At 63.1% G+C, this 41,701-nt stretch carries 39 protein-coding genes (1 of these 39 cut by a window edge); 17 read left to right on the forward strand and 22 right to left on the reverse strand.

Annotated features, from left to right (window positions below; genetic code table 11):
* The 4 genes from A3AU_RS0118910 to dusB all read right to left on the reverse strand — a co-directional run.
* Positions 1–339: the 5' end (the start) of a sensor histidine kinase NtrY-like gene (locus A3AU_RS0118910; protein WP_027054256.1), read on the reverse strand. The gene continues 1,947 nt to the left of window position 1, outside the view; only the first 339 of its 2,286 coding nucleotides appear in the window; the start codon lies at positions 337–339; the stop codon falls past the left edge of the window.
* Positions 340–468: 129 nt separating this feature from the next.
* Positions 469–1,929 (reverse strand): nitrogen regulation protein NR(I), encoded by a 1,461-nt coding sequence (ntrC, locus tag A3AU_RS0118915; RefSeq protein WP_019858034.1) that lies wholly within the window; start codon positions 1,927–1,929, stop codon positions 469–471.
* A complete protein-coding gene (locus A3AU_RS0118920) occupies positions 1,926–3,068 on the reverse strand; it encodes a two-component system sensor histidine kinase NtrB (protein WP_027054257.1) in 1,143 nt (380 codons plus the stop codon). Before A3AU_RS0118920 ends, ntrC begins: the two co-directional genes overlap by 4 nt.
* Positions 3,065–4,093, reverse strand: coding sequence for a tRNA dihydrouridine synthase DusB (gene dusB, locus A3AU_RS0118925; RefSeq protein WP_027054258.1), 1,029 nt, complete (start codon positions 4,091–4,093; stop codon positions 3,065–3,067). Before dusB ends, A3AU_RS0118920 begins: the two co-directional genes overlap by 4 nt.
* 242 nt (positions 4,094–4,335) lie before the next feature.
* Between dusB and A3AU_RS0118930 the strand changes: the two genes are divergently transcribed.
* Together A3AU_RS0118930 and A3AU_RS0118935 are read left to right on the forward strand one after the other, a co-directional pair.
* A complete protein-coding gene (locus tag A3AU_RS0118930; protein ID WP_027054259.1) occupies positions 4,336–5,574 on the forward strand; it encodes a bifunctional 2-C-methyl-D-erythritol 4-phosphate cytidylyltransferase/2-C-methyl-D-erythritol 2,4-cyclodiphosphate synthase in 1,239 nt (412 codons plus the stop codon).
* Positions 5,571–6,053, forward strand: coding sequence for a CinA family protein (locus A3AU_RS0118935; RefSeq protein ID WP_027054260.1), 483 nt, complete (start codon positions 5,571–5,573; stop codon positions 6,051–6,053). The genes A3AU_RS0118930 and A3AU_RS0118935 overlap by 4 nt, the downstream gene beginning before the upstream one ends.
* Positions 6,054–6,069: 16 nt before the next feature.
* Here A3AU_RS0118935 and A3AU_RS0118940 read toward each other — a convergent pair whose 3' ends face one another.
* The 11 genes from A3AU_RS0118940 to A3AU_RS0118990 all read right to left on the reverse strand — a co-directional run bounded on the left by A3AU_RS0118940 (position 6,070) and on the right by A3AU_RS0118990 (position 16,866).
* Positions 6,070–6,525 (reverse strand): type II toxin-antitoxin system RatA family toxin, encoded by a 456-nt coding sequence (locus tag A3AU_RS0118940; RefSeq protein ID WP_027054261.1) that lies wholly within the window; start codon positions 6,523–6,525, stop codon positions 6,070–6,072.
* 8 nt (positions 6,526–6,533) lie between these two features.
* Positions 6,534–7,499, reverse strand: coding sequence for a lipoyl synthase (lipA, locus tag A3AU_RS0118945; protein WP_027054262.1), 966 nt, complete (start codon positions 7,497–7,499; stop codon positions 6,534–6,536).
* A gap of 142 nt (positions 7,500–7,641) precedes the next feature.
* Positions 7,642–7,899 (reverse strand): GlsB/YeaQ/YmgE family stress response membrane protein, encoded by a 258-nt coding sequence (locus A3AU_RS0118950; protein WP_027054263.1) that lies wholly within the window; start codon positions 7,897–7,899, stop codon positions 7,642–7,644.
* A gap of 99 nt (positions 7,900–7,998) precedes the next feature.
* A complete protein-coding gene (gene lpdA / locus A3AU_RS0118955; protein WP_027054264.1) occupies positions 7,999–9,447 on the reverse strand; it encodes a dihydrolipoyl dehydrogenase in 1,449 nt (482 codons plus the stop codon).
* A gap of 14 nt (positions 9,448–9,461) precedes the next feature.
* Positions 9,462–10,097 (reverse strand): SGNH/GDSL hydrolase family protein, encoded by a 636-nt coding sequence (locus tag A3AU_RS0118960; RefSeq protein ID WP_027054265.1) that lies wholly within the window; start codon positions 10,095–10,097, stop codon positions 9,462–9,464.
* A 131-nt stretch (positions 10,098–10,228) separates the two neighbouring features.
* Positions 10,229–11,596, reverse strand: a complete 1,368-nt coding sequence (locus tag A3AU_RS0118965; protein ID WP_027054266.1) for a pyruvate dehydrogenase complex dihydrolipoamide acetyltransferase — start codon at positions 11,594–11,596, stop codon at positions 10,229–10,231.
* Between the two features lie 3 nt (positions 11,597–11,599).
* Complete coding sequence (locus A3AU_RS0118970) at positions 11,600–12,598, reverse strand: alpha-ketoacid dehydrogenase subunit beta (protein ID WP_027054267.1); 999 nt, start codon at positions 12,596–12,598, stop codon at positions 11,600–11,602.
* On the reverse strand, positions 12,598–13,626 hold the full coding sequence (locus tag A3AU_RS0118975; RefSeq protein ID WP_027054268.1) for a thiamine pyrophosphate-dependent dehydrogenase E1 component subunit alpha: 1,029 nt from the start codon (positions 13,624–13,626) through the stop codon (positions 12,598–12,600). The genes A3AU_RS0118970 and A3AU_RS0118975 overlap by 1 nt, the downstream gene beginning before the upstream one ends.
* A gap of 2 nt (positions 13,627–13,628) precedes the next feature.
* A complete protein-coding gene (locus tag A3AU_RS0118980) occupies positions 13,629–14,957 on the reverse strand; it encodes an NAD(P)H-dependent oxidoreductase (protein ID WP_027054269.1) in 1,329 nt (442 codons plus the stop codon).
* 292 nt (positions 14,958–15,249) lie between these two features.
* Complete coding sequence (locus A3AU_RS0118985) at positions 15,250–16,002, reverse strand: phosphodiesterase (RefSeq protein ID WP_027054270.1); 753 nt, start codon at positions 16,000–16,002, stop codon at positions 15,250–15,252.
* Positions 16,003–16,077: 75 nt separating this feature from the next.
* Positions 16,078–16,866, reverse strand: a complete 789-nt coding sequence (locus A3AU_RS0118990) for a 3-hydroxybutyrate dehydrogenase (RefSeq protein WP_027054271.1) — start codon at positions 16,864–16,866, stop codon at positions 16,078–16,080.
* Between the two features lie 276 nt (positions 16,867–17,142).
* Between A3AU_RS0118990 and A3AU_RS0118995 the strand changes: the two genes are divergently transcribed.
* Together A3AU_RS0118995 and A3AU_RS0119000 are read left to right on the forward strand one after the other, a co-directional pair.
* The gene (locus A3AU_RS0118995) at positions 17,143–17,931 is read left to right on the forward strand and encodes an acetoacetate decarboxylase (RefSeq protein ID WP_032917678.1); all 789 of its coding nucleotides are present in this window, start codon (positions 17,143–17,145) and stop codon (positions 17,929–17,931) included.
* A complete protein-coding gene (locus tag A3AU_RS0119000) occupies positions 17,924–19,084 on the forward strand; it encodes a patatin-like phospholipase family protein (protein ID WP_027054273.1) in 1,161 nt (386 codons plus the stop codon). Before A3AU_RS0118995 ends, A3AU_RS0119000 begins: the two co-directional genes overlap by 8 nt.
* A 424-nt stretch (positions 19,085–19,508) precedes the next feature.
* On the opposite strand, the gene A3AU_RS0119005 is transcribed toward A3AU_RS0119000, so the two are convergent.
* Both A3AU_RS0119005 and A3AU_RS0119010 read right to left on the reverse strand, forming a co-directional pair.
* Complete coding sequence (locus tag A3AU_RS0119005) at positions 19,509–21,119, reverse strand: inorganic phosphate transporter (RefSeq protein ID WP_027054274.1); 1,611 nt, start codon at positions 21,117–21,119, stop codon at positions 19,509–19,511.
* Between the two features lie 104 nt (positions 21,120–21,223).
* Positions 21,224–22,438 carry an ROK family transcriptional regulator gene (locus tag A3AU_RS0119010; RefSeq protein WP_027054275.1) on the reverse strand — a complete coding sequence of 405 codons (1,215 nt, stop codon included), beginning with the start codon at positions 22,436–22,438 and terminating at the stop codon, positions 21,224–21,226.
* 222 nt (positions 22,439–22,660) lie between these two features.
* On the opposite strand from A3AU_RS0119010, the gene A3AU_RS0119015 reads away from it, so the two are divergent.
* From A3AU_RS0119015 to A3AU_RS0119040, 6 genes are all read left to right on the forward strand, one after another.
* Complete coding sequence (locus A3AU_RS0119015) at positions 22,661–23,899, forward strand: extracellular solute-binding protein (protein ID WP_027054276.1); 1,239 nt, start codon at positions 22,661–22,663, stop codon at positions 23,897–23,899.
* A 78-nt stretch (positions 23,900–23,977) separates the two neighbouring features.
* On the forward strand, positions 23,978–24,862 hold the full coding sequence (locus tag A3AU_RS0119020) for a carbohydrate ABC transporter permease (RefSeq protein WP_027054277.1): 885 nt from the start codon (positions 23,978–23,980) through the stop codon (positions 24,860–24,862).
* A complete protein-coding gene (locus A3AU_RS0119025) occupies positions 24,862–25,707 on the forward strand; it encodes a carbohydrate ABC transporter permease (RefSeq protein WP_027054278.1) in 846 nt (281 codons plus the stop codon). The genes A3AU_RS0119020 and A3AU_RS0119025 overlap by 1 nt, the downstream gene beginning before the upstream one ends.
* Positions 25,704–26,726 (forward strand): SIS domain-containing protein, encoded by a 1,023-nt coding sequence (locus tag A3AU_RS0119030; RefSeq protein ID WP_027054293.1) that lies wholly within the window; start codon positions 25,704–25,706, stop codon positions 26,724–26,726. The genes A3AU_RS0119025 and A3AU_RS0119030 overlap by 4 nt, the downstream gene beginning before the upstream one ends.
* Positions 26,726–27,664, forward strand: a complete 939-nt coding sequence (locus A3AU_RS0119035) for a PfkB family carbohydrate kinase (RefSeq protein WP_027054279.1) — start codon at positions 26,726–26,728, stop codon at positions 27,662–27,664. Before A3AU_RS0119030 ends, A3AU_RS0119035 begins: the two co-directional genes overlap by 1 nt.
* The gene (locus A3AU_RS0119040) at positions 27,651–28,724 is read left to right on the forward strand and encodes an ABC transporter ATP-binding protein (protein ID WP_027054280.1); all 1,074 of its coding nucleotides are present in this window, start codon (positions 27,651–27,653) and stop codon (positions 28,722–28,724) included. The genes A3AU_RS0119035 and A3AU_RS0119040 overlap by 14 nt, the downstream gene beginning before the upstream one ends.
* 32 nt (positions 28,725–28,756) lie before the next feature.
* Here the strand turns inward: A3AU_RS0119040 and A3AU_RS0119045 are convergent, their stop codons facing one another.
* Entirely contained in the window at positions 28,757–29,326 is a 570-nt protein-coding gene (locus tag A3AU_RS0119045; protein ID WP_027054281.1) for a TetR/AcrR family transcriptional regulator, read from the reverse strand.
* A 146-nt stretch (positions 29,327–29,472) separates the two neighbouring features.
* On the opposite strand from A3AU_RS0119045, the gene A3AU_RS0119050 reads away from it, so the two are divergent.
* Both A3AU_RS0119050 and A3AU_RS0119055 read left to right on the forward strand, forming a co-directional pair.
* A complete protein-coding gene (locus A3AU_RS0119050) occupies positions 29,473–30,768 on the forward strand; it encodes an efflux RND transporter periplasmic adaptor subunit (RefSeq protein WP_027054282.1) in 1,296 nt (431 codons plus the stop codon).
* A complete protein-coding gene (locus tag A3AU_RS0119055; RefSeq protein ID WP_027054283.1) occupies positions 30,765–33,899 on the forward strand; it encodes an efflux RND transporter permease subunit in 3,135 nt (1,044 codons plus the stop codon). Before A3AU_RS0119050 ends, A3AU_RS0119055 begins: the two co-directional genes overlap by 4 nt.
* 131 nt (positions 33,900–34,030) lie before the next feature.
* Here the strand turns inward: A3AU_RS0119055 and A3AU_RS0119060 are convergent, their stop codons facing one another.
* Complete coding sequence (locus A3AU_RS0119060; protein ID WP_027054284.1) at positions 34,031–34,486, reverse strand: L,D-transpeptidase; 456 nt, start codon at positions 34,484–34,486, stop codon at positions 34,031–34,033.
* Positions 34,487–34,751: 265 nt separating this feature from the next.
* Positions 34,752–35,135 carry a hypothetical protein gene (locus A3AU_RS1000000139525; protein ID WP_161633517.1) on the reverse strand — a complete coding sequence of 128 codons (384 nt, stop codon included), beginning with the start codon at positions 35,133–35,135 and terminating at the stop codon, positions 34,752–34,754.
* A gap of 54 nt (positions 35,136–35,189) precedes the next feature.
* Here A3AU_RS1000000139525 and A3AU_RS1000000139900 point away from each other — a divergent pair, with 54 nt between their 5' ends.
* A complete protein-coding gene (locus tag A3AU_RS1000000139900; RefSeq protein WP_081294202.1) occupies positions 35,190–35,357 on the forward strand; it encodes a hypothetical protein in 168 nt (55 codons plus the stop codon).
* 68 nt (positions 35,358–35,425) lie between these two features.
* On the opposite strand, the gene A3AU_RS0119075 is transcribed toward A3AU_RS1000000139900, so the two are convergent.
* The gene (locus A3AU_RS0119075) at positions 35,426–36,127 is read right to left on the reverse strand and encodes a response regulator transcription factor (RefSeq protein ID WP_027054286.1); all 702 of its coding nucleotides are present in this window, start codon (positions 36,125–36,127) and stop codon (positions 35,426–35,428) included.
* A gap of 45 nt (positions 36,128–36,172) precedes the next feature.
* On the opposite strand from A3AU_RS0119075, the gene A3AU_RS0119080 reads away from it, so the two are divergent.
* The gene (locus tag A3AU_RS0119080; RefSeq protein WP_209444659.1) at positions 36,173–36,946 is read left to right on the forward strand and encodes a response regulator; all 774 of its coding nucleotides are present in this window, start codon (positions 36,173–36,175) and stop codon (positions 36,944–36,946) included.
* A 104-nt stretch (positions 36,947–37,050) separates the two neighbouring features.
* A complete protein-coding gene (locus tag A3AU_RS0119085; RefSeq protein WP_027054288.1) occupies positions 37,051–39,138 on the forward strand; it encodes an ATP-binding protein in 2,088 nt (695 codons plus the stop codon).
* Positions 39,139–39,260: 122 nt separating this feature from the next.
* Here the strand turns inward: A3AU_RS0119085 and A3AU_RS0119090 are convergent, their stop codons facing one another.
* Entirely contained in the window at positions 39,261–39,671 is a 411-nt protein-coding gene (locus A3AU_RS0119090) for a hypothetical protein (RefSeq protein ID WP_027054289.1), read from the reverse strand.
* A gap of 494 nt (positions 39,672–40,165) precedes the next feature.
* On the opposite strand from A3AU_RS0119090, the gene A3AU_RS0119095 reads away from it, so the two are divergent.
* Together A3AU_RS0119095 and A3AU_RS0119100 are read left to right on the forward strand one after the other, a co-directional pair.
* Positions 40,166–41,368 carry an aromatic ring-hydroxylating oxygenase subunit alpha gene (locus A3AU_RS0119095; RefSeq protein ID WP_027054290.1) on the forward strand — a complete coding sequence of 401 codons (1,203 nt, stop codon included), beginning with the start codon at positions 40,166–40,168 and terminating at the stop codon, positions 41,366–41,368.
* Between the two features lie 115 nt (positions 41,369–41,483).
* Positions 41,484–41,701 (forward strand): transposase family protein (locus tag A3AU_RS0119100; protein ID WP_027054291.1); only part of this gene is annotated, 218 nt, incomplete at its 3' end.

The following is a 41,701-nucleotide window of genomic DNA, read 5'->3' on the forward strand; positions in this document are numbered from 1 at the left end:
GGGTATGGCGGCAACCAGCGCGAACATGGCGACGATGCGCACATGCAGCCGCGAGGCGGCCTTGCCGTGCCGGCGCGCCATGACGATGCGATGCACCTCGCGTCCGACCAGCGCCATGAGGAAAAGCACGAAGGCGGCGTTGAGCGCGATCAGCGCCCAGGTCGTCCTGGCGTCAGGCGCGATCGGCGTCGCGCCGACCAGGATGGTGAACGAAATGGCCGCCATGACCAGCGCGCCGACGACCGCCACGATGCCGGGCAGTGCCAGCAGGCGGCGCCCGTCTCGCGCGCCGGGTTCGCTGAAAAGCGGTTGGTTGAGTACAGGTGCCTGCGGAGCCATGTCGCCGTCTGGGAGCCAATGATTGCGTCCGATCTATGCAACGCATTGTGGCGATTATGCAACAAGTGTGACAATGGCGGAAATCTTTCGCCGCTCAGTCCCCTGAAAAAGAGTGCGTCAGATCGGCGTTCAGCCCGGCCGCGACGATTTATAGACGTTGACGCCCAGTTCGCGAATCTTCTTGCGCAGCGTGTTGCGGTTCAGCCCCAGCAGTTCGGCGGCCTTGATCTGGTTGCCGCGGGTTGCCGTCATCGAGGCCAGGACCAGCGGATATTCGACTTCGGACAGGATCCGCTGATAGAGGCCGGCGGGCGGCAATTCGCCGGCAAACGAGGCGAAATAGCGCTGCAGGAAATGCTCCACCGCCTGGCCGATGGAGAGGTCGTCGGGGATGAGGTTGCCGCCGCCGGGGACCACGGGGCGCTCGCCGGTCTTGAGTTCCGCCTCGATGATCTCGGCGGAAATCTCGTCCTGCGAATAGAGCGCCGCCAGCCGGCGAACGAGGTTTTCCAGTTCGCGCACATTGCCCGGCCAAGGGTAGCGCTTCATCAGTTCGATGCCGCCGGACGAGATGCGCTTGGTCTGTAGGCCTTCCATCTCGCCCAGCTTGAAGAAGTGACGCACGAGGTCGGGCACGTCCTCTGAACGCTCGCGCAATGCCGGCAGCCTGAGCGGCACGACATTGAGGCGATAGAACAGGTCTTCGCGGAACAAACCCTGGTTGATGAGCGTGCGCAAATCCTTGTTGGTGGCGGCGACGATGCGCACATCGGTCTTGATCGGCGTGCGGCCGCCGACGGTCGTGTATTCGCCCTGCTGCAGGACACGCAGCAGGCGGGTCTGCGCCTCCATCGGCATATCGCCGATCTCGTCGAGGAAAAGCGTGCCGCCCTCGGCCTGCTCGAAACGGCCGGTGGAGCGGTTCTGGGCGCCGGTGAAAGCGCCCTTCTCGTGACCGAACAATTCCGATTCGATCAAGTCGCGCGGGATCGCCGCCATGTTGATGGCGACGAATGGACCGCCGCGACGGCGGCCATATTCATGCAGCGCGCGTGCCACCAGTTCCTTGCCGGTGCCGGATTCGCCAGAGATCATCACCGTCAGGTCGGTCTGCATCATGCGCGCCAGCATGCGGTAGATGTCCTGCATGGCCGCCGAGCGGCCGACCAGCGGCATCGTTTCGGGCTGCTCATCCGGCCGCGCGTCGATCTTCGGCCGCCTCGGCTCCGACAGCGCCCGGTTGACGATGTTGAGCAACTCGGTCAGGTCGAACGGTTTTGGCAGATATTCATAAGCGCCGGTCTCGGATGCACGGATGGCCGTCATGAACGTGTTCTGGGCGCTCATGACGATGACGGGCAGCTCGGGCCGCGCCTTCTTGATGCGGGGCAGCATGTCGAAGGCGTTCTCGTCCGGCATGACCACGTCGGTGATGACGAGGTCGCCCTCGCCCGCCGCTACCCACCGCCACAAGGTCGAGGCATTGGAGGTGACGCGCACCTCGTGGCCGACGCGAGACAAAGCCTGATTGAGCACGGTGCGGATCGCCGCATCGTCATCGGCGACGAGAATATTGCCGCGAACGGTCATTTGCGGTCTCCTTCGCCGTCTTCATCGGCACCAAACTGCGTTTCCTTCCAGGCCGGCATCAGGATGCGGAAGGTGGTTCCGCGCGGGGTCGATTCGCATTCGATGATGCCGCCATGCTCGCCGACGATCTTGGCAACAAGTGCCAGCCCCAGCCCCGAGCCATTCGGCTTGGTGGTGATGAAGGGATCGAACAGGATCGGCAGGATGTCCTCCGAGACGCCGGAGCCATTGTCGCGCACGCAGAACTCCAGCGGCAGCGAGACGCGGTCCTGCGTGCCCGGAACCGAAACGCGAATGCCGGGCCGGAAGGCGGTCGACAGCACGATCTCGCCCTGCGGATCGCCACCGATCGCCTCGGCGGCGTTCTTCACCAGGTTGAGGAACACCTGAATCAGCTGGTCGCGATTGGCGAATACCGGAGGCAACGATGGATCGTAGTCCTCCAATATCTTGATTTTCTTCGCAAAACCATTCTTAGCGATCGCCTTCACATGGTCGAGTACGACATGGATGTTGACGGGATAGCGGTCGATCGGACGCTCGTCGGAAAACACCTCCATGCGATCGACCAGCGAGACGATGCGATCCGTCTCGTCGGTGATCAGCCGGGTCAGCGCGCGGTCCTCGTCGGAAGCGGACAGTTCGAGCAGTTGCGCGGCGCCACGAATGCCGGAGAGCGGGTTCTTGATCTCATGGGCGAGCATGGCCGCCAGGCCGGTCACCGAGCGGGCCGCACCGCGATGCGTCATCTGGCGGTCGATCTTGTCGGCCATCGACCGCTCCTGGAACATGACCACGACGGAGCCAGGGAATTCGGGCACCGGCGCGACATAGAGATCGACGACCTTCTCGATACCGAGGCGTGGCGACGACACATCGACCCGATACTCGTTGACCGGTGCCCGGCGTTCGCGCACCTGATCGACCAGGGTCAGCAGCGGGCTGCCGAAGGGGATCAACTTCGACAAAGTATTGCGCGCCAGCATGGTCGCGCTGGAGCGAAAAAAGTCCTCTGCATCGGCATTGGCGAAGGTGATGAAGCCTTCGTCGCTGATCATGATCACCGGGCGGCGGATCGTGTTGAGGACTATCTGGGCGGCATCAGCCATTTCAGACCCCTGGCCAGCGATAGCGTTCATGCGGCGCTCCGCAGGCTCAAGGGTTGCGGATCACGCGAGAAGACATTTCGCAGCGAGGCAATGACGCGGCCCGGCTCGAACGTGGTCAGGATGGCTTTTCGGTCGTCGTCGGCGACGCCAACGGCATGGCGATCGAGATACCAGCCGAGATGCTTGCGCGCCTGGCGCAAGCCGCTTTCGAAGCCATAGAGCGCCAGCATGTCCTCGTAGTGGGCGACGACATAGTCGGCCAGAGCCGCGGGATCTCGCGGGACGTTGGTCGCCGTTTCGCCAGCAGCGGCGGTTGCGATGCCGCCGGCGACCCAGGGCGCGCCATAGTGCGCGCGGCCGACCATCACGGCATCGGCGCCGGATTGATCGAGAATGGCGGCGGCCTCGGCCGGGGAACAGACATCGCCATTGGCAACGACCGGAATCGACACCGCTTCCTTGACGCGGGCGATGGCACGCCAGTCGGCCTTGCCCTGATAGAATTGGCAGCGCGTGCGGCCGTGCACCGTCACCATGCTGACACCCGCCTGCTCGGCGCGGCGCGCGAGGATGGGCGCATTGAGCGCGGCTTCGTCCCAACCGAGCCGCATCTTGACCGTCACCGGCACCTTGACCGCGCCGACCACGGCCTCGATCAGCGACAGCGCGTGATCGAGATCCAGCATCAATGCCGAGCCGGCATAACCACCAGTGACCTTCTTGGCCGGGCAGCCCATGTTGATGTCGATGATGTCGGCACCCTCGCCCGCAGCCATGCGCGCGGCTTCGGCCATGTGCACGGCCTCACGGCCGGCGAGCTGCACCATATGGACGGGGAGGCCGGAATGACGTATGCGCAGGTCGAAGCCGGCCCTGCCCTTGGCGAGTTCGCCGCTCGCCACCATTTCGGACACGACCAAGCCGGCGCCATGAGCGTGGGCGCGCCGCCGGAAAGGCTCGTCAGTAATACCCGACATCGGCGCAAGGAATACGCGATTGCGGATTTCCACGCCGCCGACATCGAGAGGCGCGGCCAATTTGGCTGAGTTAACCATGCACAAAAACCAAGCACGTCTATTCGTTGCACATTCTCTAGCCATATTGGCCACGATGTGCAACGCGGAATGACGCCACATTAAGGCGCAATTGGGAAAAAGCCGGCTCGCGTTTTTTGCCGCGACCAGGGCATCGCGTATCCACCGAAACCGGCGAAGGACGCTTTGGAGTTCATATTTGACGCACGATCTTTTCGGAAAACCAATTACACTTTTGGGGATCGTGCGCTAAGCCAATCGCCATGACCGACGGAAGTGAAAACTCGAGCGCGACGGGTGGGGTTGCGGTGGTGATCGTCGCCGCCGGCCGCGGCGCTCGTGCCGGGCAGGCCAACGGACCCAAGCAGTACCAGAATATCGGCGGACGCGCCGTCATTGCCCATACGCTGGAGATGTTTCTCGCCCATCCGCGAACCGGCCGGATTGTCGTCGCCATCCATGCAGACGACCGCGAACTGTTTCAGCATGCGGCGGGCGGCCTCGTGAATGAGAACCAGGCTCGGCGTGTCATCACCGTCATTGGCGGGCCCACGCGTCAGGAGTCCGTCCGGCTCGGGTTGCTGGCGCTGAAAGACCACGCGCCTGACCAGGTTCTCATTCACGATGCCGTGCGCCCGTTCGTCGATGCGGACCTGATCGACCGCACCATCGCCGCCATCGGCGAGAACGAGGGGGCGTTGCCTGCCCTGCCCGTCGCCGACACGCTCAAGCGCGAGTCGGCGTCGGGCGCGGTCGCGGAAACCGTTTCCCGCAGCGGACTGCACGCGGCGCAGACACCGCAAGGTTTCCCCTACCGGCCGATCCTTGCGGCGCATGACAGGGCGCATCAATTGGGCAGACTGGACTTCACCGACGATGCGGCCATCGCCGAATGGGCGCATATTCCAGTCCAACTCGTTCCGGGCTCGCCGGACAATGTCAAACTCACCTGGGCACGGGACATCGCCATGGCGCACGAGCGGCTTTCCAGCGAACGGCAACACTTCCCCGACATTCGCACCGGCAACGGCTACGACGTCCATGCCTTCGAACCCGGCGACCATGTCACCTTATGCGGCGTCGCCATTCCGCATGACAAGAAACTCTCCGGCCATTCCGATGCCGATGTCGGCCTGCACGCTTTGACCGATGCACTGCTAGCGACTTGTGGTGATGGCGACATCGGCACGCATTTTCCGCCGTCCGACCCGCAGTGGAAGGGTGCAGCGTCGCGCATCTTCGTCGAACACGCGGCCAAAGTGGTGCGCGGGCGCGGCGGGCGCATCGCCAATGCCGACATCACACTGATATGCGAGGCGCCGCGCGTCGGCCCGCACCGCCAGGCAATGACATCGGCGCTCTCGCAGATGCTGGGCATTTCGGCCGACCGCATCTCGATCAAGGCGACAACCAACGAGAAGCTCGGCTTCGTCGGCCGCGAGGAAGGCATTGCGGCGATCGCCACCGCCAGCGTGGTGTTTCCCGGAGAAGTGCCGGAATGAGCAACGCCGAACTCGCCATCGCCCTGCTTGGCGCCTGTCAGAAACGCGGCATCATGGTGACGACGGCGGAAAGCTGTACCGGCGGCTTGATCATCGCCGCGCTCACCGACATTGCCGGCTCCTCGGCCGTGGTCGACCGCGGCTTCATCACCTATTCCAACGAAGCCAAGATGGAGATGCTCGGCGTTTCCGCCGCAACTCTCGACGCGCATGGCGCGGTGTCGCGCGAAACGGTGCTGGAGATGGCGGCCGGCGCGCTGGCGCATTCACGCGCGAGCCTCTCACTTGCCGTTACCGGCATTGCCGGCCCCGGCGGAGGGTCGGCGGACAAGCCGATCGGCCTGGTCTGGTTCGGGATCGCCCTGGCTGGCCGGCCTGACGTCGCCGAGCGCCAGTTGTTCGGCCACAAGGGCCGCGAATTCATCCGCCACGAGACGGTGAGACACGCGCTGCAACTCGGCCTGCGCGCGCTGGACTGACAATCACGGCCTGGGATCAGGCGGGGTTTGCGCCGTAGATCACGTCGGCGCGTTTCTCGAAGGCCTCGGAAAACATGCGGAAGCCGCGGTCGAACATCGTTCCCATCAGCACGCCGAGAATACGGCTCTTGAACTCGTAATCGATGAAGAAGTGAACCTCGCAGCCGCTATCGGTCGGGTCGAAGCGCCAGATGTTGCTGAGGTATTTGAACGGCCCATCGATGTATTTGACGTCGATGGTCTGTTCCTCGGGCTTCAGCAGCACCTGCGTGGTGAAGGTCTCGCGGATCGCCTTGTAGCCGATGCTCATATCGGCAACGAGAATGGTGCGCCCGTCGCGCTCCTTGCGCGAACGCACCGTCAGCGCTTCGCAAAGCGGCAGAAACTGCGGATAGGCCTCGATGTCGGCGACCAGCGCGAACATCTGCTGCGGCGTATGGGCAACGCGGCGGGTGGCTTCGAATTTCGGCATAAAACCGGCTAGAATGACTTCTGGAGCTGCGCTTCCCGCGCAGCGCGCAGCCGGGCGAAATCGTCGCCGGCATGGTGCGAGGAGCGTGTCAGCGGGCTCGATGCCACCAGCAGAAAGCCCTTGGTCCGACCGATCGTCTCGAAGGACTTGAACTCTTCGGGTGTGACGAAGCGGATCACCGGATGGTGCTTCTTCGACGGCTGCAGATATTGACCGATGGTCATGAAGTCGACATTGGCCGAACGCAGATCATCCATCAGCTGCAGGATTTCGTTCCGCTCCTCGCCCAGGCCAACCATGATGCCGGACTTGGTGAAGATGGACGGATCGAGTTCCTTGACCCGCTGCAACAGCCGGATCGAATGGAAATAGCGGGCGCCCGGCCGGACCTTCAGATAGTTCGACGGAACGGTTTCGAGATTGTGGTTGAAGACGTCGGGCCTCGCCGCCACGACGATCTCCAACGCGCCGTCCTTGCGCAGGAAATCGGGCGTCAGGATCTCGATCGTGGTCGACGGCGTCGCCGCCCGGATCGCCCGTATGACATCGGCAAAATGCTGCGCACCGCCATCGGCGAGATCATCGCGGTCGACCGAGGTGATGACGACGTGGGTCAGGCCCATTTGCTTTACCGCGTGTGCCACCCGCGCGGGCTCGTCGGGGTCGAGCGCGGTCGGAATACCGGTGGCGACATTGCAGAAGGCGCAGGCGCGCGTGCAGATCTCGCCCATGATCATGAAGGTGGCATGCTTCTTTTCCCAGCACTCGCCGATATTCGGGCACCCGGCCTCTTCGCAGACCGTTACCAGCTTGTGGGATTTCACGATCTCGCGTGTCTCGGCATAGCCCTTTGAGACCGGCGCCTTGACGCGGATCCAGTCCGGCTTGCGCAACACCTCCTGGTCGGGCTTGTGCGCCTTCTCAGGATGCCGCAGCCGCGGCGCGTTGGCGATCGTGTCGAGGACAGTGACCATCTCAAACCCTGGCTCTTCTTGCGACCGCCTGTCTGCCGGCGATCGTCACTTTTACGTCATCTAGGACTTTTCGACACAAAGAAAAAGGCCGAGGCGGCGCATGCCGCCACAGCCGTTTTCGCATAGCCAGGAACGCTATCGACTAGCGACGCACCAGGCGACCGACCCAGATCAGCAGGCAGGCACCGATGAAGCCTGTGATCAGATAGGCGGTCCAGCCGACGCCGAACACGCCGATGTTGAGCGCCTGCAGGATGGCATTCAGCACCACCGCCCCAACGATGCCCATGATAATGTTCATGAAAATGCCGGTGTTGCTCTTCATGACCATTTCGGCGAACCAGCCTGCTAGGCCGCCGATGATGATGGCTGCGATCCAGCCCACGCCGTTCAAGTGCATATGCCTTCTCCTTGCGCATGTAAAAATGCATCTGGAAACGAACTGCCTTGCCGTCGAGATCCCGCAGCTTCCGCAGTTGAGTCTCCTGAAGCGAATCTATCATGCGTTCAAGGCGCGCCCATAGGCGTCGAGGACGCTTTCCTTCATCATTTCCGACAGCGTCGGATGCGGGAAGATGGTGTGCATCAGCTCTTCCTCGGTCGTTTCGAGGTTCATCGCCACGACAAAACCCTGGATCAGTTCGGTCACCTCGGCGCCGACCATATGAGCGCCGAGCAACTGGCCGGTCTTCTTGTCGAAGATGGTCTTGACGAAGCCCTGGTCCTCGCCAAGCGCGATCGCCTTGCCGTTGGCGGCGAACTGGAAGCGGCCGACGCGGATATCCTTGCCGTCGGCCTTGGCCTTCGCTTCAGTCAGGCCGACCGAGGCGACCTGCGGATTGCAGTAGGTGCAGCCGGGGATCTTGAGCTTGTCGATGGCATGCACGCCGGGAAAGCTGGCGATCTTTTCGATGCAGACCACGCCCTCATGCTCGGCCTTGTGAGCAAGCATGGGCGGGCCGGCGACATCGCCTATGGCGTAGATGCCGGGCACGTTCGTCTTGCCGTAACCGTCGACGGCGACACAGCCGCGATCGGTCTTCACGCCAAGCGCTTCAAGGCCGAGGCCCTCGATATTGCCTTGTACACCGACGGCCGAGATCATGCGGTCGGCGGTGATCTTCTCGACCTTGCCGTCCTTCATCTCGACATGCGCGGTGACCGAGTTGGCCCCTTTCTCGACCTTGGTGACCTTGGCTTCGAGAATGATCTTCATGCCTTGCTTCTCGAACTGCTTCTGCGCGAATTTCGAGACCTCGGCGTCTTCGACCGGCATCACCGCCGGCAGCAGTTCGACAACCGTCACGTCGGCGCCCATGGTGCGGTAGAAGGAGGCGAATTCGATGCCGATGGCGCCCGAGCCCATCACCAGCAGCGACTTCGGCATTTCCTTCGGCACCATGGCCTCGAAATAGGTCCAGATCAGTCTGCCGTCCGGCTCGATGCCGGGCAGCGCGCGCGGCCGGGCGCCGGTCGCCAAGATGATGTGCTTGGCGGTGTAGGTGCCCTCGCCCTTGACGCCTTTCGGCACCGGCGGCTGCGGCTCCATCGGCTTCTTGGCCGTCTTGGAAACGACGATCTCACCAGGCTTGGAAAGCTTCGCCTCGCCCCAGATGACGTCGACCTTGTTCTTCTTCATCAGGAAGGCCACGCCGCCATTCAGCCTCAACGATACTTTTCGCGAACGGTCAACCACGGCCGCCGTGTCGGCGCTGATCTTGCCGCCTTCGAGCTTGAGGCCATAATCCTTCAGATGATCGGAATAGTGCATGATCTCGGCCGAGCGCAGCAGCGCCTTGGTCGGTATGCAGCCCCAGTTGAGGCAGATGCCGCCAAGATGCTCGCGCTCGACGATCGCCGTCTTGAAGCCGAGCTGGGCGGAACGCACCGCCGTGACATAGCCGCCGGGACCGGAACCGATGATGATGACGTCGTAATTCTCAGCCACGGTTTTCTCCTTGATCACAATTCCAGCATGACGCGTACGACCGATGCCAGCGCCTTGCCGATGTTTCGCGTGTTTTCGGCGTCGAGGTGGACGCCGTCGAGCGGCGTGGTCACCGCCACCGTGCCGGCATCGAAGAAGCCGCAGCCGGCTTCGTCGGCGAGTGTTGCGTATTGCGGTGCAAGTAATTTCGAGGCGTCATCGCCGCCGGCGAACATCGCCTTGAAATCGGCATTCTCGGTCCGAGTGACAAGAGGCGGCGAAACGATCAGGATCTGCGGTGCGGCCCAGTTGAATGGATAGTCATGGCCACGCACGATGTCGATCAGCCGCTGGATGCCATACTTGGCTGCGACGGGGTTGCCGTGGATCCAGGGCTTCATGTCGTTGGCGCCGAGCATGATGACGATCAGGTCGATCGGGGCATGTGTCGCCAAAACCGTGGGCAACGTTTTGGCACCGTTGCGGTCGGCCCCGGCCATATGATCGTCGAAGGCGGTGGTGCGGCCATTGAGGCCATCGGCGATGACTTGCACGCCGCCACCGAGGGCAGCCTGCAGCACACTTGGCCAGCGGTCCTCAAGCGCATGACGGCCACCCTCGGCATTGTAGCCCCAGGTCAGCGAGTCGCCGTAGCAAAGCACCGTCTTCATGCGTTCAATCTGCCTTCATTTCAGCTACCCGCGCACCCGCCAGCGCACGACCGTCACAATGCCGCCCAGGACCAGAGAAAGCCGGAAGGCCCTGAAGGAGGTGAAGATGATCCGCACCGCCTTTGCTTTCCCTAGACCAGCATGCCCATCGGGTTCTCGATCAGCCGCTTGAAGGCGACCAGCAGTTCGGCGCCGAGGGCACCGTCGACGGCGCGATGGTCGGTCGACAGCGTCACCGACATGACGGTGGCGATCTTGATCTCGCCGTTCTTGACCACCGCCCGCTCTTCGCCCGCACCGACAGCCAGGATCGTCGCATGCGGCGGGTTGATGACGGCGGCGAAGTCCTTGATGCCGAACATGCCGAGATTGGAGACGGCCGTAGTGCCGCCCTGATATTCTTCCGGCTTCAGCTTACGGCTGCGGGCGCGGCTCGCCAGATCCTTCATCTCGTTGGAGATGGTGGACAGCGTCTTTTCATCCGCATGCCGGATGATCGGCGTGATCAGGCCGCCGGGGATCGACACGGCAACGCCGACATCGGCATGCTTGTGCTTGACCATGGCGCTTTCGGTCCACGACGCATTGGCATCCGGCACCGCCTTCAGCGCCATCGCCATCGCCTTGATCACCATGTCGTTGACCGACAGCTTGTAGGCCGGTGCGTCGCCCTTATCCGTCTTCCTCATCGGGGCCGCCGCATTGATCTGCGTGCGCAGCGCCAGCAGTGCGTCGAGCTCGCAGTCGAGCGTCAGGTAGAAATGCGGGATGGTGGTCTTGGCCTCGACGAGGCGGCGCGCGATGGTCTTGCGCATGTTGTCGTGCGGGACGAGGTCGTAGGAACCCTCCTCGAACAGCTTCAGCACCTGGTCGTCCGACATCGCCTTCACGGCAGGGGCGGATGCGGCAGCTTCAGGAGCCACCGCGGGGGTTTCCTTGGCGCCGCCCTTGGCGATGGCCGCGTCAATATCCGCCTTGACCACACGCCCATACGGGCCGGTGCCTGCGATACTGGCGAGGACAAGGCCGGCTTCACGCGCCAGCCGGCGGGCCAAGGGTGTTGCGCGTGCAACAGAGGGTGATTGGTTGATCTCCCCCATTGTGGGGGAGATGGCCGGTAGGCCAGAGGCGTGCGCCTCGCGCTGAGAGGACGGCGGGACAGCGCCCCCCTCTGTCGGCTTCGCCGACATCTCCCCCACGAGGGGGGGGATTGGAGCCACGTCCTGCTTGGCCGCAGCGGCACCAGCCCCATAATCCTCATCGTCGGCATAGATCCAGGCCACCGGCGCGCCGACCGCAATGTCGACGCCTTCCTTGCCGGTGACGTCGCGCAGCATGCCGCTGGCCGGCGCATCGATCTCCATCGCTGCCTTGTCGGTCTCGATCTCGAACAGCACATCGCCCTTCTTGACCTGCTGGCCTTCGGTGGCGAACCAGCGCGAGATCTGTCCGGTCGCCATGTCCATGTCGACCTTGGGAAGAATGACTTCGGTCGGCATGTCTCAGCGAACCCCTTTCACGAGGTCGCGCGCGGCGGCGATAATGTCGGGGACCTGCGGCACGGTGGCCTTTTCGAGCTCCGGATTGTAGGGGATCGGCGTCTCGGCGCCGCCCAGCCGCACGATCGGCGCGTCGAGATAGTCGAACGCCTCGCTCTCGGCGATCATGGCGCTGACTTCGGCACCGATGCCCAGCGTCTTGACCGCTTCGTAGACGCACATCAGCCGCGACGTCTTCTTGACGCTGTCGATGACGGTCTGCTTGTCCATCGGCCGGATGGTCCTAAGATCGACGACTTCGACGTCGATGCCCTCGGCTTCCAGCGTGGCGGCCGCGTCGAGCGCCTTCTGCACCATGATCGAGGTCGCGACGATGGTGAGATCGCGGCCTTCGCGGCGGATATCGGCTTTGCCGATCGGCACGGTGTAATAGCCCTCGGGCACCGGCCCCTTCATCTTGTAGAGCAGCTTGTGCTCGAAGATCATCACCGGATCGGGGTCGGCGACCGCCGCCAGGAGCATGCCCTTGGCATCATAGGGCGTCGCCGGCTGGATAACTTTCAGCCCCGGCACATGGCCGAGCCACGCTTCCAGGCTCTGGCTGTGCTGGGCTGCGGCACCCGTGCCCGAGCCCGCTGGAAAACGCATCACCACCGGCACCGAAACCTCGCCGCCAAGCATAAAGCGCATCTTGGCCGCCTGGTTGACGATCTGCTCCATGGCGAGCGTGGCGAAATCGGAGAACTGGAATTCGAAGATCGGCCGCATGCCGGTGAGGGCCGCACCCACCGCAACGCCCGCCCCGCCCAGCTCCGAAATCGGCGTGTCGATGACGCGCTCAGTGCCGTAGCGCTCGACCAGGTCGCCGGTGACCTGGAAGGCGCCGCCATAGACACCGATGTCCTCTCCCATCAGGAAGACGCGTTCGTCCATGTCCATGGCGATCGCCATGGCTTCCTGGATCGCCTGGGCGTAGCTCAGTTCACGCACCATCGCGTCCATCACGCCTGCTCCGTATACACGTAATTTCCGGTCTCGCTGATTTCGGGCGACGGGCTCGTCTTGGCGAACTCGATGCCGTCGGCGATTTCCTGGGCCACCGCACCGCGGATGGCCTCGATGCCCTTGTCGTCGATGAAGCCGAATTCCCGCAATTCGTTTTCGAACAGCGTGATCGGGTCGCGGTTCGACATCCAGTCCTCGATCTCTTCCTTGGTGCGGTAGCGGTTGCGGTCACTCTTGGAATGCCCGCGATGACGGTAGGTCTTGGATTCGATCAGCGTCGGCCCCTCGCCGGCCCGGGCGCGCTCGACGGCCTTGTAGGACGCCTCGGCGACCTCCGAGAAGATGTTGCCGTTGACGATCACGCCGGGCATCGAATAGGCGGCGGCGCGGTCGGCGATGTTCTTCACCGCGGTGGAACGGGCGGTCGACGTCGACATGCCGTAGCCATTGTTTTCGCAAACGAAAATGACCGGCAGTTTCCAGACCGCCGCCATATTGAGCGCCTCGTGGAAGGCGCCCTCATTATTGGCGCCGTCACCGAAGAAGGACACGACGACCTTGCCGGTCTTCATCATCTTGGAGGAAAGCGCCGCACCGACGGCGATCGGAATGCCGCCGCCGACGATGCCGTTGGCGCCGAGATTGCCCTTGGCGACATCGGCAATGTGCATCGAGCCGCCACGGCCCTTGCAGTAGCCGGTGGTCTTGCCGAAGAACTCGGCGAACATGCGCTTCACCTCGGCGCCCTTGGCGATGCAGTGGCCGTGGCCGCGATGTGTAGAGGTGATCTGGTCGTCCTCGCCAAGCGGCATGCAGATGCCCATGGCGCTGGCTTCCTGGCCGATCGACAGGTGCATGGTGCCGTGGATAAGGCCGCGCGTATAGCTGTCCTCCGCCCCTTCTTCGAAGCGGCGGATGAGGTACATCTTGTGGAGCACCTCTCTGAGCTGCTCGGCGCTGTACTGGCGATAGACGAACGGCAGGTTGGCGCGGCTGTCCGTGACGGCTTTGCTGGCTCCGGCCATGATCACGCCTCCACGGTTCCGTAGACGAGCTTGTCCTGGCGGGCACGCAGTTCGGCGATCTTCGAGCCTGCGGCCGGCGCCGCATTGGCGTAGGTGATGAGTTCGCCCTTCTTGATCGGCGCGGTGACCGAACCGCCTTGCAGCAGACCGCAGGGAATGGCCTTGGCGGCGCGCGCTTCCGGCGCCGTCATGATCCAGGCGCGGTAGCAATATTCGCCGATCGCATCGAGCTTGTCGCCGGGCTGCATGTCCTTCTTGGCCACGGCGGCGACTTCGGCCACCGGCTTTGCCAGCGGCACCATGTCGGCCTTGCCGTAGAGCACGACGCGGGCGCAGGTCAGCGGCACTTCGAGCGAGGTCAGGTGATAGGGGCGATGGAAGGTGAAATACGGGCCCTTGCCCATCTTCAGATCTTCCATGCGCTCCGAGATGCGCGGATGCGACATGTCGGCGACGACGAAGACGCCGGGCGCGACGCCCTTGCCGATCGAGTAATCGACCACGCCGACCCTGGACAGCACGCCGCCGTCCTTTTGCGGCACCAGAACCTTGTTCAACTCACCCAGCGTTGCGGCCGGACCGTGCATGCCGGCCTTGTCGGGCACCAGCCCGGTGGCGTTGGCGATCGCCGCCATTTCGACCATGGTCTTCGAGCCGTCGACGAATTCGACCAGCATGCGCACATTCATGTGCCGGCGCTTGGCCTCTTCCTCATAGGCCGGTGGCGTCGCGTCGATGTTGAGCGGATTGTTCTTGCCCTTGCCGGCAGCGACGATCGGATGGCCCATCGCCGAGACGAACTCGATCAGTTCCATGCAGGAGGACGGCTCGTCGCCGGCGCCCAGCGAATAGGTGACGCCCAGCCGGTCGGCCTCGCTCTTCAGATAGGCGCCGATGGTGACGTCTGCCTCGACATTCATCATCACCAGATGCTTGCCATGCTCCATGGCGCGCAGCCCGATCTCGGCACCGACGGCGGGAACACCGGTGGCGTCGATGACGACGTCGATCAGATCATTGTTGATGACCAGGCTGGCGTCGTTGGTGACCGCCACCTTGCCGGCTTCCATGGCAGCCGTCATCGCCGAGGCGTTTGACACTTCTCGCGCATGGCCGGTTTCCTGGAAGGCGATGTCCACCGCCTTGCTGGCGGCGGGCAGGTTCAGTTCGGAAATGGCGCCGATTTCGATGCCGGACATGTGGGCGACGCGGGTGACGATGTCGGTTCCCATCTCGCCGGAGCCGATCAGGCCGATGCGGATAGGCTTGCCCGACTTGCCGCGTTCATCGAGATCGCGGGCAAGACCCGTCAACGAAATATTCGACGCCATACCGCTCATTCCTCCCATAGTGCAGGCTTGTTCATTCGCCTGACGGGTATTGAACATCTGTATTTCTGTCAAGACTAATGTCCAATTCCGTGCACTTTTTGACGCCCCTTCACGGAGAACGCGTGCGCGCCAAAAAGGCCGCGCAATGCACCCGCGTCCCGGCAGGACAGTGTGCGGGCGGACGGTCGTCGGGATATGATCACGACGCACGGAATATGGGAGGCTTACTCGACCGGTCGCGACTGCCGCCACGTCATGACTGCCGAGGGCACGGTCTTGAAGTTGGAGAGCTCTACCGAACCGGGAAATCGTGGAAGTGCACGATGACGCCATCGGCATCGATGAAGATCACGGCATAGGCGGGCGGCTCGTGGCCCAGGCTCCAGCTCTGCGAAAAATCGAGCGCCGTCTGGTGGTTGGTGCTGCGCAGCGTGCTGACCGGGATGCCGCGCCAGCTGCCCGCGATCTGCCGATGGACATGGCCGGCAAAGATATGGCGGACATTGCCGTGGCGCGACAGCACCTCGTGGAAGCTGTCGGCGTTGGCGAGCCGGACCTCGTCGAGCACCGGCATGTGTATCGCGAATGGTGGGTGGTGCATGAACAGGAAGGCCGGGCCACGCGCCTCGCTGAGCTTTTCGTCGAGCCAGTCGAGCCGCGCGGCGCACAGCCTGCCCTCGACATGGCCGCTGTCCAGCGTGTCGAGCAGGATAAGGCGCCCCTCGCTGCCGTCGAACACGCTTTGCACGAACCCGCGCTCGCTGGCTGCTTCCGGGAACATCTCGAAAAACAACGCCCGGTCGTCATGGTTGCCGAGCATCAGCCGGCAGGGCGGAGAAATTTGCGCCAGCCTTTCCCGCAACGCGGCATAGGCAGCGCGCTCGCCGTCATTGGTGAGGTCGCCCGAGATCACCACCAGTTCGGCATCTGCATGGTTCTTGCCGATGTCGGCCAGGCAAGCTTCCAGCCTGGCCAGCGGATCGGAGCCGTAGAGGCGGCCACCTGGTGCCATCAGATGCGGATCGGAAAGCTGGATGATTTTCATGGGCAGTGACCGCGGTGTTTTCCCGCTGGCGCCAGGGCGACACCAGCAGACAAATGAAGCTGTTGAACGTTACCTCTACTGCGCCGTCCAGCCGCCATCCATCGGCAATGTCGTGCCGGTAATCTGCCTGGCCGCGTCCGAGCACAGGAACAGCGTCAGCGCTGCAAGCTCCTCGACAGTGACGAATTCCTTCGTCGGCTGTGCGGCGAGCAGCACGTCGTGCTTGACCTGTTCCTCGGTCATGCCGCGCGCCTTCATCGTGTCGGGGATCTGCTTCTCGACAAGCGGCGTCCAGACATAGCCCGGCGCGATGGCGTTGACGGTGATGCCGTCCTGCGCGACTTCCAGCGCCACCGTCTTGGTCAGGCCGGCAATGCCGTGTTTGGCCGAGACATAGGCAGACTTGAACGGCGAGGCGACCAGCGCGTGCGCCGACGCCGTGTTGATGATGCGGCCCCATTTGCGCGCCTTCATGCCCGGAACCGCCGCCTTGATGGCATAGAAGGCCGCCAGAAGGTTGATGCGGATGATGGCTTCCCACTTGTCGTCGGGAAACTCCTCGATCGGCGCGACATGCTGGATGCCGGCATTGTTGACCAGGATATCGAGGCTGCCGAACGCCGCCTCCGCGTCATGCACCATGGCGCTGACAGCCGCACCATCCATCATGTTGGCGTCGGAGTAGCGGCACTTGACGCCGAAATCCTTCTCGATGCCCGAGCGCTCCTGCTCGATGGCAGCGGCATCGCCAAGGCCGTTGATGGTGACATTGGCGCCTTCGGCGGCGAAGGCGCGGGCGATGGCCAGGCCGATACCGCTGGTCGAGCCGGTGACGAGGGCATTCTTCGAAGACAGGGAACCCATGGGTGATCTCGCGAGAGGTGGGAAGGGAACAGGAGGATATAATTGTGCGTCGCAACATGACAATGACAGAGCCATATGTCGATGCGATTACAGCCAGGCGACAAGGTCGGCATGGCTCGCGCCGCTGCGAACCCATGGTCTTCGGTCTGACACGGCACTGTCATGGTGCCGTGCAACATAATCGGCTGCGCATTCGCGCGGTCATTCCTGAACGAAATTCGCCAGGCAAGACTTGGCATGACAAAACTCCGCCTGACAGAACCTTGGGGGTGCAGCTTGGAAATCGCCGATGTCGTGAAGCGCGCCTATGCGATGCCGCTGACCAATCCGTCCTTCCCACCCGGTCCCTATCGCTTCTTCGATCGCGAATACATCATCATCACCTATCGCACGACGCGCGAGGCGCTCGAGGCCGTGGTGCCGGCGCCGCTGGAAATCGACGAGCCGCTGGTCAAGTACGAATTCATCCGCATGCCGGACTCCACAGGCTTCGGCGATTACACCGAGACCGGCCAGGTCATCCCGGTGAGATACAAGGGCCAGCATGGCGGCTACGTCCATTCGATGTATCTCGATGATGACGCGCCGATAGCCGGCGGCCGCGAACTGTGGGGGTTTCCCAAGAAGCTGGCCAGCCCCAAGATCGTCCATGAAGGCGAGGTGATTGTCGGCACGCTGCATTATGGCAGCGTTCTGTGCGCCACCGGGACGATGGGCTACAAGCACCGGGAAGCCGATCACGATTCCGTGCTCGCCGCGCTCGCCGCTCCCAACTTCCTGATCAAGGTCATCCCGCATGTCGACGGCACGCCTCGTATCTGCGAGTTGGTGCGCTACTACCTCACCGACATCACCCTGAAGGAAGCCTGGACGGCGCCGGCCGCGCTTGATCTGCGGCCTCACGTCATGGCCGACGTGGCCAAGCTGCCGGTGCTCGACATCGTCTCCGCCGTCCACTTCAAGGCCGACCTGACGCTTGGGTTGGGCGAGGTCGTCCACGACTACCTCGGTGATCACAGCCGGCTCGCAACCAGCACAACCCAGCCGGAGAAAATTCGTGCTTGAACGTAGCCGAAACAAGGAAGCCGCCGCCACCATCGCGGAAATCTCGGCGCAATACGACCGCATCGCTCTGGTGTTCCAGGGTGGCGGCGCGCTCGGCGCCTATCAGGCCGGCGTCTACCAGGCGCTGGCCGATGCCGGCTGCGAGCCGAGCTGGCTGTCCGGCGTCTCGATCGGCGCCATCAATGCCTCGATCATCGCCGGCAATGAGCCCAGCCGCCGCCTGCAGCGGCTCGAACAGTTCTGGCAGACCATTTCGGGCCGCAAGATCTGGTCCTACACGCCGGAAGGCGACATCTACCGCGACATCCGCAACCGCACCTCGTCCTGGATGGCGATGACCATGGGCCAGCCCGGCTTCTTCAAGCCGCGAAACCCCAACCCCTGGTTCGAGCCGCAGGGCGCCGAGGGTGCGACCAGCTTCTACGATACCGCCGAATTGAAGGACACGCTGGAGAGCCTCATCGACTTCGATGTGCTGAACGACGGCAAGAAGCGGCTGAGCGTCGGCGCGGTCAATGTCCGCACCGGCAACTTCGTCTATTTCGATACCGACAAGGTGCGCATCGGACCGGAGCACATCATGGCCAGCGGCGCGCTGCCGCCAGCCTTCCCGTCGATCCGCATCGAGGGCGAATATTACTGGGACGGCGGCATCGTCTCCAACACGCCGTTGCAATATCTGCTCGACCAGGAAGAGGACCGCTCGTCCCTGGTGTTCCAGGTCGACCTGTTCAGCGCCCGCGGTGTGCTGCCGCGCAGCATGCCGGACGTGCTGTCGCGCCACAAGGACATCATGTATTCCAGCCGCACGCGCCAGAACACCGACAATTTCAAGCGCATCCACGGCCTGAAGATGCGCCTGCTCGATGCGCTCAAGCGCGTTCCCAAGGAGCAGCTGACGCCGGCGGAAGAAGCGCTGATCGCGGACTATTCGGACGCCGGCATCGTCAACATCGTGCACCTCATCTACCAGCACAAGGGTTATGAAGGTCACGCCAAGGACTATGAGTTCTCCGGCACCTCGATGCGCGAGCATTGGGAGACAGGCCTGGAAGACACCCAGCGCACCTTGCGTCACCGCAAATGGCTGACGATGCCGACCAATGTCGATGGCGTTGCCATCCACGACCTGCACCGCGAGGATCCGACCTGAGACTGCGCAGGCCGAAGGCTCTCGAAGGTTTCCTTCCTGACCGGGATTGCGCTGCTCGTGTCGAGCGGCCGTCGCCAAAGTTCGAGATTGGCTGAAGCCTCCAAACTTCGTCATCCCTGGGCGAAGCAGGCGCGCAGCGCCGTCGCGGAGACCCTGGGATCCCGTGACCTTGCTGGGGGGTGCAGCGGAGCAGAATTCTGGACCGTGGCGGCGCTCCAGAGTCCCGGCATGTATCCTCGGGTCTGCGCCGCGTCGCTGCGCTCCTTGCTCCGCCCGTGGATGACGAAGCGTTGGGCGTTTCGCGCCAGTCTCGTAGGCATATTCAACGTCAATACAAACGCGGGTGCCTCTTCGAAATCCGCTCAAAGAAAAAGGCAGCGCCGATCGCCGGCGCTGCCTTTTTTTGAAGTCTCTTGCGCTTCGCTCAGAACACCTGACGGAAGACGATGAACAGCACGAAGGCCAGCGCGATCGAGCATGGCAGGGTCAACACCCAGGCCAGCAGCAGGTTGCGGACCGTCGACCATTGCAGGCCGGAGCCGTTGGCGGCCATCGTTCCGGCAACGCCCGACGAGAGCACATGGGTCGTCGACACCGGAAGGCCGAGCCGGTCGGCCATGCCGATGGTCACCATCGCCACGAGTTCGGCCGCCGCACCCTGGCCATAGGTCAGATGGCTCTTGCCGATCTTCTCGCCGACGGTGACGACGATGCGTTTCCAGCCGACCATGGTGCCGAGGCCAAGCGCCAGCGCCACCGCGACCTTCACCCAGATCGGGATGAACTTCGTCGCGTTGTCGACGGCCTTGTGATAGTCGGTGACCGCCTTGAGGTCGGCGGCCTGCATCGGCAGCAGCTGCTTCTTGTCGATCAGCTTGAGCGCCTCGCCGATCAGGTAGATGTCGTTGCGGGCGTTGCTGACCAGGTCGGTCGGCACATTGTCGACCGAAGCGTAAGGCTGCAGCGAAGCGGTTGTATTGTGGATGTAGGTCTGCAGCGCGACGGTCGTCTGGTCGCTCCAGGTCCGGGTGCGAACGGCATCCTGAACGGCTGCCTTGGCGGCCTTGGCATCGGCGAAGGTGACACCGGGCTTCGCATATTTGCCCAGCGCGGTCTCGACGCTGACCGAGGCCGCCTTATAAGCATCGAGATAGTTGATGTCGGGCGTACGGTTCAGCGCATAGGCCGTCGGCACGACGCCGATCAGGATCAGCATGATCAGGCCCATGCCCTTCTGCCCGTCATTGGAGCCATGCGCGAAGCTGACGCCGGTGCAGGTGAAGATCAGCAGCGCGCGGATCCACCAGGGCGGCGGGGCGTTGCCTTTCGGCGCTTCGTAAAGCGCCGGATTGCGCACCAGAAGCTTCATCGCATAGAGCAGGATCGCGGCGGCGAAGAAGCCGATGATCGGCGACACCAGCAAGGTCACGCCGACATTGGTCGCCTGCGACCAGTCCACACCGCTGGTGGCGCTGCCGGCCGGAGCCATGAACTGGTTGGCGAGGCCGACACCGATGATCGAGCCGACCATCGTGTGCGAACTCGACGCCGGCAGGCCGAGGAACCAGGTACCGAGGTTCCACAGGATGGCGGCAACGAGCAGCGCGAACACCATGGCAAAGCCGGAGGAGGAGCCGACCTGCAGGATCAGCTCCACCGGCAGCAGCGACAGGATGCCGAAGGCGACCGCGCCGCTGGAGGTGAGGACGCCGAGGAAATTGAAGGCGCCGGACCACATGACGGCGAATTCCGCCGGCAGCGAGCGCGTGTAGATGACCGTCGCCACCGCATTGGCGGTGTCGTGGAATCCGTTGACGAATTCGAAGCCGAGCGCGATCAGCAGGGCGATGCCGAGCAGGATCCACGGCACGGTCTTGGCCACTGCCAGATCCTGGCTCAGCGCGTAGCCGACATAGACCACGCCGACCAGCACCAGCACGCCGAAGGCCGGCAGGAACCATTTGGCGCTGCCCGAACTATCCAGCGGATGATCCGGTCTCTGGATACCCGCCTCACTAGAAACTATGTCCACCATGTCCCACTCCTATTGCATTGCAGCAAAGAACCGGGAGGAACGCTATGTCTGGACGATGAACCCTGTGTGACGCCGAGGGGCGGGACTCCGGTCCTTCGACGCTCCTAGACCGGAGCGGAGCTTGTCTTCAGGATTGCCGAGAACAAAGGATCGAAGGCGCGGCTGATCGGCGCCGCCGCTGCGCCCAGCGCGATCGACCAGGGATCCGTGGTGCCGAGTTGCAGGCGCGGCAGCATCCTCCCTGGCCTGTCGGCGATCGACGGCAGCAGCGGTTGCATCGCCTCGACGAGCCGGCGCGCCAGCGCTGCCGGCGCGCCGCTGGTCAGGATCACGGTCTGCGGGTCGAAGATCGACTCGATGAGATGCACACTCCAGCGCAGATCGTGAGCTGCCCCTTCAATCCAGGCCATCATCTTCGCGTCCTCGGCAAGTGCCAGGGCGTTCATCTGTTTATATATATCGCTGTCCGCCGGGTTGAGGCCGAGATGCTGGTAGAGCGAGGCTAGCGAGGCGCGGTGCTCGAGCGGCGTCGAGCCGGGGCCGGCCGGCGCCAGCAGCGCCATGCCGATTTCACCGGCGTTGCCGTTGCTGCCGCTGTAGAGCTCGCCATTCAGGATCAGTCCGGCGCCGATGCCGTAGCCGACATAGAGGCAGACCGCGTGGTCGACGCCGTGTGCGGCGCCGACGATGCGCTCCGCCGTGGCGCAGGCGGCGGCATCGTTCTGCAGCCCCACATTCAGTCCCGTGCCTTTGGCCAGTGTCTCCAGCAGAGGGAATTTCTGCCAGGCCGGCATCATCCACTTGTCGTCGGAATCCTTCAGGCCGAAAGGGCCGGGCATGGCAACGCCGAGACCGACCAACCGTTTTTCCGACTGGGCCGAAATGCCGGCCAGGTCACGGCGGACACCCGCGATCAGCTCGAGGATGATCTCGACGCCTTTCGACGGCTCGTCGAAAGGCAGGTTCGCTTCGGCCCGCGCCAGCACGCTGCCCATCAGGTCGACGGCGACGGCGCGCGTCAGATGGCGGTCGATATGCAGGCCGATGGCGAAGGCGCCTTCGGGCACTAGCCGGTACGGCGTCGAGGGTTGCCCCCGGCCCTTGCGCACCGCATCGAGCGCGACGACCAGGCCGTCGCTTTCCAGGTCCTCGATGATGTTGGAGACCGCCTGCTTGGTGAGCTGCGTCGCCCGCGCCAGATCGGCCCGCGACAGGGCGCCGTTTAGGCGCAGCGCCTCGATCATGACCCGGCGGTTGTGCGCGCTGGTGCCTTCCTGATTGGTGCCACTTTTGGCGCGGATCGGGCTGATGTCGTCCACCGGCGTTTCCCCTCTTGACTCCATTAGAATATTGATCGACTAATTAAGTCAAGCGAGTTGACTTAATGCGAACCGACCACCTCAAAAACAAGATGGCAAAGGCCCCTCCGCCTGTCGCCACCGGTCGGCCGGGAAACCATCAGGTCACGCGACATGGATCCGGGAAGACGATGCGAGATATCAGCATCGCCAGCCCGTCAACGCCAGAAATGGGAGATGAAGATGCTTAAGACAATCACCAAGACACTGGTCGGCGCGGTCTTCGCCGGAGGACTGCTCGTCCCTCACGCTTTCGCCGAAACGACGCTCAACGCTCTGTTCATGGCGCAGGCTGCCTACAGCGAAGCCGACGTGCGCGCCATGACGGACGCCTTCACCAAGGCCAATCCGGACGTCAAGGTAAATCTCGAATTCGTCCCTTATGAAGGCCTGCACGACAAGACGGTGCTCGCGCAAGGGTCGGGCGGCGGCTACGACGTGGTGTTGTTCGACGTCATCTGGCCGGCCGAATACGCCACCAACAAGGTGCTCGTCGACGTGTCGTCGAAGATCACCGACGACATGAAGAAGGGCGTGCTGCCCGGCGCCTGGACCACGGTCCAGTATGACGGCAAGTACTATGGCATGCCGTGGATCCTCGACACAAAATATCTCTTCTACAACAAGGAGATCCTGGAAAAGGCCGGCATCAAGACGCCACCGAAGACCTGGGAAGAACTCGGCGCACAGGCCAAGATGATCCAGGACAAGGGCCTGCTGAAGACGCCGATCGCCTGGAGCTGGTCGCAGGCCGAAGCGGCGATCTGCGACTACACCACGCTGGTCAGCGCCTATGGCGGCGACTTCCTCAAGGACGGCAAGCCGGACTTCCAGAACGGCGGCGGCCTCTCGGCGTTGAAGTACATGGTCGACAGCTACAAGTCTGGCCTCACCAACCCGAATTCCAAGGAATTCCTGGAAGAGGACGTGCGCAAGGTCTTCGAAAACGGTGACGCCGCCTTCGCGCTCAACTGGACCTACATGTACAACATGGCCAACGACCCGAAAGACTCGAAAGTGTCGGGCAAGGTCGGCGTCGTGCCGGCGCCGGGCGTCACCGGCATAAGCGAGGTGTCGGCCGTCAACGGTTCGATGGGCCTCGGCGTTACCGCGGTCTCGAAGCATCCGGACGAAGCCTGGAAATACATTGAATACATGACCTCGCAGGCGACGCAGAACCAGTATGCCAAGCTCTCGCTGCCGATCTGGGCCTCGTCCTACGACGACCCGGCCGTCACCAAGGGCCAGGAAGAGCTGATCGCCGCCGCCAAGCTCGGCCTGGCCGCCATGTATCCGCGTCCGACCACGCCGAAATATCAGGAACTCTCGACCGCACTGCAGCAGGCGATCCAGGAATCGCTGCTCGGCCAGTCGTCGCCCGAGGATGCCTTGAACACGGCTGCCAAAAACAGCGGCCTCTAAGCAAGTCTGATCCTCTGTACGGGCGGCTTTTTGCCGCCCGTGCTATGTCTGAACCATCATAGAAGAGAGGCTGCTCTGATGTCGGGCACCTGGATGACGACTCGCGCCTGGTTGCTGATGCTGCCTTTGCTCGTGGTCATGGTCGCTGTGATCGGCTGGCCGCTGGTCGATACGGTCAACCTTTCTTTCACCGACGCCAAGCTGGTCGGCACCGGCGGCAATTACGTCGGCTTCGACAATTACACCAACATGCTGTCGAGCTCGAACTTTTCGCGCACGCTGATCACCACGACGCTGTTCGCGGTGATTTCGGTTGCCGCCGAAATGGTGATTGGCGTACTCGCCGCTTTGCTTCTCAATCAGCAATTCCACGGCCGCGCCGTCCTGCGCGCTTTGATGATCCTGCCCTGGGCCTTGCCGACGGTGGTCAACGCCACCCTGTGGCGGCTGATCTACAATCCCGAATATGGCGCGCTGAACGCTGCCTTGACGCAACTGCATCTAATCGATGCCTACCGCTCATGGCTGGGCGAGCCCGGCACGGCGCTGGCGGCCCTGATCGTCGCCGACTGCTGGAAGAATTTTCCGCTGGTGGCGCTGATTGCGCTGGCGGCCCTGCAGGCGGTCCCGCGCGACATCACCGCTGCCTCGCTGGTCGATGGTGCGGGAGCCTTCAACCGCTTCCGCTTCGTCATCTTGCCCTATCTTGCCGGCCCGCTGATGGTGGCGCTGGTGTTGCGCACCATCGAGGCCTTCAAGGTCTTCGACATCATCTGGGTGATGACCCGCGGCGGCCCCGCCAACAGCACGCGCACGCTGTCGATCCTCGTCTACCAGGAGGCCTTCTCCTTCCAGCGCGCCGGCTCCGGCGCATCGCTGGCGCTGATCGTTACCCTGCTGGTCACCGTGCTCGCCGTTGCCTACGCGGCATTGGTCAGGAAGACCGCCGGGAGCGCTGCCTGATGGAACGCAGGAGTACCACCTTTACGGTCTTCATCTACGCCAGCGCGCTGCTGCTGGCCGCCATCATCCTGGCGCCCATCGCCTGGCTGTTCATCATGAGCATTTCGCCGGCCGCCGACCTCGCCGCCAAGCCGCTGCGCTGGTGGCCGCAAACCGCCGATTTTTCCCGCTACCAGACATTGCTGTCGACCGCCGAAAACAGCGCCGGCGCCGCCTTCACCTCGTCGCTGCGCAACAGCCTGGAGATAGCAGGCATGGCGACGTTGGCGGCACTCGCTCTGGCCATCCCCGCCGGCTGGGCGGTGTCGCGTACGCCGGCGATCGGCTGGTCTCTGTCCATGGTCATCGCCACCTACATGCTGCCGCCGGTGGCGCTCGCCGTGCCGCTCTATATGGGCTTGTCGCATGTCGGCCTGCTCAACAATGTCTTCGGCCTGGCGTTGGTCTATTTGACCATCTTGGCGCCCTTCACCACCTGGCTGATGAAGTCGGGCTTCGATTCCATTCCACGCGAGATCGAAGCGGCGGCGATGATCGATGGCGCCGGCCTGTTCCAGACCTTGCGCATCATCACGTTGCCGCTGGCGGCACCGGTCATGGCGACGTCGGCGCTGTTTGCCGTGTTGCTCGCCTGGGACGAATTCTTCTATGCGCTGCTGTTTACCTCCGACCAGCGCGCCAAGACCTTGACCGTCGCCATCGCCGATCTGGCCGGCGGCCGTGTTTCCGACTATGGGCTGATAGCCACCGCCGGCGTACTGGCCGCCTTGCCGCCGGTGCTGATCGGCCTGGTCATGCAGCGCGCGCTGATTTCGGGCCTGACCAGCGGCGGTGTGAAAGGATAATGATGACTGCCACAAAAATTCGACCGGCCGGACTGGTCGCCATCGATCGCGAAATGGCACGCCAGCGAGCGGACGCGCGTGCCTCGTTCGAGAACAACGCTGCCAAGGCGCAAGAAGTCGCCTCTTCGATCAGGAAGACCGGCCGCCTGCTGCTGCTCGGCATGGGCGGCTCGCATGCGGTCGGCCGGGCTGTCGAGCCGCTCTATCGCGCGCTTGCCATCGATGCGCTGGCCATGCCGCTGTCCGAACAGCTCGGCCAGCCGCTGCCGCTCAACGGCAAGACGGTGCTGGTCACCTCGCAATCCGGCGAGAGCGCCGAGGTTGTCAGATGGTTTTCTGAAGCCGGCAGCGCCGCCGATGTTTTCGGCCTGACGCTCGAAGGCGGCTCGTTCCTCGCCCGCACCGCGCCTTGCCTGGTCGGCACTGGCGGCACCGAACTGGCCTTCGCCGCCACCCGCAGCCTGACCGTGACCTTCGCCTTGCACCTGGCCATCCTGGCAGCGTTGGGTGAAGAACCGACCGCCGCGCTCGGTGCATTGAACCAGCCGCCAGATAGCGACATTACACAGGCGCTCGCAGTGCTGGAAAAGGTGACGACCATCGTCACCTCCGGCCGCCGGCTGCAGGGCATCGCCGAGGCGCTGGCGCTCGGCCTCACCGAACTGTCGCGGCTGCCCTGCTTTTCGCTCGAAGGCGGCCAGTTGCGGCACGGTCCGATGGAGATGCTCGGCCCGAAAATCGGTGTCATCCTGTTTCGCGGCAACGACCCGACCGCGGAGCTGGTGACCGCGATGGCCACCTCGGTGGTCGAGGCCGGCGCGCCGCTCATCGTCTTCGACGCCTCGGGGCAATCGCCGGTCGCGGGCGCCGTCACGCTCTCGTTCAAATTGGCCACGGGCCTCGCCGCCGTCTTCGCCATGCTGCCAGTAGCACAGCGCCTGATGATCGCCTTCGCTGACAGCCGCGTCGACAATGCCGGCACGCCGGTGCGCTCCACCAAGATCACCAGGAGCGAGTGATGCGTCCGCTTGCGGTGATCGGCAACGTCAATGTCGACCTGATCGTCGGCCCGGTCGAGCCATGGCCGAAGGCGGGCACGGAAACCGTCGTCGACCATGACGAACTGCGCGTTGGTGGACAGGCCGGAAATACTGGACTTGCCTGGCAGGCGCTGGGCGTTGATTTCAAGATCGCCGCCAATGTCGGCGACGACCAGTTCGGCCACTGGCTGCGCGAGGCGTTCGGCAGCCGCGCCGCGACATGGCCGGTCCGGCCCGAAGGCACGACACTGTCCGTCGGCATGACCCACCCTGATGGCGAGCGGACCTTCTTCACCACGCGTGGCCACCTGCCGCGCTTCAGCCTTGCCGATGTCTTGGCTGTCCTCGATGGCAATGCGCTCTCTGGGGGCTACGCGCTGTTGTGCGGCTCCTTCCTGACCGACGATCTCACCCGCGATTACGACGGTTTTTTCAACTGGGCTGACCGCCACGGCATCGCCGTGGCGCTTGATACCGGCTGGCCTATCGATGGCTGGACCGAAGCCAACTGCGCCGCGACCCGCACGTGGCTCTCGCGCTGCGCGCTGGCGCTGTTCAACGAAGTTGAGACCGTAACCCTGGCGGGAACGCCAAGCCCGCAGCAGGCCGCGCGCGATATCCGGTCCAGCATGCGGCAGGGCGCCGCCTTCGTCGTCAAGCGTGGACCGCGAGGGGCCATCGCCATCGGTCCGGATGGAGCGCTCGTCGAAGCCGTAGCGCCGGATGTCCGCGTCGTCGACACGATCGGCGCCGGCGACGTCTTCAACGCCGCCTTCCTCGCCGCCTTCGCCCACGAACAACCACTGTTCGCCTGCCTGTCCGCCGCGACGCATGTCGCCTCGCGCGCCATTTCCACTCTGCCTCGCAACTATGGCGGGCCGATGCAGTTCGAGGGATCCACGCATGAGCGCGCTTGAAATCCGTAACGTCCGCAAGAACTACGGCAGCGTCGAAACGCTGAAAGGTATCGACATCGCGCTGCAGAGTGGCGAGTTCCTGGTGCTGCTCGGCTCGTCAGGCTGCGGAAAGTCGACACTTCTCAACATCATCGCGGGTCTCGCCGAAGCGACGAGCGGCGACGTGCTGATCGGCGGTCGCTCGATCCTTGGCGTCCACCCCAAGAACCGCGACATCGCCATGGTCTTCCAGTCCTACGCGCTCTATCCGAACCTGACGGTCCGCCGCAACATCGGCTTCGGCCTGGAGATGCGCGGCGTCGCCGCCGACGACCGCGAAAAGGCGGTGAACGAGGCGGCAAGACTGCTGCAGATCGAAGCCCTGCTCGACCGCAAGCCGAGCCAGCTTTCCGGCGGCCAGCGCCAGCGCGTCGCCATAGGCAGGGCGCTGGTGCGCAAGCCGCAGGTCTTCCTCTTCGACGAGCCGCTGTCCAACCTCGACGCCAAGCTGCGCCTGGAAATGCGCACCGAATTGAAGCGCCTGCACCAGATGCTGCAGACCACCGTCGTCTATGTCACCCACGACCAGATCGAGGCGATGACGCTGGCGACACGCATCGCGGTCATGCGCGACGGCATTATCGAGCAACTCGGCACGCCGGAAGAGATCTACAACGAACCGGCGACGCTCTACGTCGCCGGCTTCGTCGGCGCGCCATCGATGAACATGCTGCAATCCACCGTCGAGGGCGGCACGCTGGCAATCGATGGTTCTCCCGCGCGGCTGCCCTTGCCTGCCCGTTTCAGCAAAGCGATTGGGAACGGCGCACGTGTCGTGGTCGGCATAAGACCCGAGGCGTTGCGCGTCGCGGCGGGCGCTGCCGAACCGTCACTGCCGGTGGAAATAGAGGTAGTCGAACTGACCGGTCCCGAACTGGTCGCAACCGCGCGGGTCGGCACGCAGCGACTGACTGCCTGCTTGCCTCCGGCTGCCCGTGTCTCGAAAGGCCAGGCAAGCATCTTTGCCTTTGGCGAGGACGCGATGCGGCTCTTTGACCCTGACACGGGTAAGGCTTTTTGAGCCTGAAGCCGATTTCTATCGGCTGAAAGCCTTCAGGATTGCATCCCGGAGGCTTGCTCCGCATCGGGTGATCCGGCGATCTCCAGCAAGGACGCCACCAGCAGTTCCCGTTCGTCCTTCGACAGCACGCCGGAATCGAACAGATTCATGCTGCGCAATCCCTCTATGGCGACATAACAGACCAGCAGCGATTTGAGGTCGTTGGTTTCGCCCTTCAGCCGTTCGAAAAGCTGCTGCTTGAATGTCTTTATCGGCGTCATGAAATCGGGATCCTCGGCGATCGCCGAAAATATCCAGGAGGCCGAGGGCTGCTTTTCCTCGCAATCGTTGGCCGACAGTTTGATATAGACGGCGAGCGGGTTTGCGCCACCGTCATTGCCGTTGGCGGTTTCCAGCGCCTGCTCGAAATCGCGCAGATAGCCCTCCACCAGCCCCTGCATCAATTTGGCCTTGGTCGGGAAATTGTAGAGCAGCCCGCCCTTCGACACGCCGGCGCGGCTGGCCACCGCTTCCAGCGACAGGCTGCCAGGCCCGGATTCCCGGGCGACATCAGCCGCAGCGGCGAGAATTTTCTCGCGCGAGTTCGGTCGTTGGGCTCTCATGGCGCCTCCCTTCGCAAGCTTAGGCCCAATTGACAAGACCGTCCAGACGGTACAGTAAAGCCGCCACTATTTGAAATCGGGACCTGCGGTCGATAGGTGTCCCGATGTCCGAGCTTAGCGCCGGATTTCGACTTAGGGGACCTTCCTTGTTCAAGCGCATACTTCGTATCTTTCTCATCATTTTGGTCTTGGTCGTGCTCGTCCTCGTGGTCAGTAGCATCGTTGGCCTTAACATCATGCGCGACTTCGGAACCAAGCAGTTCTTCGCCACGATGAAGCCGCCGGCAGCGACCGTTTCTACGACAGTCGCCAACCCGTCGAACTGGACGCCCGGCGTCGAGGCGATCGGTACGGTGCGAGCCGTGCGCGGTGTCGACCTGACGGTCGAGACCGCCGGAATCGTCAAGGAAGTCACCTTCCATGCCAACGACAAAGTGGCGGCCAATGCGGTGCTGCTGCAGCTCGACGACGCCGTCGAACGCGCCGATCTCGACGCGCAGAAGGCGCAGGCCGCGCTCGATCAGGTGTCGCTGACCCGCGCCATCGAACTGACCAAACGTGGTGTCGGCTCCGACTCGACGCTGGACAGCGCGCGTGCGGCGGCTTCCGCTTCGGCATCCCAGGTCACCAGGCTGCAGGCCGTGCTCGACCAGAAACAGTTGACCGCGCCCTTCGCCGGCACGGTCGGCATTCCGAAGATTGACCTGGGCCAGTATATCGCACCCGGCACCTCTGTGGTGACGCTGCAGGATCTCGACACGATGCGGGTGGACTTCACGGTTCCCGAACAGCAGCTCCCGCTTCTCAAGATCGGCCAGACGGTTCGGATCGGCCTCGGTGGCGACGACAAACCGTTCGCCGGCGCCATTCGCGGCATCGACCCCAAGATCGACCCGTCCAGCCGACTGGTGAACATCCGGGCGGAAGTCGCCAATCCCGACGGCAAACTGACCCCGGGCCAGTTCGTGCAGGTGCGTGTCGAACTGCCCGAGGAGCAGAACGTCCTGTCGCTGCCGCAAACAGCGCTGACCACCAGCCTCTATGGCGACTACATCTTCGTCGTGCAGCCAGCCAAATCAGCCGAAGCGGCACCTGCCCAGCCGGCCAAGGCGGAAGAAAAGCCCGCCGCCGCGGCCACCGACAAGCCGGCCGACGCCAAGCCGGCTGACGCGATGAAACCAGCAGCCGATGCCATGAAGCCGGCGGCAACCGATCCGGCCAAGTCGGCGGCTGAAGGCGACAAGCCCGCGCTGGTGCTGTCGCAGGTCTTCGTCAAGCCCGGCCGCCGCAATCAGGGCATGGTCGAGATCGTCGATGGGCTGAAGGCTGGCGACGAGGTCGTCACCGCCGGGCAGAATCGCCTTTTCAACGGCATGTCCGTCAACGTCGACAACACGATCGATCCGACCAAATCGGCAAACAAGCAGGCCGATCAGCAATGAGCATTTCCGATCTCTTCATTCGCCGGCCTGTCCTTTCGACCGTCCTTGCCTGCATGATCCTGCTGCTCGGTTTCCAGGGCATCTTCAACCTGTCGATCCGGCAGTATCCGAAAGTCGACGAAACCGCGATCACCATCACCACGGCCTATCCCGGTGCCAGCGCCGACCTGATCCAGGGCTTCATTTCCGCCCCGATCGCGCGCGCCGTCGCCTCGACCGAGAACATCGACTACGTGACCTCGTCCAGCCGTCCGTCCTCCAGCACCGTGACGGTGCAGATGAAGCTCGGCTCCAACCCCGATGTGGCGCTGACCGAAGTGCTGTCCAAGGTCCAGGGCGTGCGCGGTACCTTGCCGGATGCTGCCAAGGACCCGGTCATCGTCAAGGGCACCGGCCAGCAGTTCGCGATGATGTACATCTCGATGCAGAATCCGAACATGACGAAGGAGCAGTTGACCGAGTATATCCAACGCGTCATCAGGCCCCGCATGTCGACGGTCGAAGGCGTCGCCGACGTGCAGATTTTCGGCGCCCAGCAATACTCGATGCGCGTCTGGATCGATCCGGTCCGGCTCGCCGCGCGCGGCGTGACGGCAGCGGAAGTGCTGACGGCAATCAACAATTCCAACTTCCTGTCGGCGCCCGGCAACACCCAGAACGAATATGTCGTCTCGTCGATCACCGTGCGCTCGACGCTGCAGACGCCGGAAGCCTTCGCCGAACTCCCCCTGCGCTCGACCGACGGCAATGTCGTGCGGCTGCGCGACGTGGCCCGTGTCGAACTCGGCGCGGAAAATACCGACACCAGGGTCTCCTTCAACGGCAAGCCAGGTACCTTCCTCGCCATCTTCCCGACCCCGGCCGCCAATCCGCTGACCACTGCGGCGGCGCTGACCAAGCTCGTGCCGCAGATCCAGGAAACGCTGCCGAAGGGCATGACGATCGAGGTCGTCTATGATGCCACCGGACAGATCAGCGCCTCGATCGACGAGGTCTTCAAGACCATCGCCGAAGCGGTTGCCATCGTCGTGGTGGTCATCCTCCTTTTCCTTGGCTCTTTCCGCTCGGTGATGATGCCGATCATCACCATTCCGCTGTCGCTGATCGGCGTCTGCTTCCTTTTGTTTGCGGTGGGCTACTCGATCAACCTTCTGTCGCTGCTGGCCATGGTGCTGGCGATCGGCCTTGTCGTCGATGACGCCATCGTGGTGGTGGAGAACATCCATCGTCACATGGAAGAAGACCACATGACGCCAATGCAGGCAGCGTTCAGCGGCATGCGCGAGATTTCGACCGCCATCATTGCCATGACCATGACACTGGCTGCCGTGTTTGCGCCGCTGGCCTTCACCGGCGGCCTGACCGGTGCGCTGTTCCGCGAATTCGCGGTGACGCTCGCCGGCTCGGTGGTGCTGTCGGGCGTCATCGCCATCACCATCACCCCAATGATGTCGGCGCGCCTGTTGAAACCCGGCAATGCGGGCCGTTTCCAGCGCATCGTCGACGGTACCTTCTCGCGGGTCGAGCATGTCTACGAACGGGCCGTCACCGGTTCGCTGAACTACCGTCCGCTGACGCTGATCATCGTGCTGGCACTTGTCGGCGTGACTGGCTTCATGTTCACCAAGACCTCGAGCGAACTGGCGCCGGAAGAGGATCAGGGCTTCCTGCTCTCCCTGGTGACCGCGCCGCGTTATGCGACATCCGATTACACCGAGACATACGTCAACCAGATTCTCGGTCTGGTGAAGGATATTCCGGAAACACGGGCACAATTCTCGGCCGTCGCCTTCGGTGGCACCACAAACAGCGCTTTCGTCGGCTTTGCCTTCAAGGATTGGGCGGAGCGAAAGCGTAACTCCAAGGAACTGCAGGCCGACATTTCGGCTCGTATCGCCAAGGTGGCGGGTGTGCAGGCCTTCGTCTTTGCGCCGCCAACACTGCCGGGTTCCGGCGGCGGCCTGCCTATCGCGATGGTGGTGCGGTCCACCGGCAACCCTGCCGAAGTCTTCGAGGAGGCCGAGAAGATCAAGAACAAGGCGCAGGCATCGGGCCGATTCATTGTCGTGCAGAATTCGATGGCCTATGATGCACCGCAGGTGACGGTCACCATAGACCGCGATCGCGCCGCCGCGCTCAACCTGCCGATCGCCGACATCGGCCGCACGTTGACGCTGCTCGTGGGCGGCGCCGAAGTGGCGCAGTTCGACCGCGACTCCAACAGTTACGACATCATTCCACAGGTGCCGCAGGAATTCCGCGACAATCCCGAAAGGCTCGGCGAGTACTTCGTTCGCAGCGTGACTGGCGAGATGGTGCCTTTGTCGGCCGTGGTGAAGATTTCCACGAATGCAGCGCCGGCCGCGATCGAGCAGTTCAACCAGCTCAATTCGTCGACGATATCGGCGCTGCCGTTGCCCGGGGTCACCACCGGTGATGGACTGAAGGCGCTCGAGGACATCGCCAGGGAAAGTCTGCCCGACACTTTCTTCATCGACTATTCCGGTCAGTCCCGGCAGGAGAAGGAACAGGGCAACACGATCCTGATCGCTTTCGGAGCGGCCGTCATCGTCATCTATCTGGTGCTTGCCGCGCAGTTCGAAAGCTTCCGCGACCCGCTGATCATCATGATGGCGGTGCCGCTGTCGATCTTCGGCGCGATGTTGCCGCTCAACATGATCCCGAACATCAATATGATTTTCATGATCATGGGATCGCATTTCAGCATTCCACCCGCAACGCTCAACATATACACGCAGGTCGGCCTGATCACGCTGATCGGCCTGATCACCAAGCACGGCATCCTGCTGGTCGAGTTCGCCAACCAGCAGCGCGAGGCGCATGGCATGCGCCGGCGTGATGCCATAATCGCTTCCGCCAAGGTGCGCCTGCGGCCGATCCTGATGACCACGGCAGCGATGGCGCTCGGCGTGGTGCCACTGATCGTGTCCAGTGGTGCGGGTGCCGCGGCCCGATATTCGATGGGTCTGGTGATTTTTGCCGGTATCCTGATCGGCACAATGTTCACGCTCTTTGTCGTGCCCATGTTCTATACCTTCATCGCCAGCAAGGACCTGCCGCATCATGCGGAAAAGCCGGATCCGAAATTGATGCCGGCACTGCAGAACTGACACAGACTGAAAGACGAAAAAAGAGGCCGGAAAAATCCCGGCCTCTTTTTTTGGCTGCGCTCTATACCGCCGGTTTGTTCCGGCGGGAGTCCTGAACAGGCGCGGCAGTCAGCCGGCCCGCCCACAGCCTGCTACTTTACGATGACGATGCTGGTGTTGGCCGGCCCGAAGGTCTCGACCAGTTGGTAGAAATCGGCGGCATTGTCGGGATGCAGCCGCACGCAGCCATGCGAAGCCGGTTGACCGAGGCGCTTGATGGCATAGGTGGCGTGCACCGCGTAGCCGCCGCTGAAGAATACCGAATGCGGCATCGGCGCATTGTCGTACTTCTTTGAATACCACATCTCATGCATGCGCGTCGGCTTGAACGAGCCGGTCGGCGTGACATGCGCCCGGTCGCCGGTCGAAACCTTCCAGGCGAAGGTCGGCCGCCCATCGACCGAGACTTCCATGACCTGCTGTGAAAGCGAGACCCGCGCCACGATCTTGTTGGCGGCGTGCGCGGCATTGGCGCCGAACAGAAGTGCCGCACCCGTGAGGGCAGCGGCGGTGATGTTGATGAGCGTGGCGGAAATGGTGGTGTGCATGACGATGTCCCCTCTTTGTGCCGGTCAGGCCGGCTTCATCTGATGAGCGGCTTATCGCTGCGGCATGTTTCGGACAGATTTCGCGAAATGCTCGTTTGTGTTTCGAATCTGTTTCCTATGGCTAACAAGCCGAGTGGCGGTCGCACCCCTCAAAACCGGCACGAGATACAGCACATAGGTATTTCTCGTGAAACGAAAGTTCGAATTGCCCTCATATGAAACATCGATGATCAATCTCGAAACCAGTCGGCAACAAAGCGCGGCTTCAGGCGGCATGATCCAGATACGGGCCGGAAGCAAAGTTGACGTAACGAGAGCAGACGGCAACGACCAAGGGAACGAAATCGAACACGCGGTCCTGGCTCTTCAGGATCAGTATCGCGGCAGCGGTCATCGGCGGTGTCGGCACGGTTGCCGGCGGTCCTGCGACGCGGCTGGCGGCGATGAGTTCGAGCGAAATCTCTACCCTGCACGCCGCGCTGTTTTCCACCTCGGTCTGGATTGGTTCCAGCCTGCGCATCGCCCGGTTGAAGGCCCTCTGGCGGGTTGGCCTTCGGTTGCAGGCATTGCGCGGCCCCTCCGGCAACTTGCTGCCGAGAGGACCGAAGGCCCGCGCCGCTGCGGGGGGCTCCGTGGGCGGCGCGGGCACTTCGGGAGTTTCCTGAAGCGACCCGCTTAGAAATTGATTTTGGGAGTTGGAACGATGAAAACGAAATTCGCGGCCTCGGTGCTTTCCGCGCTGCTTTATGCGCAGGGCCTGCTCGGCTTTGCCGCTCTTGCCACCGTGCTCCTCAAGGAGCGTGCCCAGGCAAACGAACTCGTCATGGGCAGCGATACGCCATCGGGTCCGTCGCTGCTGGTGGTACGCTGAATTCTGGAGGCATCGGCGAGCAGGAAACCCCGATGCTCAACCGGACCGATTACCCAAGCGCGCTGCCGTCAGTCAGCAAATTGCCGTGGCGGATCGAACCGGTAGCCGGCGCCGCGTATGGTTGTAATGGTTTCGGTGTCGAGCTTGCGGCGCAGCCGCACGATCCGCGAATCGATCGAGCGATCGAAGGCGTCGGCATTCTCGGCCGGCGCGGCGGCGATGATGTCGTCGCGCGTCAGCACCTTGCGCGGGCTGGCCAGGAACAGCCTGAGCAGTGCCACCTGACCGGGCGAAAGCTGTTCCTCCGCACCGGAGCGGTGCATGACGATGGCCGATCTCAGATCGACGGTCGCGTTCTCCAGCACGATCAGTTCCTGGGTGCCTCTGCCGCGCCGCGAAAGCAGGCCGCCGACACGGGCGGCGAGTTCCCGGACATTGAGCGGACTTTCGACGACGTCGGCCGCACCCAGTTCGAGCGCCAGCACCTTGTCGACCAGATCAGCCGGCCGGCAGATCAGGATGAAATCGGGTCCATCCCCGCCGCCTTCGCCTTGGCCGCCAAAGCGCCTGAGCAGATCCCGCCCCTCCACCTGGCTGAGACTGTCGCCGACGACGACGACATCGATGCCTCCGCCCGCCAGCAGCGATTCCGCCTCCCAGGGCTGCCGTGCCTGGCGCACATCATGGCCACGCCGCTCGAGATGGTCGGCAAGTTCGGTCGCGACCACGTCGGCGACGGAGACAAGCGCGATGACGGCTCGTGTGGCCATATTTCCCAACCGTTCCCTGGCAACCGGATATGAGTGCTGGACATCATGTTTATACCCAATCTACTTTCCACTGAAAGTGGGAGCGAAAGCATCGTGCGGGCAAGAATTGTCATCGTCGAGGACGAGCCCGACCTGAGGGACGCGGTAGCCGAATATCTCGGCGCCGCCGGCTTTGATGTTGCAACCGCCGAAAGCGCGGCCGCCGCGCGCGGCCTGGTCGAGACCCAGGCTTTCCATCTGGCCATTCTCGACATAGCCATGCCGGGCGAGGACGGGCTGTCGCTCGGCCGCTGGCTGCGCTCGAAAATGCCGATCGGTATCATCTATGCGACCGCCGCCGGAACCGCGCTCGACCGCATTGTCGGGCTGGAACTCGGCGCCGACGACTACATCGTCAAGCCATACGAACTGCGCGAAGTACTGGCGAGGGTCCGCAGCGTGCTGCGCCGCGTTCCGCAGCCGACTGAGCCAGCCGACCGTAAAGCCAGGACGGATCGCCGTTCCGTCGCCTTCGGCCCCTTCCAGGCCGATCTGGACGGCAGGCTGGTCACTGGTGTCAACGGCGCGGTGATCGACATGGCCAAGAGCGAATTCGACGTGCTGGAGGTTTTCCTGACCCGCGCCAACCGGCTTTTGACGCGGGCCGCGATCTCGGAAGCGATCGGCTTTACCGAGGATCCGGAATCGTCACGTGCCGTCGACATCCGCATCATGCGGCTGAGAAAGAAGATCGAGACCGACCCGGCGAACCCGAAATTCCTGCGCACGGTGCGCGGCGAAGGCTATATCTTTTCTCTGCCGACCGGCGACAGCAACTGAGCACCAGGCCCACGGGGTTCAGGTTCGCAGCCGTTGCTCGCCGATCGAATTGGGCCGGTCGGTGGCCCGACCGAATTGGCATGACTTTGGAATGACGGCTGACAATGACGGGCGAAACGGCAAGCAAGGATATGCAGGGGCTCAGGCAAGGCGCGGCGATGGCGGCCGTGCGCGTCGTTCGCCGGCTACGCGAGGCCGGCGACTGGCAGCGCGAGATGGAGGGCATACTGGAAACGCTATGCCGCGCCATCGAATGCCAGCGCGGTATCCTGTTTCGTTTGCGCGAACTGCCCGGCCAGGGTTTTGCCCAGTCGGTCGCGGCCTACTGGATTGATCCTGACTTCGGCGGCGAACTGGCCTCGCCGACCGTCATCATGCAGTCGATCGTCAATTCGGATCCCCTGCTGGAGCGCGTGGCCGAGGACGAGCGGCAAGGCAAGATCTTTGCCGGACATACGCGCAATCTCGAAGGGTTCCTGAGAACCGATTTCGAAAAGCAGAACATCAAGTCGTTCCTGTCGGTGTCGGTCTTCGCGCATGGCCATCTGTGGGGCACGCTCGCCGTCAACGATTGCGTCGACGAACGCGAATGGACCGACGAGGAAGAGGCGACGCTGCACATCATCGCGCTCGCCATCGGCGACGCCATCGAACACTCGCCCTCCGACGCCCATGCCAGCGAAGTGATCCGCCGCACCATGTTGCAGGCCTCGCTCGACGCCATCATCGTTATCGACGAGGCCGGATCGATCATCGAATTCAATCCTGCCGCCGAAAAGATGTTCGGCTTCCAGCGTGGCGACATTCTCGGCAAGGACCTGCTCGACACCGTCGTGCCGGAATACTACCGCAAGGGTTATTCCTCGGGCGCCGACTACATGTCGGGCCGTGGCGCGCCGATGGTCGGCCAGCGGCTCGAGACCGTGACGCAGAATGCCGCCGGCGAGGTGTTTCCGATCGAGCTGACGGCGACCGAGATGCGGGTCGCCGACCGTCGCCTGATCTTCGGCTCAATCCGTGACCTGCGCGACCGGCTGCGCGCCGAGGAAGAGATCAACCGGCAGCGTGAGAAGCTGCACCAGAACGAGAAGATGGCGGCGATGGGCTCGTTGCTTGCCGGCGTCTCGCATGAGCTGAACAACCCGCTGGCTGTTGTGGTCGCGCAATCGACCTTGTTGCACGAATTCGCCACCGACCCGCAGACCAAGGTCCGCGCTGAGAAGGTCCGCGCCGCCGCCGAGCGTTGCGGCCGCATCGTCAAGAGCTTCCTGTCCATGGTCCGCCTCCATCCCGCGGCACAGGCCGAGACCGATCTCAACCAGGTGATCCGCGCCGCGCTCGAGGTGACCGCCTATGGCGCGCGCTCGAGCGGCATTATCATCGACACCGATTTCGCGCCGGGTCCGCTGCTGGCCATGGCCGACGCCGATCATGTGACCCAGGTGGCGGCCAATTTCCTCATCAACAGCCAGCATGCACTGGCCGGCATTGCCGGCGACCGGCTGATCAAGGTGCGGACCTTCCGCGGCGATCGCGACAATCCAGGCTTCTCGGTCGAGGACAACGGGCCTGGCATTCCCGAAGCGATCCGCAACCGTATCTTCGAATCCTATTTCACCACCAAACCGGTTGGTGTGGGCACCGGCATCGGCCTGTCGATCTCGAAATCGATCATCGAACGGCACAATGGCAATGTCTGGTTCGAGGAGGTGCAGCCCAGAGGCGCGCGTTTCGTCGTCGAGTTGCCCGCCATTTCGGCCGGCATCGCCGCTGCCGGCGAAGCGCAGCCACGATCAAGCGGTCTGCGTCATGCCCTGATCATCGACGACGAGCCCGACGTCGCCGGCTCCCTGTCCGATATTCTCGAATTGATGGGCATCAAGTCGCGGATCGCGCCCGTCTGGGAATCGAACGCCGCCACCTTGAGCGGCTACATTCCGCCTGACATCGTTTTTTCGGACCTGCGCATGCCCGGCATCAGCGGCATTGCCATCTATCGCGAACTGCTCGTCGAAAGGCCCGACCTGGCGCGGCGTTTCGTGCTGGTCACCGGCGACCTGATCGGCGCGAAAGCGGAAATCGAAGCCTTGCCGGCGCCGCAACGGCCGCAGATCCTGGAGAAGCCGTTCAGCACCCTGGATGTGCGCAGCGTGCTTTCAACCATTGCCGAACAGGCCGCGTTGAAAGCATAAAAAAGAAGCTCCCGACCGACTGCGCGGCGGGAGCTGAATGGAGCGCTGGAGGGAGCGCTCGGGGAGGTCAGAGCATCATTGCGAAGAGGGAACCGGTTTCGGGATGATGCTTCGACGGAAATCTAAAAAATGTTCGGCGTGTTGGTCAGCGGCGCGGCATTGGCGATCATGCGAATCGCGCGGGCCTTGTGGGTACCGGACTGCTGGGCGATAGCGCGCAGGCAATCGACGCTCTCGGCACCCCAGGCCTGCCCCTTGCAGGCGAAATCGAGTGCCGACATCGGCAGGCGAGCGGTCTTGATTGTCGTCGGCGCGCCATCGACCACATTGGCCGGCGGATTTAGCGAAGCGAAGGCCGGGCCAACCGTCGGCGTGAACGCCATGCAGCCGACGGCGCAAGCAGCCAGCGCCATGAACATTGCCATGGGGTGGTCGCTGGCGCGCTGGCGCAGGGCCAGCTTCGGGCGACGGTCAGCGCGCTCCGGAGCCTGAAGGCGGTGCTCGCTGCTGATGGTCTCGACTTTCGCATACATTGCCTTCCCCTTCGTTGAGTTTCTTTTTGATGATTAAACGAAGTTAATCGCACTTTGTAACAGCACAAACGTGGCGTAGCTCTGACAATGTAACCAATTTGAAACGGGACTATCGGGCAAAATCGGGCAAAACCGGACATACCCGCTCGCAATGTTACCGAGAAAAGCGAATCTCGGACAGAATCCCGTTAGCGATCCGGTCCAGGCGCATGCCAAACGGCAGATCGGGCAAAGTGCGGCGACGCTTTTTGCCTCCGGGGATGGGTCTTGTTCTCCAACTCCGCGCTTGGCGAAATCGCGCTGAAATGGCGTTTGAGAACCCGACCTAACACCCGGATTCTCCGCGATTTTCTCGGGCAGCAGGGGCATCGAACTCGGCCAGAGAAGACGCAAAGACTCGGCACGGGAATTATCCAATCTTTCACAAGCCATTGCATTTCAATGTAAAATATGATTTTATTGAATGATTATTCAACAAAAAGAAGAGACGTTTTATGAACCCGCACCTCCGTGACGCGGCGATCCCCAACGATTGGGACCGGCGGGGACTACCGGGCTGGAGTTATCACTCCAACGCCCTTCTCGAGCTCGAGAAGGAGTACGTCTTCCGCAACCACTGGCAGATCGCCGGCCACGTCAGCGATGTGCCGAACGCGGGCGACTATCTGACCATGGACGTGATCGGCGAGCGCGCCCTGATCGTGCGTGGCAAGGATGGTGTCGTGCGGGGCTTCAACAACATGTGCCGCCACCGCGGCAGCCGTGTCGTCGCCGACAGCCAGGGCAATTGCAAGAATGCGCTGGTGTGCCCGTTCCATGGCTGGGTCTACAATCTCGACGGCACGCTGCGCGGCGCCGCGCGCCCGCGTTCCTTCCCCGACCTCGACAAGACCGAATTCGGCCTGATGCCGCTCGACCTCGAAATCTGGATGGGCTTCATCTTCATCCGCTTCCGCAAGGGCGGCCCGCAACCTTCCGTCGCCGAACTGCTGAAGCCCATCGAGGCCGAGATGGCCCATTACAATGTCGCCGACATGGTGCCGTCCTGGGGCATCTGGACCCAGAAATCGCCGGTCAACTGGAAGTCGGTGCGCGACGTCGACAATGAGGGCTATCACGTCGCCATGGCGCATCCGGCGCTACAGGATCTGTATGGCGCAACCTATTTCGACGAGCCCTTCATCAACGGCGTGTCGCGCTCCTTTGCCACCTACAATCCGCATGCCGGGCGGCGCTGGAGCGTGCGCGAGTACATCAAGCTCGCACCCGATGCATCGCACCTGCCGGAGCATCTGCGCAAGGCCTGGATCTACTACGGGATTTTCCCCAACAACGCCCTGTCGATCATGCCGGAATCGGTGCAATTCTATCAGGAGTTCCCGCTGTCGACGGGCGAGACCCTGTTGCGCGGCGCCGTCTACCGCTACCCCGACGAAACCAGGGAACAGGCCGCGGCACGCTATCTCGCCTACCGCATCGACCGCGACACCATGAACGAAGACGTGCAGTTGTCGGTGTGGTCGAACGAATCGATGCTGTCCGAAGCTTTCGAGGGCTTCTATCTCTCCGACCTCGAATACGGCGTGCGCACCCATCACGATCATCTGCGCCAACAGATCCCGGTCCTCGGCCTGGAGACGGCACCCGAGGAAAAGGACATGTGGAACCTGAACGACGCGTTGCGGTCGAGGGGGTAGGCGAGGCCGCCGAAGCTGCCAATCTCCCCCTCGAGGGCAGGGGAATCGCATATGGCGATTTTGCGCTTGAAGTTGGTGTGAGAAGGGATTCTTTGGGAAGGCAGTCCACTGAGGAGTGACTGCCATTTCCAGCCTTGAGAGCTATTTCGGCTCGGTTCCTGATCCGCGTGCTGCCAACGCCACGCACCGGCTCGGTGATCTGATCGTGATGATGATCGCGGCGAGCCTGTGCGGCGCGACCAATGCGACGGAGTTCTCGCTGTTCGCGCAAGAGCGCAAGCAAGCGCTGTCGCGGTTGATCAAATATGAGGAGGCACCCAGCCACGACACCTT

This window comes from Mesorhizobium erdmanii USDA 3471, from assembly GCF_000472705.1.
In the GTDB taxonomy this organism is placed as follows: Bacteria; Pseudomonadota; Alphaproteobacteria; order Rhizobiales; family Rhizobiaceae; genus Mesorhizobium; species Mesorhizobium erdmanii.

What these genes read in the sequence shown, in the direction of transcription:
- ntrC (WP_019858034.1), bottom strand. Translation starts at nt 1,929, where the DNA reads ATGACCGTTCGCGGCAATATTCTCGTCGCCGATGACGATGCGGCGATC.
- A3AU_RS0118920 (WP_027054257.1), bottom strand. Translation starts at nt 3,068, where the DNA reads ATGAACGCTATCGCTGGCCAGGGGTCTGAAATGGCTGATGCCGCCCAG.
- dusB (WP_027054258.1), bottom strand. Translation starts at nt 4,093, where the DNA reads ATGGTTAACTCAGCCAAATTGGCCGCGCCTCTCGATGTCGGCGGCGTG.
- A3AU_RS0118930 (WP_027054259.1), top strand. Translation starts at nt 4,336, where the DNA reads ATGACCGACGGAAGTGAAAACTCGAGCGCGACGGGTGGGGTTGCGGTG.
- A3AU_RS0118935 (WP_027054260.1), top strand. Translation starts at nt 5,571, where the DNA reads ATGAGCAACGCCGAACTCGCCATCGCCCTGCTTGGCGCCTGTCAGAAA.
- A3AU_RS0118940 (WP_027054261.1), bottom strand. Translation starts at nt 6,525, where the DNA reads ATGCCGAAATTCGAAGCCACCCGCCGCGTTGCCCATACGCCGCAGCAG.
- lipA (WP_027054262.1), bottom strand. Translation starts at nt 7,499, where the DNA reads ATGGTCACTGTCCTCGACACGATCGCCAACGCGCCGCGGCTGCGGCAT.
- A3AU_RS0118950 (WP_027054263.1), bottom strand. Translation starts at nt 7,899, where the DNA reads ATGCACTTGAACGGCGTGGGCTGGATCGCAGCCATCATCATCGGCGGC.
- A3AU_RS0118960 (WP_027054265.1), bottom strand. Translation starts at nt 10,097, where the DNA reads ATGAAGACGGTGCTTTGCTACGGCGACTCGCTGACCTGGGGCTACAAT.
- A3AU_RS0118965 (WP_027054266.1), bottom strand. Translation starts at nt 11,596, where the DNA reads ATGCCGACCGAAGTCATTCTTCCCAAGGTCGACATGGACATGGCGACC.
- A3AU_RS0118970 (WP_027054267.1), bottom strand. Translation starts at nt 12,598, where the DNA reads ATGGACGCGATGGTGCGTGAACTGAGCTACGCCCAGGCGATCCAGGAA.
- A3AU_RS0118975 (WP_027054268.1), bottom strand. Translation starts at nt 13,626, where the DNA reads ATGGCCGGAGCCAGCAAAGCCGTCACGGACAGCCGCGCCAACCTGCCG.
- A3AU_RS0118980 (WP_027054269.1), bottom strand. Translation starts at nt 14,957, where the DNA reads ATGGCGTCGAATATTTCGTTGACGGGTCTTGCCCGCGATCTCGATGAA.
- A3AU_RS0118985 (WP_027054270.1), bottom strand. Translation starts at nt 16,002, where the DNA reads ATGAAAATCATCCAGCTTTCCGATCCGCATCTGATGGCACCAGGTGGC.
- A3AU_RS0118990 (WP_027054271.1), bottom strand. Translation starts at nt 16,866, where the DNA reads ATGGGTTCCCTGTCTTCGAAGAATGCCCTCGTCACCGGCTCGACCAGC.
- A3AU_RS0119005 (WP_027054274.1), bottom strand. Translation starts at nt 21,119, where the DNA reads ATGGTGGACATAGTTTCTAGTGAGGCGGGTATCCAGAGACCGGATCAT.
- A3AU_RS0119015 (WP_027054276.1), top strand. Translation starts at nt 22,661, where the DNA reads ATGCTTAAGACAATCACCAAGACACTGGTCGGCGCGGTCTTCGCCGGA.
- A3AU_RS0119020 (WP_027054277.1), top strand. Translation starts at nt 23,978, where the DNA reads ATGTCGGGCACCTGGATGACGACTCGCGCCTGGTTGCTGATGCTGCCT.
- A3AU_RS0119025 (WP_027054278.1), top strand. Translation starts at nt 24,862, where the DNA reads ATGGAACGCAGGAGTACCACCTTTACGGTCTTCATCTACGCCAGCGCG.
- A3AU_RS0119035 (WP_027054279.1), top strand. Translation starts at nt 26,726, where the DNA reads ATGCGTCCGCTTGCGGTGATCGGCAACGTCAATGTCGACCTGATCGTC.
- A3AU_RS0119040 (WP_027054280.1), top strand. Translation starts at nt 27,651, where the DNA reads ATGAGCGCGCTTGAAATCCGTAACGTCCGCAAGAACTACGGCAGCGTC.
- A3AU_RS0119045 (WP_027054281.1), bottom strand. Translation starts at nt 29,326, where the DNA reads ATGAGAGCCCAACGACCGAACTCGCGCGAGAAAATTCTCGCCGCTGCG.
- A3AU_RS0119055 (WP_027054283.1), top strand. Translation starts at nt 30,765, where the DNA reads ATGAGCATTTCCGATCTCTTCATTCGCCGGCCTGTCCTTTCGACCGTC.
- A3AU_RS0119060 (WP_027054284.1), bottom strand. Translation starts at nt 34,486, where the DNA reads ATGCACACCACCATTTCCGCCACGCTCATCAACATCACCGCCGCTGCC.
- A3AU_RS1000000139900 (WP_081294202.1), top strand. Translation starts at nt 35,190, where the DNA reads ATGAAAACGAAATTCGCGGCCTCGGTGCTTTCCGCGCTGCTTTATGCG.
- A3AU_RS0119075 (WP_027054286.1), bottom strand. Translation starts at nt 36,127, where the DNA reads ATGGCCACACGAGCCGTCATCGCGCTTGTCTCCGTCGCCGACGTGGTC.
- A3AU_RS0119080 (WP_209444659.1), top strand. Translation starts at nt 36,173, where the DNA reads ATGTTTATACCCAATCTACTTTCCACTGAAAGTGGGAGCGAAAGCATC.
- A3AU_RS0119085 (WP_027054288.1), top strand. Translation starts at nt 37,051, where the DNA reads ATGACGGGCGAAACGGCAAGCAAGGATATGCAGGGGCTCAGGCAAGGC.
- A3AU_RS0119090 (WP_027054289.1), bottom strand. Translation starts at nt 39,671, where the DNA reads ATGTATGCGAAAGTCGAGACCATCAGCAGCGAGCACCGCCTTCAGGCT.
- A3AU_RS0119095 (WP_027054290.1), top strand. Translation starts at nt 40,166, where the DNA reads ATGAACCCGCACCTCCGTGACGCGGCGATCCCCAACGATTGGGACCGG.